This is a genomic window from Methylobacterium sp. ARG-1 (assembly GCF_001262595.1).
Lineage (GTDB): Bacteria > Pseudomonadota > Alphaproteobacteria > Rhizobiales > Beijerinckiaceae > Methylobacterium > Methylobacterium brachiatum.
The window spans coordinates 1-50715 of the sequence record NZ_LHCD01000029.1 but is presented as its reverse complement, the minus strand read 5'-3'; the positions used below and the strand labels follow the sequence as shown (position 1 = coordinate 50715).

The window sequence follows — 50715 nt, the reverse complement described above, 5'->3', positions numbered from 1 at the left end:
CATCGATCGGACCGCTGACGGTGCGCATGATCGTTCCGTGGGCGGAGACCGCCATCATACGGCTGGCAGAGAAGGGCACGACCGATTCGAAGGGCGCAATGTCCGCAGCCGGCAAGACAGCGTCACACCAATACTCGAAAGCTTTGCTTTGATCTACGTCGTCCGTAGTCTGAAACAGGACTGGGACTTTATCTTTGACACGCACCGTGCCCTCGCTTCGCAACGCTCGATCAAGCCGAAACTCTTGCCGGTATAGGCTTGAGTCGCATCGGCGTTTCAGATTCGGCAGCTTCGCGCAATCAGTTAAATGTCCGATCCGCAAGGTCTGCCGCGCTGGCGCCGGCCTCCGCACGGTCATGCGGCAGCCCTCCGGCCGGCGCGGTGCCGGGCCGCACGCGGGATCGGCCGCGCGCGGTGGATGCTGCGCCCGCCCGGTCACTCACCCTGGGCGAGGAGGTCGCGGGGCGAGCAACCGAAGCGCTGGCGGAATGCGCGGCTGAAGGCGGCCGGATCGGTGAAGCCGCAACTGGCCATGATCGATGCGATGCGGGCGCCCGCCTTGCGCATCATCACGATCCGGTCATGGGCACGGTCGAGCCGCGCGTCGCGGATCGTGGCGGCGATCCCCTCTCCGCCGGCGAAGGCCGCGTAGAGGCGGCTGCGCGAGATCCGCAAATCCGCCGCCAGGGTGTCCGGACCGAATTCGGGATCGTGCAGCCGATGCTCGATCCGCGCCAGCGCCAGAGAGCGGAGCGCGTTGGTCGAGAGCTCGCCGTCGGCGCGCGCATTCTGGCTGGTGATGACGCCGCGTAGCAGGTGGAGCGCGCCCTCGACGGCGACGCCGGTCTCCGCGTCCGACATCTTGGTGACCGACCCGGCGAAGGCCTTGAGATAAGCGGCGAAGAGTTCGTTGAGCGGGCCGGCGGCGAATTTGCGGGCGGCGAAATCATCGACATTGCCGACATGCGCCAGGAAGGTGGCCCGGGGCACCGTGAGCCGGATCTCCTCGAAATCGGTCAGGCCCGCCGCGGAGCCGGGCCGGCCCCAGGTCTGGAAGCTGATATCGCCGGGGCCCAACAGCGACCCGTTGTTGACCTGCTCGAGATAGCCGTTGCCGCGGACGATCAGCATGATGCCGACCTCGTCGCGCCCATCCTGGCGCATGTGGCTCGGCCTGCGCTCCAGGATGTAGGGGCTGCTGTTCGTGTGGAAGATCGCCCCATGACTGGAGGAAGCGACCAGGCGGGACGCCGCGAACGGCTTCTCCGAATCAGGCTGTGTCAGGTCCGTGCCGGTGATGACCGTACTGCGCCAATAATCGAACGCCCGCTTCGGCTCGACGGATTCTGTCGTCCCGAAAAAGACCGGGACCGTTGTCTTGGCGCTCACGGCAGATTGGCCCTACAACCTTAAATTCGAGCACGCGGTGCTGCCTGCCGTGGCCGCAGCACACCTAGAGTTTCAGATCCGACATCGAGAAGCAATAGCGATGCGCAAGTCGCTCAAGAGAACCGAAGCGTCATGAACAACGCCTTTTCACAGCTTCTGCATGGGAGCGAGCTGAATTATCGAGGCAAAATGATGGCAAATTTGGTCGACATTTAGGATCTGAGCAAATGCTCGCCAGATTTCTCGGCCGAACCTAAGGGTAATCGGCCACCTCCCAATAAAATATTGCAGGACTTGCTAAATCGATGTCGATCAATACTGGTATTGATGGAATTGATTCCGGGGCAATCCGTTCTGAGACTTGGTCACCCGGTATCCCAATAAGGTGATCGAAGTGGCGGCCGGGCGGGTCAGGCCGCTGGCTGCCTCAGCGCAAAGAGAACGGGCGACCGGATGAGCCGGCATCCGGGAAGCCTGGGCCGCGCGACCACGATCGGTGAGGGAGCAGGACGGGCGCGGCCCCTCGCGTATCGGTTCAGTCGCTGCCCGTGCCTGCCCGCGGCATGTCGCGCGCCGTTTGAGCATCGGCGAAGCGCAGCACCACGGCGCGTCCGGCGGCGGGCGGGCTCACCAGGCTGCCGCGGAACCGGGCCGTCTCGGCCGCGCCGAGCACCGCCCGGGGCGCGGCGACCGGGAAGGTCCGCAAGGCCCGGCCGGCGGCATCGCGGATCTCGACACTCAGGGTCGAGACCGGAACGTCGGTCCGGGCAACGCCGACGAGGTCGCCCTCGACCACGAGTTCCGCCGGTCGGCCATCCTCCGCGGGGTTGCTGAACGCCACGACGTCGCGGATCTCGATACCCCGGACATTCACCGGCAACCCGACCCGGGCGAACAGGGCGGCGCTCTGAGGCACCATCCGGACCACGCTGGTGCGCGCCAGACAGATCAGGGGCAGCGCGGCGAGCAGCGTCAGCCCAACGGCGAGCGACGGCGACAGGCCGGAAATGCCGCGCCAGCCCGTCGCGCGCGGCGGAGGCGGCGGCGCCCGGCGCCGGGCGGGCGACGGGTCGGACGTGTCGGAAGCGGCCCGGACCGCGGCTGCGGCCTCCTGCCAGGCGGCATCGGCGACCGGGTCTGGCTCCGCCCCCTCCCGTTCGGCCAGTTCGGCCTCGTGGCCCGCCAGAACGTCGGCCGGGCTGATGAACCAGGTCTCGCGGCAGGCGGCGCAGCGGACCGAGCGGCCCTCCATCCCGACCTTGCCGGACTCGATCCGGTACTCGCTCGCGCAGCTCGGGCAGACGATCAGCATACGCGCGCCATTCGTTCCATCTGGGGCCGTTTCCGATCGGACAGACCGCAGCCCGCCGGCAAAATCAGTTGAGAAACCGTGCCCGAACAGGGTTAAGCGTCGGTGAAACTGCGCTGGCCTTGAAAACGCCCGCCCATCCGGCGATTGGCGAGCGATGGATCGGCGAGACCCGGCACGGCTTTGAACGTACAGGCGAGCATGAAGAGCCTGCTGCCCGGCGCGGAACGGCCGGTTGTGCAGTTCGAGAATGTCGGCATGCGCTACGGCCTCGGGCCGGAGGTGCTGTCGGACGTGAGCTTCCGGATCGCGCCGCGCTCGTTCCAGTTCCTCACCGGTCCCTCCGGCGCCGGCAAGACGACGCTGCTGCGCCTGATCCTGCTGTCGGTGCGCCCGACCCGCGGCCTCGTGTCGATTTTCGGCGAGGAGGTCAGCGGCATCTCGGCCAAGGCGCTCACCAGCCTGCGGCGGCGCATGGGCGTGGTGTTCCAGGATTTCCGCCTTCTCGACCACCTCACCACCTACGAGAACGTGGCGCTGCCGCTGCGCGTCCAGGGTCGGTCCGAGACCAGCTACCGGGCCGAGGTGGTCGAGCTGCTACGCTGGGTCGGCCTCGGCGAGCGCATGCACGCCCTGCCGCCGCTCCTGTCGGGCGGCGAGAAGCAGCGTGCCGCCATCGCAAGGGCGCTGATCGCCCGGCCGGACCTGCTGCTCGCCGACGAGCCGACCGGCAACGTCGATCCCGGGCTGGGCCGCCGGCTGCTGCGGCTGTTCCTGGAACTCAACAAGCTCGGGACCTCGGTGATCATCGCGACCCACGATTTCGGCATCATGGACGCCGTCGACGCCCGCCGCATGGTGCTGGGCGAAGGCCGGCTGCGGATCGAGGAATGAGTGCACCGGCCACCACCCGGAGCCAGGCCGAGTCCCCGTCCGGCCCCGCGGATCCGAGCCTGCCGACCAACCTGCGCCGCAACGCCGCCCTCGTCCCGACCGACACCGCGGCCGGCCGGTCGCTCGCGGCGGTCATCGCGATCTTGACCTTTCTGGCCGGCCTGTGCGCGGGCGCTGCCGAGATCGTCGCCACCAATGCCGGGCAATGGCAGGGCGACGTCGCACAGGAGGTGACGATCCAGGTGCGGCCCGGCCCCGGTCGGGACGTCGATGCCGACGTCGCCCGGGCCGAGACCATCGCCAAATCCGAGCCCGGGATCGCCGAGGCGCGGGTCTTCTCCAAGGCGGAAGCCGAGCGGCTTCTGGAGCCCTGGCTCGGCAGCGGCCTCGACCTGTCGGACCTGCCGGTACCGCGCCTGATCGCCCTCAAGCTCGCCGAGAACCGGAGCGCGGATCTCAAGCGCCTGCGAACCCGCCTCACCGAGGCCCTGCCCGGCGTGGCGAGCCTCGACGACCACGCGCTCTGGCTCCAGCGGCTCTCGACCGCGGCCAACGCCTTCGTGGGGATCGGCGTCGGGATGGTGATCCTGGTGCTGGTCGCCACCGGCCTCGCCGTGACCTTCGCCACCCGCGGCGCCATGGCGGGCAACCGCGAGGTTGTGGAGGTGCTCCACTTCGTCGGTGCCGACGACGACTATATCGCCCGCGCCTTTCAGCGCCGGTTCTTCGGGCTCGGTCTGCGGGGGGGCGCGATCGGCGCCGGGCTGGCGATCCTGGCCTTCGCGGTCGCCGGGTTGCTGGCGCGCGCGGCCCGCTCGGGCCCGGCCGGCCAGGAGGTCGAAGCCCTGTTCGGCGCCTTCCAGGTCGGGTTGCGCGGCTATGCCAGCGTGATCCTGATCGGGGTGATCGCCTCGCTGGTCACGGGCGTCGTCTCGCGGATCACCGTCCGGCGGTTCCTGTCCTGATCGAGGGGGGCGGCACGGCCGCGACGCCCCAGCTCGTGCGGGCGAGCGGAGCCTTGCCTCACCGCCCGCTGCGCGTGCAGGCCCTCCCCCCGGCGGGCTACGTTGGTGACACATTGGTTCCGGCAGGCTTTGACGGGACCCTCTCCCGCACGCGCGTGGGAGCCCGGCTAACGACATGGGCGCGCAGGGGAAACAGGGGGTCGCGCCGAAACGTTAACGGTTGAGAAAGGTTATCGCGGCGGTGTGGAGGGGGCCGATCGTGCTGCCTCCGGGCCGCCGCATTCGACGCCGATCCTCCGGAGGATGACCACGCGGATGCAACGCGCACCGGCACCCGACCCGACCGACGCCCTGGGCTGGGCTTGGCACGAGTGGGCGCATCCGCACCGCGCCCCTGCGGCGGACCGGCCGCGCGGCCATTTTGCCCTGTGGGCCTGTGGCCTCGGCGCCGGACTCGGTGCCCTGGCGCTGTTTGCGGGCTTCCTGGTCTTCGTCAGCACGCTGGCGCGCCACGAGCGCAGCCCTGCCGACCGGGCCGATGGAATCGTGGCGCTCACCGGCGGGGCGCAGCGGATCGGCGACGCGATCGACCTCCTGGCCGGCGGCTACGGCCGGCGCCTGCTCATCACCGGCGTCAACGAGCGCACCAGCCGCGACGAGATCGCCCGGCTCAACCCGACCCAGCGCGCCCTGATCGATTGCTGCGTCGATCTCGACTACCGGGCGCGCAACACGATCGGCAACGCCATCGAGACCCGCCGCTGGATGCGGGCGCATCGCTTCAACACCGTCGCGGTGGTGACCTCGAACTACCACATGCCGCGCACCCTGATCGAGCTCGACCACGCCCTCCAGGACAGTGACCGCATCCTGCCGCATCCGGTCGTCACCGAGGGGCTCGACGCCGACCGCTGGTGGCAGAGCCCGCCCGCGGCCAAGCTCCTCGCATCCGAATACGTGAAGTTCCTGGCGAGCTGGGTGCGCACCCGCTTCGAGGACGACCCGGAGCGCTCCCGGGCGGCGATCCTGATCGGCCGAGGCAAGCCGGTGAAAATGGTCGCCGAGCCGCTGATGATGCGCGGCATCGATTGAGAATCTGGCCGCGGCCTTCCACCCTCAGGATGAGCGCGCGGATGGGAGAGCTTCACGCGCGGTCCGGCGGTCAGTGCCGCCTCAAGGCCCGCCGCAGCGTGCCTTGATCGCCGCGGAGAACTCCCGGTCGGATCCCTGCACCTGGGCGAGCCGCTGCGCGCGCTCCGAGCCCGAGAGGCATCGGCCGTAGACGCTCGCGACCCGGCGCATCGTGTCGACGTGGCGGCGCCAGACGCGGCAGTTCTTGGCGTCGTCGCCGTCGGCCTGCTCCAGCTGTTCGAGGGCCTGGCGCTGCATCGATTGGGCCACCAAGACATCGCGCCCGCAGGTCGCCTCGTTCTGTGCCCGCGCGATTCCGGACAGACTCACGAGGATCGTGAGGCTCGCGGCGAGACGAAACACCGTCGGCATCAGGCGGCCTGGGGTGCCGTGGAGCGGGTCAGAAGCGCGTAGAGGGCGCCGGCATCGCGGGCGGCCCGGATATGGGTGAGCATGCCGGGCTCGCGCAGGACGCGGGCGACCTGGGCCAGCGCCTTCAGATGGTCGGCCCCCGCGCCCTCGGGCGCCAGCAGCAGGAAGGCGATGTCGACCGGCTGACCGTCGAGAGCCTCGAAATCGATCGGCCGGTCGAACCGCGCGAACAGGCCGAACAGGCGGTCGAGACCCGGCAGCTTGCCGTGCGGGATGGCGACGCCCTCCCCGATCCCGGTCGAGCCCAGCCGCTCGCGCTGAAGCAACGTGTCGAAGACCGGCCGCTCGTCGAGCGCCGGCAGCCGGCGCACCGCCTGCGCGGCGAGCTCCTGAAGCACCTGCTTCTTGGCGCGCGCGCGCAGGGACTGCACGACCGATTCGGGGTCGAGGAATTCCAAAATTGGCATCGATCGACCGTTGCCCCGTCGCCCGTCCGCGTCGGAGCGGGCCTCGTCGCAGGGGCGTCCTGTCCGGCGCCCCTGACTATCAATGGGCCGGAGAACGGGCCGGTTCCGGCTCCGTTCCTCCCGGCCCACACGCGTCAGTCGACGGCGCCCGGCGGGTCCACCCAGCCGATCGCACCGTCGCTGCGCCGGTATACGACGTTGACGCGCCCGGTGCCAGCGTGGACGAACACAACCACTGGGGATCCCGTCATATCGAGCGCGGTCACCGCCTCGCCGATGGTCCGGCGCTGCAGGGTCTTGGTGCTCTCGGCGACGATCGGCGGGTGGGCATCGCCGTCCTCGGGCTCGTCCTCGTCCACCTCGTCCGGCGGGGCGAACACCGCGTAGGCGGCCTCGATTGCCGCTGCCTCGCTCGGACCGCTGGCGTGCTGCTTCAACCGATGCTTGTAGCGACGCAGGCGCGTCTCCAATTTGTCGGCCGTCTGCTCAAAGCTCGACCGCGCGTCGTGGGACACGCCCACCGCCTCGATGGTCAGGCCCGACGCGAGATGCAGCACGCAGCCCGTCCGGTACGCGGTTCCGTCGCGCCTGAGCGTTACGTGGCCGGTGCAGGAAACGTTCATGTGCGAGTCGAGGTATTTGTCGAGCGTTCCGGATATCCGCTCGTCGATACGGCCGCGCAGACTCTCTCCGAGATCCACGCCGTGGCCCGTGACCCGCAACGATCCCATGCTGCCTCCCCCGTGCGATTCAGTCCCTGGAATTAGAGAGCCGGCTTGCGCGAAGTCAACGGAGGCACGCCCGTTCCGTCCGGAGCGTCGCTTAACCCTGGGTTCAGCCGGTCTCCCGGTATACAGGCACCGTTCCGCCCTCTGAGACGCAGGCCCGCATGACCACCGCCGCCGGATCCGCCGCCGTTCCCACCCGCCGCGCCGTCCTGGCCGGAGCCGTGGGCACCGCCGCGGGTTTCCTGCCGGCGATCCCGCGCGCGGCCGAGCCGGATCGGGGCACCTACCCGGCGACCACGCTGCCGGGCGCCGGCGCGCCGTTCGAGGCCAACACCCTGGCCGACATCGCGCGGGCCCGCGCCGCCGCGCCCTACGCGGCGCCCCGGACCGACGACGTGCCGGCGGTGCTGAAGGGCCTGTCCCGGGATGCCTACGAGGCGATCCATCCGGTGCCCGGCCGCGCCGTCTGGGCCGGGCGTGACTTCGGCTACGAGATCGAGCCGCTCCTGCGCGGCTCAATCTTTGACACGCCGGTCTCGCTGTTCACCGTCGAGAACGGGCGGGTCCAGCCTTTGGCCTACGACAAGGACAGCCTGATCGCCGCCAACATCGCGCTGCCGGAGCTCACCGCCGACACCGCCTTCTCGGGCTTCCGCCTGAGGGCGCGCTTCAGCGACGGCGGAGACGTGTCGAACTTCGCGCTGTTCCAGGGCGCCTCGTTCTTCCGCCTGGTCGCCGAAGGCCAGGATTTCGGCATCAACGCCCGGGCGCTGGCCCTGCGGCCGGCCGATTCCCGCGGCGAGGAATTCCCGCTGTTCCGGGCCCTGTTCATCGAAGCGCCCGCCCCCGGGCAACCGATCGTCGTCCACGCACTGGTCGAATCGGAATCGGCGACGGCCGCGTTCAAGCTCACGCTGACGCCGGGTCGGGAGGCTTCCGTCGCCGGCATCGACGGCACCGTGTTCGCCCGGGCCGAGCTCGACCATATCGGGCTCGGCGGCATGCAGGGCAGCTACCTGTTCGGCCCGCTCGACCGCCAGAAGGTCGACGACCTACGCGCTGCCGCCTTCTCGGTGGAGGGGCTGTCGATCCGCAACGGCTACGGCGAGCCGATCTGGCGCCCGGTGCACAACCCGGAAGCACTGCAGGTCTCGGCCTTCCTGGACCGGGGTCCGAAGGGCTTCGGCCTGATGCAGCGCGCCCGCGCCTACGACGATTTCGAGGATGACCGCCGGCACTGGGAGCAGCGCCCGTCCCTGTGGATCGAGCCGCAGGACGATTGGAGCGAGGGCGCGGTGACGCTCCTCGAGATCCCGAGCGATTCCGAGCTGAACGAGAACGTGTTCGCCTATTGGCGCCCGAAAGCGAAGCTCACCAAGGGCGGCGAGATGCGCTTCCTGTGCCGCCAGCACTGGTCCAAGGGCTGGCCCGATCCGCTGCCCCCCGAGCTCGCCCGGGTGAAGGACAGCCGCTGCGGCCGTGGCAGCACCGGCACCCGCCGCCTGTTCGCGGTCGATTTCCAGGGCGATGGGCTGGCCCGGCCCGAGGAGATCGAGGTCGCGCTCAGCGCCTCGGCCGGGACGATCACCCGGCAGGACCGGTTCCACTACCCCGAGCGCCGGACCCTGCGGGTGCTGTTCGAGCTCGATCCCGGCAGCGAGCGGGCGAGCGAGCTGCGCCTCGGGCTCCGGCGCGGTCAGGACCGCGCCAGCGAGACTTGGCTGTTCCGCTGGACCCCGTAATTCCTATCCGCCCATCACCCCGAGGATCACACCCGACCGTGCGCCTGGACGAGACCACCACCCTGCCGCCGCCCGCATTCCGCCCGGATGCTGGCGCCGCGCGCCCCGAGACGAAAGCCGCGATGCCGCCCGAGGCGCCCCTGGCGATGCCGGTGCAGGACCTCTCGGCCTGGCATCGCGCGGCCGCCCACCGGCCGGCGCGCAAGACGAGAAGCCCCTGGGCGGCCCGGCTGTTCGTGTTCGGCGGCGCTCTGGCGCTCACCGGCTACGGCGGCTGGCAGATGGTCGAGACCGTGTCGGTCTCCGGCAGCCCGACCGCCCTCCAGCTCGTCCTGGTGGTGCTGTTCTGCCTGACTTTCTCGTGGATCGCGCTGGCCTTCACCAGCGGCCTGCTCGGCTTCGCGCTGCTGCTGCGCCGGAGACGGCCGGACCCGGTCCCGACCGCGCTCCACACCCGCACTGCCGTGCTGATGCCGGTCTATAACGAGGCCACGGCCCGGACCTTCGCGGGCGTCGAGGCCATGCGCGAGGCTGTGGAGGCCACCGGGCTCGGCGACCATTTCGACTGGTTCGTCCTCTCCGATTCAACGCAGCCCGATGCCTGGATCGCCGAGGAGCGGGCCTTCCTCGACCTGCGCCACCGCCTCGGCCCCGTCGCCCGCCTCTACTACAGGCACCGGTCCAAGAACCATCACCGCAAGTCCGGCAATATCGGCGACTTCGTCACCCGCTGGGGCGGGCACTACGACCACATGCTGGTGCTCGACGCCGACAGCCTGATGAGCGGCCCGGCGATCGTGGCGCTCGCGGCCGCCATGGAGGCCGATCCGGATGCCGGCATCATCCAGACCCTGCCGCTGATCATCAACCGCAACACCCTGTTCGCCCGCCTCCAGCAATTCGCCGCCCGGATCTACGGGCCGGTGATCGCCGCCGGGCTGTCGGCCTGGTCGGGCCGCGACGGCAATTACTGGGGCCACAACGCCATCATCCGCACCCGCGCCTTCGCGCAATCCTGCGGCCTGCCGGACCTGCCCGGGAAGCCGCCCTTCGGCGGCCACATCCTGTCCCACGATTTCGTCGAGGCGGCCCTGATCCGCCGAGCGGGCTGGGCGGTCTACATGCTGCACCGCCTGCCGGGCTCCTACGAGGAGAGCCCGCCCTCTCTGATCGACGTCGCGGTGCGCGATCGGCGCTGGGCGCAGGGCAACCTCCAGCACGCACGGGTGATCGGTGCCGCCGGCCTGCACGCGGCGACCCGCCAGCACTTCGCCACCGGCATCGCCGGCTACCTCGCCTCCCCGCTCTGGCTCTGCCAGCTCGTGGTCGGTATCCTTCTGGTCCTGCAGACCGCCACCGAGCGGCCGGATTATTTCGGCGGTGCCGGGTTCTCGCCGGTCTTTCCGCGGTTCGACCCGGTCCGCGCGCTCCAGCTGTTCGGCCTGACCATGGCGGTGCTGCTGGCCCCGAAGGTCCTCGGCCTGATCCTGGCCCTGTTGGACGGCCCGGTGCGCCGGGCCTGCGGCGGCGCCGGTCGCTTGGTCCTGTCGAGCCTGGTCGAGATCCTGCTCTCGGCCCTGGTCGCCCCGGTGGCGATGGTGATTCAGTCCGGCTCGGTGATGGGAATCCTGCTCGGGCGCGACACCGGCTGGAACCCGCAGCGGCGCGACGACGGCTCGATCCCGATGCGCGATATCGTCGCCCGCCATCGCTGGCACACCGCGCTCGGCCTCGTCGCCGGGATTGCGGCCTTCGCGCTCGCGACCTCGCTGTTCCTGTGGATGAGCCCGACGATCCTGGGCTTGGTGCTGGCGATCCCGATCTCCTGGGCGAGCGGCCAGCTTGGCCTCGGCCTCGCCCTCAAGCGCCGCCTGCTGCTCGCCACCCCCGAGGAGGCGACCCCGCCCGAGATCGCCCTCCGGGCCGGTGCCCTCGCGGCCCGCAACGCCGCCCAGGGCCTTGACGATACCGACGCCCTCGAAGCGCTCCACGCCGACCCGGCCCTGGCCGAAGCCCATGCCCGCATGCTTCCGGTCGGGCTGTCGCGCCCCCGGGGCGCCATCGATCCTGACCAGACCCTGGCAACCGCCAAGATCTGCGAGGCCGAGACCGTGGCGGAAGCCCGGGCCTGGCTCTCGCCCAAGGAACGCATGGCGCTGCTGCACGACCGCGCGCTCCTCGACCGGCTGGCGCGGTTGAACTAGCGCTTACTGTCGATGGGGGATGCCGGTTCGGCGGCGGGTTGTGTCGGCTCAAGCGGTCGAACCCGGGCCGCTGACAGAAGTGATTAACCATCGGGCTTTAGATTCGGTTGGCCCGAAGGAGGCTCTCTATGACCCTGCTGCTCGCGTTCCTGCTTCTGCCCCTCGCCATCGCCATCGTGCTGGCTCGCGGCGAGCCGGTGCGCACCATCAGCGGCCTCGGCGCCATGGGCGTCGGCTGCTTCATCGCCTGTTGGAGCGTGATGGGATTGCTGCGGCACCGGGCCTGAGCGCTCCACGCGGCTTTGTCTGCACGGGATGGCGCCGACGGCCTCTTGCGAGAGTTCTGAGGCCGTTTCGTCCTAGAGAAAGCCGCCAGCGCGCGGGATACCCACGAGATTGCGCCCGGCCCGGGCGACCAGCTGCGCGAAGGCCATCGCGGCCGCCGTCGCTTGCGCCCGAGAGGGGAAGCCGCGCCGGGACTCGACCACCGTCTCCTCGGTCTCGTTCACGAGCACCCAGGACCAGTGCGACCGGTTGCTGGCGCGGATCTCGAAGCGCACGGGCTTCTCGCCATCCAGGACGTGTTGCAGAGAATCGAGCACCCACCGGTGACACGGCGATGACGCCCGCGCGGTGCGGGGTTCAGGCGGCGCTGATGCCGGTCCACACCCTCACCGTTCGATGGTCTGATTCCGTACAGACGAAGGAAGGTTTCGCCGCGCACCTTGACCGTAACGGCCCGAATCGGTTCGATCCCGGCGCGATGGAACGCGGGCGCGTTGCAACGCTTTGCAGCCCCGGCGCCTCTCGGCCCGCGCGTCGCTCCAGGCCAAGCAACCCGGAGGCGATCGGTCCGACCGGATCTCTCGTCCATCATGAGCTGCGACTGTTCAGCGGATATCTGTGCGGCATCGCTTGCTGAGTCGACGAATCGGACCCAATACATGGCGAATGGCAGCGAATCTTCGGCCGAACGGTCGCGCCTGACGCTCCAGAACCTCGCTCGGACGCTCGGCTGCTCGACCGAGGATTTCTTCGGCGAGACGACGCCCGACCGCCTGGCAGACGCCGAGGAATTGCTCCGTCTGTGGCTCGCCCTCGAAAACTCTTCGGAGAGACGGCGCGTCCTGGACTTCGCCCGCTCCGTCAAATCCGCCGACGAGCCTGAGCGCGACGACTGACCGGCACCGCCGGCGCCTTGCATCCGAGCGTCCGGTGGCTATGGCAGGGCCCCGCCCCTCGCTGCCGGAGCCCGCATGACATCCGTGAACGCGCTGATCGCCGAGGAACTCGGGGTCGGAGAGGCGCAGGTCGCCGCCGCCGTAGCGCTGCTCGACAGCGGCGCCACCGTCCCGTTCGTCGCCCGCTACCGCAAGGAGAATACCGGCGGTCTCGACGACGCCCAGTTGCGCAAGCTGGACGAGCGTCTGGCCTATCTGCGGGACCTCAACGACCGGCGCGCCGCCATCGTCGAGAGCGTCCGCGCCCAGGGGAAGCTGACGCCGGACCTCGCCGCCGCCCTCGCCGCCGCCGACACCAAAGCGCGCCTCGAGGATCTCTACCTGCCCTACAAGCCCAAGCGCCGGTCGAAGGCGCAGACGGCCCGGGAGGCCGGCCTAGAGCCGCTGGCCCAGGTGCTGCTCGCCAAGCCCGAGGTCGCGCCCGAGCGCGCCGCGGCGCCGTTCGTGTCCGAAGAGAAGGGGGTCGCCGACATCGAGGCCGCCCTGGACGGCGCCAGGGCGATCCTGATCGAGCATCTCGCGGAGGACGCCGATCTGGTCGGTCGCCTGCGTGCGGATTTCTGGCGGATCGGTCAGCTCGCTTCGAAAGTCCGCAAGGGCAAGGCGGCTGAGGGCGCGAAATTCTCGGATTACTTCGACTGGTCCGAGCGGCTGGAGCGCATGCCGTCGCATCGAATCCTCGCGATCCTGCGCGGGGAACGCGAAGGGATCCTCGAGGTCGCCTTCACCGCCGAAGGCGAGGATTCGGAGCCGGGCCGGCCCGGACCGTTCGAGGTCGCGATCTGCAGCCGGCATCGCATCGCCGCGCGGGGCCGGCCGGGCGATGCCTGGCTGATGGAGACCGTGCGCACCGCCTGGCGCACAAAGATCCGGACCGGGATCAAGCAGGATCTGCGCACCCGGTTGTTCGAGCGGGCCGAGGACGAGGCCGTGAAGGTCTTCGCCGGCAACCTGAAGGACCTGCTCCTCGCCGCCCCCGCCGGCGGCCGGGCGACCCTGGGGCTCGATCCCGGCTTCCGCAACGGCGTGAAGGTCGCGGTGGCCGACCGGACCGGGCGGATCGTGGCGGTCGAGACCACCTATCCGCACGAGCCGCAGCGGCGCTGGAAGGAGGCGGTGGCGAGCCTCAGCCGACTCTGCCGCCAGCACCGGGTCGAGCTGATCGCCATCGGCAACGGCACCGCCTCCCGGGAGACCGAGCGGCTGGCCGCCGAGGTCTTGGCCGCCAATCCGGACCTGACGCTCGCGAAGGTTACCGTCTCGGAGGCCGGCGCCTCAGTCTACTCAGCCTCGGAGATCGCGTCGCGGGAGCTGCCCGATCTCGACGTGTCCCATCGCGGCGCCGCCTCGATCGCCCGCCGGCTCCAGGATCCACTCGCCGAGTTGGTGAAGATCGACCCGAAATCGATCGGCGTCGGGCAGTACCAGCACGACGTCAGCGAGACGAAGCTGTCGCGCCAGCTCTCGGCGGTGGTCGAGGACGCAGTGAACGCCGTGGGCGTCGACGTGAACACCGCCTCCCCTGCCCTGCTCGCGCAGGTCTCGGGCCTCGGCGCGTCGATGGCCGACCGGATCGTCGCGCACCGGGACGCGAACGGCCCGTTCCGGACACGGGCGGCGCTCAAGAAGGTACAGGGTCTCGGTCCCAAGACCTTCGAGCTGGCCGCGGGCTTCCTGCGTATCCAGGGCGGCGACGATCCGCTCGACGCCTCCGGCGTCCATCCGGAAGCCTACCCGGTGGTGCGGCGGATCCTTCAGGCGACCAAGAGCGACATCCGGGTGCTGCTGGGCAATAGCGCGACCCTGAACCAGCTTTCCCCCGAAGCCTTCACGGATACGCGCTCCGGCCTGCCGACCGTGCGCGACATCATCGGTGAGCTGGAGAAACCCGGCCGCGATCCGCGCCCGGCCTTCCAGACGGCGCGTTTCCAGGAGGGCGTCGAGACCATCGGCGACCTGCGCCCCGGCATGCAGCTGGAAGGCGTGGTCACCAACGTCGCGGCGTTCGGCGCCTTCGTGGATATCGGCGTCCACCAGGACGGCCTCGTCCACATCTCCGCCATGGCCCGCCGGCGCATCGCCTCGCCCGCCGAGGTGGTCCGGACCGGCGAAGTCATCCGGGTGCTCGTCCTCAGCGTCGATGTCCCGCGCAAGCGCATCGGCCTGTCGATGCGGCTCGACGACCCGATCGAGCCGGGCGCGCTGCCGCGGCGCTCCCGCGAACCGGCGCCCGACCCGCGCCACGCGCAATCGAGGCCGGTTCCGGAAACCAGCGGAGGTGCCCTCGCCGAGGCCCTCCGGCGCGCGGGAGCGCCGTCGTCCCGGCGCAGCTGAGCCCCGGGCCAAAAAGAAACGGCCGGGGCGAGGCCCCGGCCGTTCCGACGTCGATGCTTCTGACGCTTAGCGCAGCAGCTGCAGGATGCCCTGCTGGGCCTGGTTTGCCAGCGACAGGGCCGAGATGCCCAGCGACTGACGGGTGGACAGGGCCTGCGAGTTCGCAGCCTCCTGGTTGAGGTCGGCCGCCGTCAGGTTCGACGAGCCGGTATCGAGCACGTTGATCAGGTTCTTGCTGAAGTCCTGACGGTTCTGCACCACCGACAGGTTCGAACCGAAGGTCGAAGCGTCGGTCCGCAGCTGGCTCGATGCGGTCGTGAGCTTGTTCAGGGTCGTGTTGATGTCGGCGTTGAGCAGGAAGTTGCCCTGCCCGACCGTCGACGTCTTCGTCGAGGTGCTGGTGATCGACGTCAGGCCGAGACCGCTCGAGGTCTCGTCGGTCGCGGTGACCGTGAGGTTCGAGTTGCCCTTCGGATTGAAGTTGATCGTCAGGTTGTTGTTGTCGCCCTTGCCGTTGATCAGGTTCGTGCCGTTGAAGCTCGAATCGCCGGCGAGCTGATCGATCTGGGTCAGCAGGCTGTTGTACTGCGAGGCGAGCGTCGCGCGGGCCGTGACGCCCGACACGCTCAGGTCCGAGCTCTGACCGACTGCGGTGGTGGTGCCGTAGGTCGGGCCCGACGCGGCCGTACCGGCCGAGAAGCCCAGGATCGTCTGGTCGCCCGCGGATGCAAATTCCACGTCCGAAGACGCGTTCATCACGATCTTGGTGCCGTCCGTGCTCTTTGTGAAGCTGCCGGCGCCGACAACAGCGTTAAGCTTGGTCAGAGCTCCGTCGAGCGTGTCCGTCGTTGCCAGTGCGACGCTGGTGGCCGCACCGTTGACGAACAGGTTAACCGTGCTGGCGGATGCAGCACTGTAGGCAGTCGAGGCGGTGCCGGTGGTGGTGATCTGCGTCGACAGCGCCTGGTTGGCAACCGACTTGGCCTGATCGACCAGCTTCTGGATCGAGGTGATGCCCTGGTTGGCGGCCTGGATCGACTGGATCCCGTTCGAGATACCGTCGAGCAGGTTGCCGAGGTCGCCGGACCGCTGGCTGAGAGCTTGCGAGGTGAAGAAGCTCACCGGGTTGTCGAGCGCCGACGAGACCTTCAGGCCGGTGGAGAGCCGGTTCTGGGTGGTCGCGGTCAGCGAAGCCGTATCCTGCAGCGAGAGCAGGTTCTGGCGGGTGGCGGCGGTGAGGGTGACGCTGGAAGACATCGGAACGATCCTTTTGATCGAGAAGCCGTCTTATTGGCGGCTCCGGCGATGTATCACCCAAGGGCTTGCCGAGATATTGATTTGATAGCCGAAAAAAGGCGTTCGGCAAACGTGGTTAACAAGTTGTTTCTATGATTTCATAACAATACATGAATTGATGATCATCTAGTTATATTAAAAAAGCAGGCACTTTATTTCAAAGCAAGCAAAAACAACGCATCGCATGATAGGAGCTATGCTCGCAGTTGCGACTTCCATTCACGCACCTGATCGTTCACAGATCAATGTGAACAGTCAATATTGCCAGTCTCAGCGGGCCGGACGTTCGGATCAAACGGTTCCGCCACGGATCCGCGCCCGGTCATGAGCGAGCGTTCGGCCAGAGCCGCGCCCGGTGGCGTTACCGCACGACGCGACAGGGGCTCGCTCCGGAACCGAAGCGGCACCCCGCCTAGGCGAGCACCCTCCCTCTGGAAGTGCCCGCATCGCCGAGCCCCGAAAGCGTGCTTCTGCCGGCCACGCGATCCGTGATGGCTCCTTCAAACCTCTCGCTGACCCCGACGACAAGCGCGCGGACATGAGGAACCGTACGTTGTGCTGAGCCCGCACGGACCCGCTGCCCGGTCTTCGAATCGACGGCCTCGTGGCCGCCGAATCGGTATCTCGGTCGGCGGCGGGCGCCGGTTTCTGCATGCCGCACCGAGTGGCGCTTCAGACCTGCCCCTCGGAGAGCCAGTTCCGCCACATCGCGCGGAACGCCGCGTCGACATCGGCGGCGAGGCCGGCATGGTCCATGAGCGGGCTGGCATAGAAGCGCTCGCGCAGCCCCGCCCTGACCGTGCGCAGGCGATCGCGATCGTGGGCCAGATCCCGGGCGATGGCCACGTAATCCGCCTCGCTGTCGGCAATCAGCTCCGGCAACTCCATCGCGGTGAGCACCGAGACGCCCGTGCGCGCCGCCGCATGGCCGCCGCGCAGGGTCACGAACGGCACCCCCATCGACAGGGTGTCGTAGCTCGTCGTGCCGCCGTTATACGGGTACGGATCCAGGGCGATATCCACCCGGTGATAGAGCTCGTGGTAGCCGGTGTTGACGCGCGGCTGGAAAATCACCCGGTCGAGCGGCAGCCCGGCCGCGGTCAGACGGGTTTCCACGGCTTCGCGGACCTCGGGGGTCCCGATGTCGCCCACCACCATGAACAGCCGGGATTCCGGCACCGCTTCGAGGATGGTCGCCCAGGTCGTAAGGACGGCGTCGCAGACCTTGGTCAGTCGGTTGAAGCAGCCGAAGGTGATGTGGCCTTCATCCTCGAAGGGCGCCCGCTCCCGCACCGGCGGCAGGTTGTCGACGCCGGCATAGGTGGCCGTGACCCGCGGCAGGCGCCATAGACGCTCGGCATGCAGGGGCTCGGCGAGGCCGGGCGGATCGGTGATCGCGTCGGTGAGACGGTAATCGATCGCGGCCAGTCCGGTCGTGCCGGGATGCCCGATCCAGGTGACCTGGACGGGGGCGGGCTTGCGCGCGAACACCAGCAGCCGATTGCCGGCACTGTGGCCCGACAGGTCGACGAGAATGTCGATGGCGTCGGCCTCGATCCGGTCGGCCGCCTCGTCGTCGTCGAGGTTCGCGAGATTGTGCCAGCCGTCGAACAGCGGCTTCAACCGCCGCGAGAACGCGTCCTCGCTCGCATGCGTCATGTAGGCCAGCACCGACATGCTGTCCCGATCGATGGCACGCAGATACGGCTCGAAGAAGCGAACCAGGGCGTGGTTGCATAGATCGCCCGAGACGAAGCCGACGCGCAGCTTGCGCTCCGGGTCGCGATCATTGGCGAAGGGGCGACGGCGCAAGAGCGGGTCCGCATAGCGGCGGCCGTAATCCAGGGCGTCGGCGGCGTATTCCGCGTGCGGGATGTCGGCGGCGTAGAGCTTGGCGAACAGACGGTTGGAGGCGACGAACAGCTTGGAGGGATCGAGGCCCAGGGCCCGGTCGAACGCCTCCACGGCCTCGCCCAGACGCCCAAGGGCCAGCAGGGCGCTGCCGCGGTTGCTGTGGGCGCCGGCATTGCCTGGCTCCAGCACGATGGCCCGCTCGGCGTGGCGCAGGGCCTCGCCGTACCGGAACCGGCGCTGATAGACCCCGGCGATGTTGGCATGCGCCATCGCGAGGTCGGGATCGAATTCGAGGGCCTTCTCCAGGGCGGAGATGGCGCTGTCGTAGTCGCCGCGATCGGTCAGGACCGTGCTGAGGCCGCTGAAGAACAGGGGGTTCTTCGGCTCGCGGTACAGCGCGATGCTGATCAGGTCATAGGCCAGTTCGGGCCGGTTCGTCCGAGCCGCGATGGCGCCGGCGAGATAGGTGGCGTGCGCGTGGGTCTCGTCGAGGAACAGGACGAGGTCGAGCAGCGCCTCCGCCGAGCGGTATTCACTCCGATCGTAGCGTAGCTGGGCAGACGCGAAGGTGCTCTCCAGAAAGGCCGCTTTCAGCGGCTGCGCCTCGGGGCCGAAGCTCTGCGCCTTGTAGCGCTCCAGGATCGCGCGCGCGTCCGGCAAACGCTCCACGGCGAGCAGCGCGGTGGCCAGGGCCAGCCAGTAATTCGGCCGTTCGGGCGCGCCCCGCAGGGCCGTGACGAAATGGGTCACGGCCTTCTCGGGGGCGTGGCGCGCCGCGATCTGGCCGAGCTCGTAATGCGCCTCGGGATGGTTGGGCTCGGTGCCGAGCACCCGCCGCAGGGTCGATTCGGCCCGGTCGAATCGACCGCTGGCCCGATGGTCCCGTGCCTTGGCCAAGCTGCGCATCGCAGCCCCACCGGACGCGGCGCCGCTTGCCCGCCCGCCATACTGATCGAGCATTCCGCGCCCTCCCGTCGCGCGGAGATTGCGACCGCAGCGTTAAGGGCCGGTAAATTCGTGGGGATTTGGGTTATCAGCGGTATCATCGGCGCTCGGACACCCGGCCGATCGACCGTGCATCGTGATGCCGGAGCGCCGAAGACGTGTTCCGAAGCACGAATGCTGGACACGCGGTCAGCGGCTACGCCCGGCCCGCGGCGGCTGCCTTGTCTTCCACAGATGTGGCGGCCGCTCGTCCTCGACGTGTTCTGATCTGGCGGAAGGGGTGTCTGTCGAACTCCGATCCGCCGGCGTCCACCGCTGTCGTTTTTCCCTTGCGATCCGAGGCCGTTGGCGGCCAGAAATTCCATCGGTGTTCGCCCCCGTCCGCTGCAATCGGCGTCGAATGGTGGGGTAGCTGGTGGGGTGGAATGGCGCGCGAGATCAACCGGCTTTCGGCGCGCAAGGTCCAGTCGCTGACGGAGCCAGGCCGACACGCCGATGGCGGCGGGCTGTACCTAGTGATCGAGGCGAGCGGATCGAAGCGCTGGGTCCTGCTCTACCGCATGCCGGGGCGTCGGCGCGAGATGGGGTTAGGCTCGGCCGGTGTCGTCCCCCTGGCAAAGGCACGCGAGCTCGCCGCGGCCGCCCGAGCGCAGATCGCCGACGGCATCGACCCGATCGAGGCGAAGACTGCGGCGGCAACGGCCCCTCCCCCGCCGGCGCCGGTCAAGTTCAGCGACGTGGCCGAGACCTACATGGCCGACCGCGAGAAGACGTGGCGCAGCCCGATCCACCGAGCGCAGTGGCGGCAAACCCTCGAGGTCCAGGCCGCGAGCCTGTGGACGATGCCGGTGGCAGCGATCGGCACGGATGACGTGCTCGCGGTGCTCAGGCCCATGTGGCACGAGAAGGCCGAGACGGCGCGGCGGATCCGCGGGCGCATCGAGCGGGTGCTGGACGCGGCCAGAGTCGGCGGCCACCGGCGCGGCGAGAACCCGGCGCGATGGCGCGGGCACCTCGACGTGCTGCTCCCGCAATCCCGGAAGCTCACCCGCGGCCACCACAAGGCTATGCCCTACGCCAAGGTGCCGGCGTTCTACGCGGCGGTGGCGGCCGGCCGGACCAGCTACTCGTCGCTCGCCCTACGGCTGACGATCCTCACAGCGGCCCGATCGGGTGAGACCCGCGGCATGGTCTGGGGCGAGATCGACATGGCCGGAGCGCTCTGGACTGTGCCGGCTGAGCGCATGAAGGGCGGGCGGCAGCATCGCGTGCCGCTCTCGGCGCCTGTGCTAGCTATCCTGGCCTCGGTCCTGCCGGACGGCGCTACGGCCTCGGACCTGGTGTTCCCATCTCGGGCCAGCACGCCGCTCTCGGATATGACGCTGGCGATGTTCCTGCGCGGCACCGATCCGAACGGCTACACCGTGCACGGATTCCGATCATCGTTCCGCGACTGGGTGACAGAAGAGACCGACTTCGCGGGCGACCTCGCCGAAGCCGCGCTCGCGCATCTCGTCGGCGACGAGACCGAGCGCGCCTATCGGCGGGGCGACGCCTTGGAAAAGCGCCGTCACTTGATGGACGCCTGGGCTGCCTTCGTGGCAGCCGACAGCGCGGCGCCGTCGAGCACGCGCGCCAGCTCGGAGTGAGGGATCACCGTCGCGGTCCCAAGCTTCCGAGCCGCGATCTGCCCCTCGGCGATCATCTGGTAGATCGTAGAGCGGCTGACCCCGAGCACCGCCGCGGCATCCTTCGGTCTGTAGGCCAGGGGTTGGATCGCCTCACCCATTGCTTCCACCCCGCTCTTTCAGCCCGGCATCACGCGCCCGGTTCAGTTCGCTCATCATGTCATGCGAGCCGCCCGGCCGGTCCGGGTGCCGCTCGCGCGCCAGCTTCCGGAACGCCGCCTCGATCTCCTCGGCGCTGGCGCTCAGAGGTACAGCGAGCACCTGCCACCAGGGCGTTGCCCCCGGTGCCGGCAGCGCGCGAAATCCCGCGAACATCTCTGCGACGGAGGCGACACCATGCCGCTCAATGGCGCGGGTCGCCTCGATGTGCGCGGCGATCGCCGCGATGTTGTCGGCCGTGCGGAGGTATGTGTCACACGGCAGGCAGTGTGGCTGCCCGTCCAAGACGAAATAGACCGCCACCCCTGGATCGTCAGAGCTCGGCTGCTTCGCCCGAAACCGACCGTCCAGTCGTTTCTCGAAATTGGTGCTGAGCACCGGGAGCGTGGCGCCGAGTCGGCTCAGCTCCGTCTCCAGCCGTTCGACTGCGTCGTCGATGGACAGATGGTATTGCGAGCGCCACCCATACTGATCGTCTTTGACCTTGCGGAACTTGGCCTCGCGGCGCAGCTCCGCGGGGGTCCGACGTCGCCCCTGCGGCCACTGAAGCGGATAGGCCTGGGTCATCAGAAATCCCCCGGCGCGACTTGGCAGCAGACGATGCCCCGGGCCCGGTACATCGCGACCATCGACGCCCGGTCCTCGAAGACCAGAGCCGGCGTGCGTCCCTCGTCCAGCCATTCGGCCTTCAGCACCGTGTCGGGCCGGTGATCGCCGGCAGCGCGCGTCCGGATCGGGATGTGCCCCAGCCCGTGCTCGGCGAGCCACACAGTGGTCTTGTCCTTCACCTCGTCGGAGCGACCAGACCAGATCTCGACCTGCGCGCCGGTCGCGTCGAGCGCGAGCAACGTGCGGATGATCGGGTGGCAGGGCTGATCCTGGTCACAAGCGGCGTAGAACCCGCGCCAGTCCTTCTCGCGGCCGGGCCGGTTCAGGAAATGCGCGCGGTGCTCGGTCAGGGCGAGCGTGCCGTCGAGGTCGAACACGACGAACATGGGCTTCCTCATGTGGCTGCTGATCTGGAGTTCCAGGGCGTCGTCGGTCGCGTTCATGCTGCCCTCCCGCTCGTCGCCTCGGTCGGCCGCACACCGTGCTCGGCCAGCGCCTCAAGGTCCGGGATCATCTCGGACCGGATCTCCGAACGGGCGTAGGTCCAGCCCGGCAGCAGGGTATGCCAGTAGTGGCCGCGGGGACCGTTCACCCGGACGAGGCCCGGTAGGTTCGCCCAGGTCTCCCACCACTCGCCGCGGCGCGGCCGGGCAAAGTCGATGTGCGCGACGCTCTTGGCGCCCACGAGGTTTGGGTCGGCGATCGCGGCCCGCATTGCGCGGGCAGCCTCGCCAGCCTGGCGGCGCTCGTCGTCGGTCGGCGGCGGCAGGGGCTTCGGGGCTCGCTTCGTCATGCCGCCCCCGCGATTTCGAGCGCGTCGGCCGGGGCGAGCGCGGCCCCTAGGTTGCTTAACGAATGGTGTACAGCGCGATCTGTCCCGTCTTGGGAGCGTCCATGTCTATTGAACGTCGAGAACTGCACCGCAGGCGGACATATCTGGCCGGAAAGATCTCCTTCGATGCCAGCTATTGTGTCGTCGATTGCTTGATCCGCGACATGTCCCGAAACGGGGCCCGGCTGGCTTTTTCCAGTACAGCCATCGTACCGAGCCACTTCGACCTGCTGGTGCCGAAACACGGATCGAGGCTGCGAGCCGAACTGATCTGGCGTGAGGCTGATCAGGTCGGTGTAACTTTCCTCGACTGATTGGAAGCGGTCACCGGGGTGCGCATGGCGCTTCCGGCCAACCTGAATCTGCCGCCACATGGTGCCGGCGACGCTCGGCGGGGCGAATTGCTTCTTCAAGCTGTAGGCGGCCATCAGCGGCGAGCCTCTGCAGCAACTTGTGGTTCAGCTTGGCGTTGTGTGTCCGCCAGGAGCACCCGATGCCTCTCATCCTCGTCGTGCCAATCGTGATGATCGCCGTGCTCGCCGCCGGAGCATTCGCGCTTCGTCAGGCAGAAGGGCATGCGGCCGAACTGCGCGAGGCGCTGTTCCTGCTGCTCATGCTGGCCGTCGTTTCGGCAGGCGTGTGTCTGGTGACGGTCTTTCCGAGTGGCGCCTCCGCCGAAGTTGTGCACGAGACGGCCGGCAGCGTTTCGGCCTGAGTCCGAGCGTTTTAGTTCAACCACGGTGCGCCTCCGGCATGCTGTCGAACAGATCGCCCTTCGCACCCTCGGCATCGGCCTCTGCACGCAGCTTGCACGCGATCGCCTGCATGAGCGCGATCTGACGGTCGGCGAGCGTCTGCGTCATGCGCTTGGCCTCGACCCTTCGTGGATAGGCCCGAAGACGGTGCGCAAGCTCGCGCTCGGCGCAGGAGGCCAGGTCGGCGGCGGTGAAGATTGGCTCAACCACGGGCGCCTCCTGTCGCGAGGGCGGCACAAATGCAACATTTGTCTGCAACCTGATCCGCCTGAATCGATTTTAAGGCCGCTTTCAATGTAATTCCGGCCGAAATATAATATGTCTGGAACCGGGCGATGACGAAATTACGCTGGGCGCTGATCAGCGCAAGCGCTTTAATATTGTTAATCGAAGGCGTTGCTCTGAGATATGAATTTATTGCAATTGAGGCGGGCAACGATAGTTTTATTAAGGCATGCTCTCTGTCATTCGCATGTTTCTTTGCGTTTTGCATGTCGTTTCTAAGGGATTGAGCTTCAGCGCCGGAAATGGGCTGTGATCGCTCGGCGGCCGCCTCGATCGTCTCGCGCGTGATAGTGCTGGACTCGGCCATGGGGCTACTCCGCGGCGGTGAGGGGGACGGGGCTGGCCCCGATGAGGAGCGGCTGCACAGTCCCGTCCGGGAAAATCGCATCGAGCGGCACGTCGGCAGTTGGCTCGTCACCGGTCCATCGCTGCGGCCACGTTCCGGCGGCGATCAGCTCGCGGATGCGGGCTTCCTCCTCGGCGTTGAGCAGGTCGACGCGAGGCCGGCCGAGCCGGTCAGCCTCGGCGTTGCAGGCGGCCTGGATGGCGAGGATCCGGTCGAGAGCTTCGAGACGCGCCGGCAGGGTGATCGGGCCCATGCGCTGCTGGTTCGGCACCAACGTCCCGTCTTTGCGGGTTTCGCCGCCGGGCTGGCGCAGCCGGTTACGGGCGAGCCGGAGATCACGGTAGACCGGCCGCAGGCCAAGCAGCGGCGCCAGGTACGACCAGGCCGGCAGCGCAACGACCGCCTCCAGAGCCTTGTCACGGGACGCCAGCGGGCAGCCCACGCAGCCAGTGCGCGCGTTCGCCTCCTCAGCCTCGTCGCCTCCGTAGGCGTCGGCCAGCATCGCCGTCGCCCAGCCGCCATAGGCCCGCATCGGGGCGTAGACCCGCAGCCAGTCCCAGACGTTGCAGACCCGCCAGTGCAGGATCGGCGCGAGGGTCGCGAGGCGCCCGCGGACCCCCTTCATGTCGGGCAGGACCTGCTGATACCAGCTCTGCCCGCACTCGGCGCCGTCCTTCGAGCAGCTCATCTCTATCCGCTTGTCGCGGATCGCGCTCTCGCCCTGGCGCACGCCGGTGATCGTCAGCACCGTGTCGGTCTCGGGCAGGCCTGCGAGGTCCGCCTCGATCGCGGCCGCCATCGGGTCGATCTTGATCTGCCGGGTGCACCAGCGGAGCGTGTTGTTGTTCGGCGGCGGGACGCCCCGCCCGAGGATGTAGACGAGGAAGCGGCGGTCGAGCGGGGCGGTGACAACTCGCAGCCGGATCCACGGGAAGCGGGCGAGCCGCGCCATGACGTCGGCCGCGGCGATCGCGAGCGGCGTCAGCTCCTGACGAGTGTCGGCATAGTAGACGGTCAGGGTCTTCGGTGGCGCGAGGCGACCGGCCTCGATCAGGTGGACGATCAGCGTGAGCGTCGCGGTCGAGTCCTTCCCGCCGGACCAGGCCATGGCCCAGTGCTCGTGCTTCGGCCCATGCAGCGCGAGTGACATCAAGGTCATCTCGACGGCATCGTCGTAGACTAGACGCTCGGCGCCGGCTGCGAAGAGGTCGGACTGGCGCGCGCTCATGCCGCCACCCCATCGCCACTCCCCGAAACAGCTTGGGCAAGACAAACGTCGCTAAGCGTAAAATGCAGTCCGTTGAAGAAGCCGGCAGTTAAGAATTTGAATACAGGTTGTGCCGCCAACTCTAGCGCGAAATAGAAACTTGAGCGCGCAAACATGACCCATGAGAGACGGGCCGGTCCGCGGAGTGAGACGGATCTCAACGGCCGCATCGTGCCAAATTTCGGCCGAGCAGTGGGCTGCACGATCTTAGATCGATCCCCGGGCGGCGCACAGCTCCGCGTGAACAGCGTCTTCGGTCTCCCCGAGACGTTTTTGCTGGAGATCCCGCAGACCGCCGAGCGCATGAACGCTCGCGTGGTCTGGCGCTCGGCGGGCAATCTCGGCGTGGTGCTCGAGGAGCCGATGCGACTGTCGACATAGCGGCAGTCACCTCGAAGGATGCGGACCGTCATGCCGCCACCCCTTCGCCGCTCGCCGGGGCGCCGGACGCCTCGACCGCATCCTCCGCCTGCACGTCGCCGTGCAGCAGCACCGCCAGGGCGATCAGGATCAGGAGGCACACGGCGCCGATGCCGGTCATGAATCCGAGCCAGAACGCCATCACGGGCACACCGCGGCGAGTGCGGCACGGCGCTCGTCCTGGGAGGCTGCACGGTATCGGGTCAGCAGCGCCCGCTCGTCCGGCGTGACCGCGACGTCGACCATGTCGAGGCCGTCGATCAGCGACAGGTCGAAGCCGTACAGATCGGCGATCTTGGCCCGCATCGCCGGCGGCACAGTCTGCTTGGCGCGCTCCCACTTCGACAGCATGGCCTGGGGTATCTCTAGGCGCCGGGCAGCTTCGACCTGGGGCATGCCCTTGCGCAGGCGGGGCTCTCGGATCAGGCGCGCAACGCGGAGTCGCTCGGCCTGCTCAAGGCTGCCGTCGACGCGCTGCGGGCGCGGGCCGGCCTCGTAGCGCGGGCGGGACGGCGGGCGGGCGCCGACATCGCGCAGGAATGTGAGCTCGGTGCGGCTCATCGGGAGCGCTCCGTGAAGGTGTTACGGGGGAGGCCGGCGAGCTTGCTCGGGACGCGGCAGGGCGATGGCTTGTCGGCAGACCGGCCGGGCAGGCCTCGGCCCTGGATCGGCTTCTGCGGCTGCTGCCGGCGGTTCGGATCCGGCGCCCAGCGGGCGATGCTGGGATCATCGGGGGCGATCTCTCCGCGCTCCACCCGAGCGGTCACGAGCTGCCGGGTCTTGCGCATCTCGCCGACGTCACTGCCGGCTGTGGTGGCGCCGGTGCCGCGGGTCTTCACCGCGTGCTTGGCCTTCGGCCGCCAGACGAGGTAGCGCGGATCGTGCTGGTGCGGCCGGTGTTCGCCGGTGGCCGGATCCACGTCGCGAAGCCCCAGGGCGGGCTCGTGATCCAGTTCGAGCTCGACGGGCTCACTGATCGCGACCATGCCCAGGCGCTGCATCAGGTCGGCGATCTGGCGCTTGGAGGCCTCGACCTGCTTAGCGAGCGGGACGGCGCGGCGGGACTCGGCCTTCATGCCGCTCTCCCGACATTCGCGCTGAGCGTGGTGGCCGGCACGCCGATCATCTCGGCCACGACCTCAAGGCAGCCCTGCTTGCTCCGCTGGAAATCGTCGCGGCCCATGGCCCGCAGCGACTGCGACATGGCCCGGAGATGCCGCACGACATTCCGGCGGACCTCGGTCACGCTGTAGGGGTCGAGGCTGGCGATAACGGTGGCGAGGCGCTGGGCCTCTGCCTGCGAGCCGCACACGTGCTCGGTGACGGTGGCGAACCCGGCCTTGATGAGCGCGAACTTGCGCAGGGCCTCAGCGGTCGGGAAGCGCTCGGCCAGATGCTCGGGTAGGGTGCGCCAGGCATCGCCGATCTCGGCGAACTGGTGGCCGTGTGACGCCTTGGAGCGCTGCTCTTCCGGCACGAGGTTGCGGACCTCGCCGATGGCGTAGTGCTTGTCGGCGATGCGCTGCCAGTGCGCCGTGGCGGGCCGGAAGCCGTCGCCTTGCCATACGAACGGAATCGGGGGGACGACGTCGGTCACGAGGCGCCTCCTGCGGATCCGAAAAGGTCGATCTGGCCTGGGAGCGCGCGCACCTGCGGCGGCTGGCGACCCGGCGCGGTGGCGATGGTGGCCCGCCCGAACAGCATCGAGCGGTAGACCGGGGACTGATGAGCGTGCTTCGCCCGATTCGTGCGGCAGGCGCGGACGCGGCCGGTGCGGACGATCACGCCATCGCGGATCGCCCTGGCCCAGACGCTCCCGGCAGCGTTGAAGTGCTGGGCCCGCACGGTCAGGATCGGCAGCACGTCGTCCACGTGGACCGTCGCTTGCCGACGTGCGACCGCCTCGATGGCGGCGTAGAGAGTCGCCGCATACTCGGGCTGCACCCGGGCCTCGGCATCGGCCGCCGCTTCCATGCCGGCATCGCGCCGGGTGCGAGCGTCAATGAAAGCAGTCACGACGCAACCTCGCGCTGCGCCGCCTCGATCGCCTTCTTCGTCTCCAGGGGATCCCGAGAGGAATCCCGGCCCCACCATTCGCGCAGGCCGTGCCGGTTCTGCATCTCCCAGGCGCGCACGGCTGCAGCGTCGCCCTTCAGGTCGCTCAGGTGCTCACGCACCCGGTCGGCGATGCGGCCTATTTCGACGGGCTCCAGCGGCGTATTCGGGCCGAACTGGAACAGGATGGTCCGGCCAGCGCCGATGCGCTCTAGGCGCTCCTGCGTGGCGCCCTCGGCCGCAGCCTCGGACGGCAGCATGTCCGCCACTCGGGACCGGTCGACCTCCTCAGCGGCGTAGACGTTCGCGAAGTCGTCCGGCCAAGCCTTGCGAAGCGCCAGCGCCTCGGCGACCTTCGCCAGCATCAGCCGGGGCATCTTCCCCCAGTTGCCGGACGTGTCGAGCTTCATGATCCGGGTGGCGCCCTCGGCTGGCGCCACGTCGTATTTCACATCGCCGTTCGGCCAGGTCTTGCCCGAGTCCTTGCGGACCACGTCGGACCATTGCTCCGAGAGCGGAGCATACTCCTCCCAGTAGGCCGAGGCCGTGACCCGGTGCCAGGCGCCATGCGCGTGCTTGAACACCCGCACCGTCGCCTTCACGAGGCCGGCCGGATTGCTCGGACCCTTCAATTCGGGATCGAGTTCGAATGAAGGCTCCTCGTCGTCCGGGCGATAGGCGCCCGTCCGGTCCGCGATGGCGCGAAAGCCGTCGATCGCCACGATGATCGACATGCGCCGCTTGGCCGGCTTGTCCTTGTTGTAGACGAACGCGAAGACTTGCCGGCGCAGCGGGTCGAGGCGCAGATGCCGAGCCGTGTGAACGAAGAGGTTGAACTCGTCGTCGTTGGTATCCGCCGCGACCGTCCGGCGGATCAGCGCGACGGTCTTGGCATCGTAGGCTGGCGACGCGCCGGGCAAGGCGACGACGTTCGACATGCTCAGGCCCTCCGGATGCTGATGGTGACGCCGCCGTTGCTCAGGCTGGCGCCGGGCACGTCCCGGCCTTCCTTCAGCGCGGCGAGCAGGGCGCGGCGGTCGAGCTTCGGCGGCTGCGGCTGCCAGAACTCGGCGGGGATGTCGGCGGACTCGCCCTCGATCAGCTTTGGGGCGACTGGGCGCAGCGAAACCGTGCCGCCGTCCGTCTCGATCGCGGGCCGGCCGGAGATCTCCAGGGCCTGAACCAGCAGGCGGCGCTTGAACTCGGCGCGCTCGCCGTAGAGCGACACGCGCTGCGCGACCTGATCCTGGTAGGCCTTGAGGCCAACCGCATGTGCTTCATCCTCGCCGATGGCGTGAACCAGCGCGGAGACCAGACCATCGAGATCCGCCTCGCCCTCCAGGGTGTCCCGGATGAAGGCCTCGTCCCCCTGAGCCAGATCGGCGAGGTGCTCGCGCAAGATGCGAGCGGCCTCCAGCTCCTTGACGGCATCCCGGGCGAAGTCGGGCCGGCGGCGTGCGGCTGCCATCACATCGCCCCCGCAGGGCTGATGACAGAGGGGAGGCGCGCAGCCGGCACGGGCATGCCGGACGCCTTCTCGTTCCGGCCGATCCGGATCTGCATCGCCACAGCAAGCGAGAGGCTGGTGACCTTGCAGACGCTGACCTCGCCCAGCATCAGCGAGTTGGCGGCCTGCTGGTAAGCGTACTCAGCCTCGGCGGCGATCTGGTTGACGCGCTTCAGGCGTTGGTCGAGCAGGCCGTTGCTCAGCCTCGAAGCCCGGACACCATCGTCGATGTCTCGGAGCAGCTTGTGCCGGACCCTAAGGGCGGTCAGCAGCTCGTCGTAGGCGGCTTCGGCCTTCTCACGTAGCGCCGCCGTGTTGCCGCGCGTGTCGTGCTGGTCGGTGGGAATCATCGGGGCGCACATGGTCAGAGCGCTCCGTTCAGGCGGAGGATGCAGACGGCGCCGAGGACGGCCGCGGCAGCGAGGTACAGGGCCATGCCGGCGGCCAGGCCGCGGGCCGTGGAGTCGGGAAGGGCGTCGGCGAGGAAGGCGCGCATCAGAGCACCGGCGGTCAGAGGGGAAGGAGGGCGGCGCTGAGACCGGCCAGAGCCAGTCCAGCGAAGACGACGAGGGGGAGAAGGGCCGCGGTCATGGCTCAGAGGCCCTCGGGCTGCTGGCCGATGATTTGCGCGAGACGCTGAGCACGCTCGGCGGGACCGGGCCGGCGGACGAAGCGGCGTGCGGCGGCATCAAACGGCGTGCGGTCGATGATGTCCTGAATCTCGCGCGCCAGCGGCCGGGTCAGGAGGTTCGTCGCCGGAATCGGCGGCAGATCGTCAAGGCTCGGGGCGGTGTCGAGGATCGGGAGGCGGGAGGCGGCCATAATCAGGCGGCCTCGCGCATCAGGTCGGCGTGATAGTCGGCGAGAGCGGCTGCAGCCTGTTCGGCCTCGATCTGATCGGCGGCCTCAAGGTCGGAAATGACCGCCAGGGCGTCGCCGTAGCTCTGGATGCCTTCGGCTTCGAAGCCGCGAGCAGAGCGGACGGCATGGGCGCCGTCGAGGCATGTTATCCAGTAATCGGAAGGGGCGCGGGACATCAGGGCGTCCTCTGTGGAACGCCCTCACTATTTCTGTTTTTCAGAAGCGCGTCAAGCGAGATTTTCGAATTTCAGAAATATGCCTTCGTCGTCTTCCTCGGTTCGCCTGGCCAGACGGCCGGCCTGCGGTGCCGGAACGATGTTGGTAACTACGGCCGCCCAGTCCACAGCCTGAGCGAGCATCGGCTCGTCGTTGGAGCTGAAGAGATCGAAGCGGCTGTCGTACTTGCTGGCGTGCAGGAACTTCACGACACGCTGGCCGCCCGGCAAACCACAAACGCAGAGCTGTCCGACCTGATCGGCTGTCGGTGGCTCGTGCCGCTCTCCGATGAACACCATGTAGCCGCTCCCCGCGATACCGCGCATGGAATCCCCATCCACCTCCAAAGCTCCGCGCGCGTCGGCTCCACCCTGCGGAATGGCGATCCAGTCGATCGGGCCGCCATTGTCACCGAACAGAACCGCTTCGTTTCGTCCCCCTGAGACCTTCCCCCAGAGTGGTACATAACGGGAACGATGAAAAGTAGGGGGTTCAACTTCTAGGTATTCGGCGATGACCGCCACATCAGAGACTTTCAAAGCCTGATCGCCGTCTAGTAGGCGATTTATCGCGCTTTGAGCGCGGCTTAGGGCCTTCGCGAGGCCGGCGCGGGTTTTCCCCCGGGCGCGACCATCCCCGCTATCCACAACGTCTCTGATCCACTGTTTGTGATCCATGAGTTCGTTGTGCGCACCCACCAGAAGGGCGCAATCTCGTTTTTCAGAAATATCGCTTGACGCATGCTTCTGAAAATCAGAAGGTGCCGGTATGGAGCCAGCCCGTACCATCGTTGAGTTGCTCGGCGGAGAAGCCGAGGTCGCGCGGATCGCCGGCGTCAGCATCACTGCTCCTTATCGGTGGCAGGCGAGCAAGGCGAAGGGTGGCACCGGCGGCGTCATTCCCCACTGGCACATTGGCAAGCTGCTCGAGCATGCGGAGGCGAGTGGCGTAGCGCTCAGCGCTGCGAACTTCGCTCCGGTCATCGCTGCGGTCGCGAACGAACCGCAGATGGCGAGGGCGTCGTGATGACCGCGCTCTGCATCCTCGCAATCATGCTCGCCGCCTGGGGCGCTCTCCCGATGACGGGCGACGACGCGCCTCATGAGGGCCGCTCGATCTCGCAGCAGACCGCCGGGTGCGGCCTTGCGGTGGCGCTCGCTCTCTTCGTCGGCGTGCAGGTGTTCGCATGAGCGCCGCCAGCAGCGTCTCGGTTGATCTTGACATCCCGGCCGGCACACTTCGCGCCACGCTGGCGCACGGCTGCGTCTACTTCGCCTGGCGCCGCCGCGGCTCCCGTTCCTGGGACACCGACCGCAAGAGCCTGGACGAGGCTCAGGCCTTCATCGGTCCGCTCGCCGACGCCGTCGTGACGGCCCGGCGCGCCGCCCAAGCGACGGAGCACTGACATGCTCCTGGATCTCATCTGCCTCGGCATCGCTCTCCTGCCGCAGCTCTCGCTGCTGTTCTGGTTGGAAGCGCCTGAGCGCAGCGATCTCGTGGGTGCGCGGTGATGCGCTTCGCCCACTTCCCCATTCCCGAATTCCGCGGCCGAGACGCACACACAGGGGCGCGGATGACGGGTGCCGGTCTCGTTTCACCCAATAGCGAGGCCGGCACCTCGAGATTTCTCCAGATCCGCGGCGCCAACTGCCCAGCTGGCCCGTCGCGGAGGGCTCTCGGCCGTCCCCCGGTCGCTCATGATCTGCCGAGAGCCCGCACCCCTTCATCGCGTAGCCGAGCTGCCCAGTCGGTGGCCTCTCACCGGAGCATGCGCCGCGTGACGCACGACCCTCGTCATCTGCTCGACCTAGCCGACGCCTGCGAACAGGCTGCCGATCCGATTTTGCAGTCGGCCACCGATATGGAATCGGTGGTGTCCGCCACGCCGGGCTGGCCGGGCATCACGTCTGCAGCTGCGGATCGCCTCGCCCGCGGTGTCCGTCTGAAAGATGCCGCTCAGCACCTTCGCCAGGACGCGCATGATGCCGAGCTTCACGCCTGGCTCGCGCACCGCGCCGCCGGTGGCGACGTGATCCTCGTCCCGCCGGCGGTTGTCGTTCGCAAGGCGCAGGACACGTCCGCGCCCGCGAACGATCGTTGGTCCTGGCGTTCTGCTGCCGCTCGTCTGTTCGGGCGCGTCTGACATGCCTCTCTCCTCACCCCTGCCATCTGAGCGCCAAGCCGCTGGCCAGGGTGCTCGTCGTGTACCTGCGTATCCTTTCGATCCGTCCTTTGCTGTCCATGGCCAGTGCCTCCGTCCGTGTTTCGAGATGAACACGATGGAGTGCACGGGTGCGGACAATTTTTGCCCGGAATCGGACAATGCAGACCGCGGCTAATCTCGCCCTCCCGCTCGTTGGCGCCCTCGTGCGTCATGCCGAGCGTCGGACGGGCTCGCGAATGCTGGCTTACGACGCGGTCGCCCGCTCGATCGGGGCGACCGGATCATGGGTCCGGAAGTTCATCGGCCACCAGCCCGTGAGGCTCGACGCCGACACGTTCCTCCGAATCCACCGCACCTATCAGGCGAACTGCGACCGCTGGGACGCACAGGCTGACGAAGACCGCGCAGCGTTCTTCGCGCTGGGAGGGGGGGACGATGCAATGGATCAGAGCTCGATCAAGAGCCTGGATCTGGCGACAGGCCAGAATACGCCGCGCTGCCGGCTTGCCGCTCCCATGGTGGCTTCGCTGGTGGACGAGGACCGGCAATGACTAGCGCTACGCTCCTCGCCTCACGGCAGAACGCTGCGAGAGTGACGCTGATCCGCCGGGCGTCTGCCGTCGCTCTGATGCTGCCGGATCCGCATCGCTACCGCTTTCGCATCCAAGACATCGCCGAGGTCATGCGCCGCTGGGCTGCGGGCCACGACACCGCTGCCATCGCTGCGGCGACCGGCATCTCCGAGCCCGACGTCGCTCGCATCGTCCACGCGGACGCTGACCGCCGCCACACGGCGCGCGCGGCCCTCAAGCGCATCTGATTTTCACCGCAGCGGGCGGCTCCCGCTCCTATCACCGCGAGGTATCTCCGATGTCACAGCACGATGTGTCGTCTTCCGAAAGTGTCGCCGCCGACGAGCTGAAGCAGTTCGTCGAGCGCCGCGAGCGGCTTGAGGAGGAGAAGGCCGGCATCAGCGGCGACATCAAGGAGCTTAATTCGGAACTGAAGGGCCGTGGCTTCGACCTGAAGGCCTTCAACACCATCATCCGCCTCCGGAAGCAGGATCACAGCGAGCGCCAGGAGCAGGAAGCGATCCTGGAACTCTACCTTCAAGCGATCGGAATGGCCTGATGCTCTCGCCAGGCCGCTACCCTGAATATGACGAGCCAGAGCTCGAAGACGGCGCGGACTGGCTCTCGTCTTGGGAGCCCGATCCATTCGGGCGCCACGAGCATGCCCTGGAGGCTTTGCGCGCCGGGGACGTGGCCACAGCGATCCAGACGGTTGCGGAGTGCGCCACCAGCGATCGCCTCGCCAACTCGCTCGCTCATGAGGCCGAGGATCTTCTGCGAGCGCGCCGGATCGCCGACGCGGAGCTGCTCCTTACCCGGGCTGCCAAGCCGAAGTTCTCGTCCGTCCGAGATGCCCGCGGGGCTTACGGCGCTGTCATGGCCGCCAGCCGTCATCGGCGCCTCGTCGACCTTCTCGCTTTCCACAATCTGGAGTTCGCCCCGTGAAGTTCTTCGTCGAGCGCGATGCGCTGCTGCGCGCCATGGATCATGCGCGCCGGATTGTAGAATCGCGCCACACGATCCCAATCCTGGGTAACGTCGCCCTGTTGGTCGGCTCCGCCGGCCTCGTAATCCGGGCAACCGACCTCGATCTTCAGGTCGAAACTACGTGCCCCGCCGATGTCGTGACCGCGGGCGCAGCCACCGTCGCCGTTGGCACGCTGTTCGACCTGCTGAAGCGCCTTCCCTCTGGCTGCAGCGTCACGCTCGAGCAGGAGGCCGCTGGACGCGTCGTCGTTCGGTCTGGGCGCTCGCGCGTCGGATTGCCGACCCTACCGTTCAGCGATTTCCCGGAGCTTCGGCTCGCTGGTGATGCACACGAGTTCGCGCTGCCGGGCAAAGAGCTCTCCCGGATGCTCGGCGCGGTCAACTTCGCGATCTCCACGGAGGAGACCCGTATCTACCTCAACGGGATCTACCTGCAGGCGATGCACCCGGAGGACGGTGCAGCTGTGCTGCGCGCCGTCGCATCGGATGGGCATCGCCTCGCCATGATCGATATGCCCGCCCCGGAGGGGTGTGCCGGCATGCCGTCGCTCATCCTGCCCCGTAAGGCTCAGCATGAGTTCGCGAAGCTGGCCGATGCGGTCGGCGACGGCCCCGTAAGCCTGTCCGTCCACGCCTCCGGCGTCCGGGCATCGGCCCTCGGAACGGTGCTCACCACCAAGATCATCGACGCGACCTTCCCAGACTACCAGCGCCTCATCCCCGTCGGGAATGACCGTCACCTGACCGTGACGAGCGACCATCTGCGCGGCGCTCTCGACAGGGCGCTCATCGTCATCGCCGAGCGCGGCAACGCGGTGAAGCTGTCGATCGAGGCCGAGCAGGTCACCGTCACGGTGGATGGTAGCGGAGGCGAGGTTCGGGAGGAGATTGACGCGGAGCTTGACGGCTCGCCGATCGATGTCGGCTTTAACGCCAAGTACGGCCGCGCGATCATCGACGCCCTCGAATCCGACACGCTGCGGATAGACCTGGGCGATCCCGGATCGCCGATGATCTGGCGCCGCGGCGGCAACGACGGCCCGCTGTGCCTCCTCATGCCGATGCGGGTCTAGCGCCATGACCGCATCCCTTGGCGCCTATCACGATCTGATCGCCCGCAAGCGCGTCGCCGTCGAGCCAGACGGTCTCAGCCATGTGCCGGCGCTCCACAGCAGCCTGAAACCGCACCAAGCTCACTGCGTGGATTTCGCTCTGCGCATCGGCCGGGCGGGCCACTACCTCGACACCGGATTGGGCAAGTCCTTTGCCGGCCTGGAATGGGGCCGCATCGTCGTAGAGACGACCAACAAGCCGGTGCTGATGCTGGCGCCGCTTGCCGTTGGACCGCAGCACGCTCGCGAGGCTGAGCGTTGGGGGATCGACGCCGCTTACCGTCGGGAGCCGGACGCCACCGATCGCGCTCGTATCGTCATCACGAACTACGAGCGCCTGGAGCGCTTCAATCTCGACGCGTTTGGCGGCGTCATTCTAGATGAATCGTCGATTCTGAAGAACTTCACGGGCGTGACCACGCGCCGGCTGATCGAGGCTTTCAGCCGTACCCGGTTTCGCCTCTCGGCGACCGCCACGCCGGCACCGAACGATCATATGGAGCTCGGCCAGCAGTCGCAGTTCCTCGGCGCGATGCCCTCGAACGAGATGCTGTCCCGGTGGTTCGTCACCGATCAGCGCCAGATGGGCCGTTACCGCCTGAAGCGCGCCGCTGTGCGGCCGTTCTGGGAATGGGTCTCCTTCTGGGCCCGGTGCGTGTCCAAGCCCTCAGATCTGGGCTTCTCGGATGAGGGCTACGACCTCCCCGAACTGAGGACCTGCAGGCACGTCATTGAGGCCGATCGCACTGCGGACGCCGGCTCTGAAAAGGATGGCCAGGGCCGGCTCTTTCGCATGCCGGAGATGTCTGCGACGTCGATCCACCGTGAGAAGCGCCTGACCTGTGCAGCTCGCGCCGCACGCATCGCCGAGATTGTCGCGCTCGAACCCGGCGAAGCTTGGATCCTCTGGTGCGACACAGATTACGAGGCGGATGCGCTCGCGGCGGCGATCCCGGAGGCCGTCGAGGTCCGCGGATCCATGTCAGCCGACGTGAAGGAGGAGCGCCTGGATGCGTTCTCACGGGGCGCGATCCGCATCCTCATCAGCAAGCCCAGCGTGGCTGGCTTCGGCCTGAACTGGCAGCACTGCGCCCGGGTGGCGTTCGTCGGCCTCTCGTTCTCCTATGAGAGCTATTACCAGGCCGTTCGCCGGTGCTGGCGGTTCGGTCAAACACGGCCGGTGCACGTGCACGTGGCCTGCGCCGACACCGAGGCGGCCATCAGCGACACGATCGCCCGCAAGGCCGGGGATCACGAAGCGATGAAGCGCGAGATGACCGCGGCCATGGCCCGGGCCGCCCGTACCTCCGCGATCCTCGAAGACTACCGCCCCTCCCTCAAGGCCGCGCTTCCCGCGTGGATGGTGCCCGCATGACCGAGATCGCATGCAATGCCGTCGCTGGCGGCGACCGGTGGACCTTGTGGAACGCTGATTGTGTCGAGGTCCTGGCCCAGTTGCCCGACAACTCGGTCGACTTCAGCGTCTACTCGCCTCCGTTCGCCAACCTCTACATCTACAGCGATTCCGCCCGGGACATGGGCAACGTCGAAAGCGACGAGGAATTCCAAGAGGCCTACGCCTTCGTGGCGCGCGAGCTGCTCCGGGTGACGAAGCCTGGCCGGCTCGTCTCCATCCACGTCAAGGATCTGGTCTACTACTCGAACGCGAGCGCCAAAGGCGACCGGGGCTTGCTCGACTTCACCGGCGCCTGCGTCCGCACCCACGTGCGTGCCGGCTGGTCGCTGCACAGCAAGACGACGGTCTGGCGCTGCCCCGTCCGGGAGATGACGAAGGCCAAGCCCGATGGCCTGCTCTACAAGAATTTCCGCCTCGACGCTGGGCGCAACCGGCAGGGCCTGCCCGAGTACATCGTGACCTTCCGCAAATGGGCGGACGGCATGGACGAAACCGCCCCGGTTGAGCACCTGCCCGGGCTCTGGCCGGAATGGGCTGGCGAGGGCACGCGGTTCGTGTCGCGCCGCGTCGCCTCGCACGATGGCCTGCCCGACTATGCCGGGCTCAGCGATGCTCAGCAGAAGCGAGATCCTCGCTACCTCGAGGCATTGGACATCTGGCAGCGCTGGGCGTCGCCAGTCTGGGATGACACGTCAGAGACCAACGTCCTGAACGCGAAGCAGGCCCGCGACCCGGACGCAGAGAAGCACCTGTGCCCGATGCCCCTCGACCTGATTGAGCGCTGCATCCGGCTCTGGTCGAATCGCGGCGACTTGGTCCTGTCGCCCTTCGCCGGCATCGGCTCCGAAGGCTACGCCGCGCTGAAGGCCGATCGCCGGTTCATCGGCGTCGAGCTGAGCGCCTCGTATTTCGCCCAGGCTGCGCGCAACCTTCGGGAAGCCGAGGCCTCGGCCGGAAACCTGTTCGCCGACATCCCCGCCAACGCCCCGATGGCAGCGGAGTAGCAGCGTGGCGGACCAAAACCTCATCGCTGACTTGGCCCGTGCCGGACTGGATCCCGAGCTGCTGCAGCGCGTGGTGATGGAGCTTGCCCGCGCCAGCGCTGAGCGGGAGGCGATCGAGGCCCGCCGTCAGAACGATCGTGAGCGTCAGGCCCGTCGCCGTCACGTGACATCACGTGAAGTCACAGGACGTCACGCGACATCACAGGACATCGCCGCCGACGAGGCCGAGACATCTTTTTCTAAGTTCGAAGAGTCTCCCCCTTCGCCCCCTAAAGGGGGCTCTGTCCCCCAGGGGACTCGGCCTCGGAAAGCCCGAAATCGCGCTCTGCCGACCGACTGGCAGCCCGGCGAGCGCAGCGATCGTGTTCGGGCTGAACTGGGTCGCTCGACCGAGTGGATGAATTCCACCGCGACCGACATGCGGGTCTGGGCCGAGAGCAAGGGCGAGGTCCGGTCCGACTGGGACGCGACCCACGATGGCTGGATGCGCCGAGAGGCGAAGCGCGAATGCGAGCGGCCCCCAGACAGCCGGGCCCCGCCTCGAGGGCCATCGCCAGGCCGACGCTCCACCAACGGACCCCTCTCCCTCCTCGCCAGCCTCAACGGGGCAGACCATGACCCTCCCGGCAGCTTCGAAGACCACCGCACCCTCGATCATGACCCGGCCGATGGCCGATCTGGTCGGTCGCTGCATGAACCGGATGGAGGATCACCCAGCGGTGCCTGGCCGGAAAGTCGTTTCCGCCTCCTCCGCGCCGGATGAGGCCGAGCGGGCGGCGCTGACCAGTCGGCGTGCCGAGCTGCTGACCGGCCTGCGCCCGGCGCCGCTGCGGGATCTCCTGCCGGTCCTGGTGAAGATCATCGCCAACGGCGACGCCTTCGGCATGAGCCGAGAAGAGGCGATCGAGAAGGCGAAGCTCTACGCCGAGGCCGCGCAGGGCATCCCGGTCTGGGCCATGGAGCGGGCGCAGATTGCTCTGGGCCGGCCGGGCTGGAAGTCCTCGTGGAACGGCCGCGGCATCCCGTCGAGTGCCGACGTCGTCGCCGAGTGCAGGGCCGTCCTCGCGCAGAGCGAATCCGAGCTCTACCGCCTGGGCCAGATCCTCGACGCCGAGGTGATCGACACTCAGACCACGCCGGAGCAGCGCGCCGAGGCGCTTGCCCGGTGGGAGGCGACCAAGGCCGAGATCGGCCGCAGCAGCGCCATGCCTGGCCGCACCGAGGAAGAGATCGACCGCGAGCGCTCCGAGATGGACCGGGCGAACGCGCGATTCCGCGAGCGAAAGGCCCGGGCCGATGCCGCCGTGGCCGCGATGGAAGCTGCCGCCAAGGCCGAGGCCGCCAACCGCAACCCGCCGTCACAGGAGAGCGCAGCGTGATCAGCATGAACCTGTTCTGGATGGTCCATGGCGACGGTCCGGCGAACCATCGGCATGGCTCGCGAGCATCGGCAGTCACCGAGGCCGAGCGCCTTGCTCGAGCGAATCCTGGGAAGGTGTTCGTAGTGCTGGAAGCCGTCGAGGCTGTGCGGAAGATCGACGTCGAGCGCGTCGAGCTGCGCCAGCCGGGAGCCCGGACGCCTCAATGGCCAGCGGCCCCCGACGACATCCCGTTCTGACGCAGCCCAACCCGTCCCAACTCCCAGTCGCGTACCCGAGAGAGGCCGGCCACCATGAGCAGCAAGACCTACGACGCCCAGCCGACGCCGCAACACAACGCTCGCCTGTTCGTGCTGGATGCCGACCCGGCCATTTGCGCGGGTGAGCGGTGCCGTTGGCCGAAGCCTGCTCTCGTTGACGGTGAAGCGCCCGAGCGCATCGGTCGGTTCGACCCGTCGCTGACCTACTATGCCGCGAGCGTCGCGTTCCAGGGTGAGCGCCGAGCCTGCGAGTGGCTGGAGCGCGCAGGCTTCTCACCCTTCGCCCCGAGCCGAATCGTGGAGCGTCGGCACGCTGGCCGGAAGTCGCTCGTGCGCCGCCCGGTGTTCCCGGGCTACGCCTTCGTCGGCAAGACCAAGGCCCAGTCCTGGCACAGCATCCTGCGCGAGCCCGGCGTGGTGTCGCTCGTGTCCTCGGGACCGACGCCGATCGTGCTTCCGCCGTGGCAGATGCGGCTGCTGGCGGCCGCGGATGAATTCGACGCCTACGATACGCCGAAGCCGCAGAACGCCTTCAGCGAGGGCCAGCGGGTGCGCATCATGGGCGCCATGTGGGAGGGGCTGATCGGACAGGTGATGCGGGCACCGGAGAGCCGACGCATCGCGATCCTTCTCGATGCCAGAGGGCAGAAACTGAAGCTGGATGTGGACGTTGACATGCTGAGGGCGGCATGAGATCGTTCGCCCATTGCGGGGCTGTGTTGCACGATTGCATCACCAGTCCTGCGGACGCATGCGCGCTTGAGCGATGCTCGCGCCGTCCCTTTGAATGTTTGAATTCAGGGTAATCAAATGGCCCGCGGCGGAAAGCGCCCCGGTGCCGGACGGAAACCTAAGCCGCGTCCACTGACGCCGGACGAGGTACGGTCCGCCGCTGACCGGGCGGAAGGCATCGGCAGCTACGATGATGAGGGCGGCTCCGACCAGTCTCGTGGCAGGGGTCGACCGCCTCTCTACCAGCCGCTGTTCGCGCGCCAGGCTGAGAAGCTGCTGAAGGACGGCGCGACTGACACGGACCTTGCCGGCTTCTTTGAGGTCGATGTCAGGACAATCTACCGCTGGAAGCTCCAGCATGAGGATTTTCGTCAGGCCCTAACGCGGACCAAGGCCGTGGCTGACGATGCGGTGGTAGCGAGCCTGTTCCGCCGCGCCACCGGCTACAGCCACGACGCCGTGAAGATCATGCAGGACAAGGGCTCGCCAGTCGTGGTGCCCTACGTCGAGCATTATCCGCCGGACACGACTGCGGCGATCTTCTGGCTCAAGAATCGGCGGCCGGACCTCTGGAGAGACAAACCGCCCGAGGATGGCGGCGGCGCCCCGCTGGAAATCGCTCGCAAGATCCGGGAGGCGGTGGCCCAGGCCGACGCGGTCGAGGACGCCGAGTGAGCCTCCTCACGCCTCGCTGGTATCCGCTGCGGCCCCTTCCTGAACAGCGGCGCCTGATCAGTTGCGGCACCCGGTTCTGCGTCGTTCCGGCCGGTCGGCGCTCCGGCAAGACCGAGCGGGCCAAGCGCTACCTGATCCGCGCTGCGATGCGCGAGACCCGGTTCGCAGACGCCCGGTTCTTCCTTTCGGCCCCGACCCGAGACCAGGCCAAGGCGATCTTCTGGCAGGATCTCAAGGCGTTCCTGCCGCCATGGATGATCAAGGACACCCGGGACGGTGAGCTGATGGTTCGCCTGGTCACCGGCACCGAGATCTGGGTCATCGGCCTCGACAAGCCGCAGCGCATGGAAGGGCGCAGCTGGAACGGCGGCATCATCGACGAGGTAGCCAACGTGAAGGCGACGGCCTGGCCCGAGAACATCCGGCCGGCCCTGTCAGACCGTCGCGGCTGGTGCTGGCTCATCGGCGTGCCCGAGGGTCGAAACCACTACTACGACATGTGGAAGCGGGCGATCTCGCGCTCTGATCCGGAGTGGGACGGCTTCACCTGGAAGAGCGCGGACATCCTGCCGCCGGAAGAGGTCGCCTCCGCTCAGCGCGATCTGGACCCGCTGACGTTCCAGCAGGAATACGAGGCCTCCTTCGTCAACTTCGAGGGCCGGGCCTACTACCCGTTCTCCGAGGCGGTGCACTGCCAGCGCCTCACCTACGACCCCGCCCGGCCGCTCGCTCTGTGCTTCGACTTTAACGTCGATCCGGGCGTCGCGGTCATCGCCCAGGAGCAGCGCCTCCCGAACGGCCAGGACGGCACCGGCATCATCGGTGAGGTCCACATCCCGCGGAACTCGAACACCCCCGCGGTGTGCCGGCGGATCATCCAGGACTGGGGCTGGCACGCGGGCCGGGTGGTGTGCTTCGGCGATGCGTCAGGCGGCGCCCGGGGCTCGGCCAAGGTGGCGGGCTCGGACTGGGACCTGATCCGGCGCGAGCTCGGCGCCCAGTTCGGCCAGCGGCTGTTCTTCGAGGTGCCGGCGGCCAACCCCGCAGTGCGCGCCCGGGTCAACGCGGTGAACACCCGGCTCAAGGCCGGCGATGGCACGGTCCGCATGATGGTCGACCCCGCCCGGGCGCCGAACGTCGTGAAGGACCTCGAGGGCGTCCGGCTGCTGGCCGGCGGCTCGGGTGAGATCGACAAGCGGGCCGACCCGGCGCTGAGCCATATCAGCGACGCGCTCGGCTACATGGTGGCCGCCGTGTTCCCGGTGACGACGGGCGGCGAGGCGCGCACGGGCCGCACGATCGGCATGTACTGAGGGGCGGCCGATGCGCAACGAGAACGACGCCGCCTGATGCCGCTCTCGTCGAAGCATCCGAAATACGCGGAGGCCGCGCCCGACTGGAAGGTGGTTCGCGACACCCACGCCGGCGAGCGCCGGGTGAAGGAACTCGGCACCGAGTACCTGCCGGCGACCTCCGGCATGATCGCAGCCGGGTTCATGAGCGGCGTCAGCAGCCATGCCCTGATCGGCCGGCAGCGTGAGGACGGCCAGGTCGAGGCCCGCGTCGGCGGCGCCTACCAGAACGAGGGCCAGGCCCAGTACGACGCCTATCGCTGCCGGGCGGTGTTCCATCCGCTGGTCGCCGCCTCCGCCGAGGCGCTGATCGGCATCATGCACCGCAAGCCGCCGACGATTGAGCTGCCCAAGAAGCTGGAATCGCTGCGGCAGGACTGCACCCAGGACCGCGAGGGACTGGCGACGCTGCTGCGGCGGATCAACGAGGAGCAGCTCCTCACCGGTCGGCTCGGGCTGCTGCTCGATGTGCGCGGCGATCTCGGCCCCGGAGCGTTGCCCTACCTCTCGACCTACGCCGCCGAGAGCATCCTGAACTGGGGCGTGGACCGAGTGACCTCGCCCGGCAAGCTGCTGTTCGCGGTGCTCGACGAGAGCGGCGACCAGCTGCAGGACGATCTGAGCTATGCGCACCAGCGGCGCTACCTCGTGCTGGGGGACGCCGCCACGGGATTCGTGAAGCGGGCCGCCGGCGCAGACGCCGAGATGCCCGCCGAGGGCTACGTCGCCGCGGCAGTGTCCGACACCGACGAGGCAGCAGCCCTGCCATTCGTGGCGCCGCAGATCGCCGGCACGAAGCTTCCCGAGATCCCGTTCGTGACGATCGGTGCCAAGGACCTGCAATGGGATCCGGACGCGCCGCCGCTGCTCCGGGTCGCCTCCATGGCGCTGGCGATTTACCGCGGCGAGGCCGATTACCGGCATGCCCTGTTCATGCAGGGGCAGGAGACGCTGGTCACGATCGGCGCCAAGACGGGCAGCGCCTACGCGGAGCCGGGTGAGGCCGTGAAGGGCCAGCCGGTGATGCTCGGCGCCAACGGGCGCATCGATCTCGACACGGGCGGCGACGCCAAGTTCATCGGCGTCTCGTCGAACGGCCTGTCCGCCCAGCGCCAGGCCATCATGGACGACAAGACCGCGGCCGCGGAGATGGGCGCCCAGATCATCGGCGACCGCTCCGGCGGCGCGGAATCGGGCGACGCCCTGGAGATCCGCGTCGCGGCCCGCACCGCCACCCTGTCGAGCGTCGCGCTCGCCGGCGCCCAGGGCCTCGAGCGCATCCTGAAGATGGCCGCCACCTGGGTCGGGGCGAACCCGGACGAGGTGAAGGTTACCCCGAACCTCGACTTCGCCGGCACGCCGATCACCGGCTCCGACATCCTGCAGATCACCCAGGCCAAGAGCATGGGCCTGCCGCTGTCCTGGGAGAGCATCCACGACTGGCTGGCTCGGAAGGGCTTCACCTCCAAGACCTACGAGGAGGAGGAGGACCAGATCGAGGGCGAGGGGCCGAGCGGTAGCGGCATCGGCCACAACGGCGGCCCTGCGCTGGACGATGACGACGAGGCGACCGACGAAGATGCCGACGCGGTCACCGACGACGACCTGAACGGCCTGTTCGCGCCCGAGACGCTGGCGGGCGCCTGATGCGGAAGCCGAAGGCGACGAAGCCGGGCGCGGCATCCGGCGGCAAGTTCGACTCGGCCAAGCACCCCCGTGCCATGGGCGGGCGGTTCGGATCGAAGGGCGGGGCCGGCGAGACCTCGCCGAAGAAGCTGACCGTCGGCGCCGAGCGCCTGAAGACGAGCGGCGTCACGGCGCAGGACAAGATCGTCGTGCTGTCAGGCCGGGTCCGGAAGTACCAGGGCCACGACACGGTCGAGAGCTTCGTGGCGAGCCACCCGAAGGGCCGAGCGCACGCGCTGCGGCTCCTGGCTGCGGATCATAAGGCCGGCCGCATCGGGTTCGGTGACGCGCAGAAGGCTGCCGACACAGCGAAGGCGAGTGCGGCCGCCAAATACGACGAGACCAAATTCTCGGACTTCTCGAACACCGACAACGCCACCGTGCAGGAGGTTGAGCGCGACCTCTACCGGGCGATGATCCAGAAGCCCGAGACGCCCGACGAGATCGCGGCCATCAACAACTACAGCGGGGCGAGCTTCTCCGAGATCAACGGTTTCCTCCGCAAGCGCGCGGCGGCCAAGGATCGGAGCAATCCCTACAAGGAGGAGGATCTCGGGCCCGAGATCCGCAACCTGGACCGGGTGTTGAAGCGCTCCAAGATGACCGAGGACACGGTCGTCTACCGCGGCATGTCGGGCGAGTTCGCCCAGCGGGTGAAGGCGCTGAAGCCCGGCGCGATCCTGCGCGATGGCGGCTACGTCAGCACGTCCCTGCACCGCAGCACGGCCGACGAGAGCTTTTCGGGGGAGGATGGCGTCGTTCTCAAGCTGCTGCTCCCGAAAGGGAACCGCGCCTACTTGATGAACGGCCGCGGCGCGTCCAGCTTCGCGATGGAGCATGAGGTCATGCTGCCACGAGGCTCGCGCTTCCGCATCCGGAAGGTCGAGGGCAACGTCCTGACCGCCGAGGTGTTGTGATGGCCACGCCGAAGAAGCCCGATACCGATCCCAATAAGGTGGTCACCCGCGAGGACGGCACTCAGGTGCGCCCGGGCCGCTTCTCCAGCGACGGCGAGGGCATGACGATCACGCAGCCCGGCGAGGAAGAGCCGGACTACGACGATGAGCACGACCCGGACGACGAGGACTGAGGCGCCAGCCGGTGGACGTCAACGACGCGATCCTCGACGCCCAGGTCAGCCACTCGGTCGGCCTGCAGCGTCTCGGCACCGGGATCCTCCGGCGCATCCTGGCGCTGCTGAATCGGACCGACGCCGATCTCGTAGAGCAGATCCGCACCCGCCTCGACGGCGTGGAGCCCGGCACCTTCGACACCGATTTCGCCACCGGCCGGCTGAAGGGCCTACTCGACGCGGTCCGGGCACTGAACGCCGACGTCTACGCTCGCATCCAGGCCGCACTCCTGAAAGAGGGGCTGAACCTCGCGAGCTACGAAGCCGAGTACCAGAGCAACGTCCTGGCCGAGCATGTGCCGGTCCGGCTCGACATCGTGCAGCCGACCACTGAGCAGCTGCAGGCGATCGTGATGAAGCGGCCGTTCCAGGGCCGCGTGCTGCGCGAATGGGCGCAGGGTCTTGAGCAGGGCCGCACCACGAAGGTGCACGACGCGATTCGAATCGGAATGGTCGAGGGCGAGACCGTCGACCAGATCGTCCGCCGGGTCCGCGGCACGCAGGCCATGGGCTACAAGGACGGTGTGTTGGAGATCACTCGGCGCGATGCCGAGGCCGTGGTCCGCACCGCGGTCAACCACATCGCCTCCGGCGCGTCCGAGGCGGTCTACGAGCGCAACGCCGACCTGATCTCAGGCGTCCGCTGGGTTTCGGTGCTCGACAGCCGCACCACCGCGGTGTGCCAGGCCCGGGACGGCAAGGTCTACGAGCCCGGCAAGGGCCCGCGCCCGCCGGCGCACTGGAACTGCCGGAGCACGACGACGCCGGTGACGAAGTCGTTCCGGGACCTCGGCATCGACCTGGACGAGGTGGACGCTGGGACCCGGGCGAGCATGAACGGCCAGGTTCCGGCCGATCTGACCTACGGCGCGTGGCTGGCGAAGCAGCCGGCCTCGCTCCAGGATGAGGTGCTGGGCAAGGCGAAGGGCCTGCTGTTCCGCAAGGGCGGGCTCACGGTCGACAAGTTCGTGGATCGCTCCGGCCACGCCTACACGCTCGACGAGCTGCGGCGGCGCGAGGCTGGGGCTTTCCGGAAGGCGGGCTTAGCGGCATAGTTGCTCTATGAGCGACGAAAAGCCGAAACGGATCGAGCCGTACCCCCAAGAGGACGACCGGTCGCTACCGTATCATGTCGCGAGAACTGCTTTGGACGCAGGCGCGTCACTGGTTCCGGGCGCAGGCTACGCCATCGGCGAGCTTGTCCGACACTTTATTGGCGAGCCACTCGAGAAGCGGCGTGAGGAGTGGTTTGCCAGCCTCGGTGAAGGGGTGATTGAACTGCAGGGGCGACTTGAAGGGTTCGATCCGGCTTCCTTATCTGGGAATGAGGAATTCATCAGCGCGGTCTACGAGACCACTCAGCACGCGATGAAGACGCATCATGCCGAGAAACGAGAGGCGCTGCGTAACGCTGTTCTCAACGTCGCGCGCGGCTATAGCCTTGATGAGGTTGAGCGCGGCGCGTTTATGTCGGTGATTGATCGCTTTTCCCCGTTTCATCTTACTGTGCTGCGGCTCTTGGCAGACCCGACATCTCACGCCGGGTATATGCGCGCCGTGCACAACGCAGTCATGGGATCACGGGAAACGTACATCAGCCGTGCTTTGCATGGGCAGGCTAACGACGGAGCTCTCGGGCGCGTGCTAGACGACCTTCGCCGCGAGGGTCTGACAGATGGATCGGAGCGCGGCGGCGTTTCAGGGACTGCCCTGATCGCAAGTGCGACAACACCATCGGGGAATCGCTTTCTGCGGTTTGTTAGCAGCCCGACAGAGTAGTTATGGCTGACACCCGCCGCGCCGAGAAGCCTGCGCGTCCGATCCCGCACCTCCAGTGGACGTGCCGGAAGTGCGAGACCATGGACGGAGTCTCGACCGCAGCCACGATGCGGATTCGCCAGGGCGGCTACGTCAGCTTGAAGACCGGCCGGATGACCGGCGGCAACTTCTACGAGGTCTGCGCCATGTGCTTGGCGCGCGGGCGGACGACGATTGTGGCGAAGGGCTAAGACAGCGCTTCTGCGATCAACGAGTCGATCGCCGATGCGATCTCCTGCTGCTTCGTTTCGCCCTCAGAGTGAGCGGCTGCACGGGTGCGGATCGACCCGATTTCCGCGTCGGACAAAGCGCCGCTCGCTCGTAGCGTCTTCATCAGTTCGATCAAGATTGCTGCAGCCGCAACAGGTCCGACCTCGGGAATTTCGCTCGCCATTTATCGCCTCCGGTTGAACCGGCGAAGATAATCGCCCGCCGACGATTCACCAGGGCATCAATGAGATCCGCGCCCCGAGTGCGGTCAACCGTCGGCAGCCATGGCGCTGACCGGCCTCTCCCGCCATGGGGCGGGACGACGGAGAGCAGCATGCAGGGCCTCAGCCTGTTTCGCCTCACCAGCGATCGCCGAACGGTCAACCTGGCGTCATGGCATTCGCCCCACTCGCTGACCTGGCGCTGGATCCTCTCCGCTGGGTTCCAGCGCATCGTCTTCGCCAAGCCGCGCGGCATGTGGAAGACGACCGGGCCGCACGTCTACCGGTGCGGCAGCATCGGGACCGTGCTCTCGGCCTTCGCCATGCGGCACAACAACGGCTGGCAGTTCGGCCTGACCGTGCTCGGCCTCGCGATCAGCTTCAGCCAGCAGCGGCCCATGTGGTTCCGCGATCTCTACTACGCGGAGCAGAATCGCCGCTACGAGCGCCGCGCCGCCTGATCCCAGCCCATTCCGACTTCCCCGGCCGCGATGGCGCGCGCCGGGCCCTGCGTCATGGGACGCAGCCATAGGAGCCCACCATGAAGCTCAAGAAGGTCTACGACACCGAGGCCGACGTCCCGGCCGACTACCTCTCGCTCTACGAGGAGCGCGACGGGAAGTGGCACCTCACCGTGGAGGTCGAGGGCACCTCGGACAGCGGCGATGTCGCCCGGCTGACCAGTTCCCTCGCGAAGGAGCGGAACGACCACAAGGCGACCAAGGACAAGCTGCGCGCGTTCGACGGCCTCGACCCGCAGGAGACCCGCGATCGCCTCGACAAGCTAGCCGACATCGAGGCCAACCCGGACGCGACGGTCGAACAGCGCGTCACCAGCGAGGTCGAGCGCCGGCTGAAGGCCAAGACCGCCCCGCTCGAGCGCCAGATCGCCCAGGCCAACGAGGCGAAGGCCGCCGCCGAGCGCGAGCGTGACGAGACCCGCGGCACGCTGCGCGGTCGCACCATCTCCGACGAGGTCCGCGCCGCGGCCTCGAAGGCCAAGATCATCGATTCCGCCGTCGACGACGTGCTGATGTACGGCAACAGCGTGTTCGAGGTCGGCGAGGATGGCCAGGTCGTCACCAAGGACGGCGTCGGCGTCACCCCGGGCCTGAAGCCCGAGGCGTGGCTCTCCGACATGAAGGAGCGCCGCCCGCACTGGTGGCCTGCCTCGCAAGGCGCCGGATCCACCGGTGGTCGTGGCGGCTCGGCCGGCGGCGACAACCCGTTCACGGCCGAGGCCTGGAACGTCACCGAGCAGGGCAAGATCGCTGCCGTCGACCAGGCGAAGGCCGAGCGCCTCGCGAAGCTGGCCGGCACCACGCTCGGCGGCGCCAAGCCGGCCCCGCGCAACCGCGCGGCCTGAACCTTTCCGGCAGCCCATGGGGCCGCCAACACCATCACCGGCCGCCGCCATGGGGCGCGCGGCCACCCTCCCTCGACCAAGAGCCCGAACACGACCGGCCGGCCATGGGGCCCGGCTTGGCGGTGCTGACGGATCAGACCCTCAAGCCTCCATAGGAGCCCATCATGGCCACCGGCGTTCTTCGCCTTTCCGACGTCATCGTCCCGTCCGTCTTCGTCCCGATGGTCCGCCGCCTGGCGGTGGAGAAGACGGCCCTCATCACGTCCGGCGCCATGGTCGCCGACCCGCTGCTCGACCGCTTCCTGGCGGGCCCGGGCCTGACCATCGACATGCCGCGCCTGAACCCGATCGATCGGCAGGACGTCGAGAACGTCTCCTCCGACGATCCGACCGTGTTCTCGACCCCGAACAAGCCCTCGACCGGCGACGAGATCGCGGTGCGCCTGTCGCGCAACAACTCTTGGTCCCAGATGGACCTCGTGCGCGCCCTGCTGGCCGCAGATCCGCTGGCGCAGCTCGCCAACGACATCGCGCAGTACTGGGCCTACCGCCGCCAGCGCGCGGTGATCGCCCACCTCGCCGGCGTGTTCGCCGCCAACGCGGCCGCGACCGACGCGAGCCACGTGCAGAACGACATGACCCGGGACATCTCGGGTGCGGGCTACACGGCGGGCGTGACCGACTTCAACGGCGCTGCCTTCATCCAGGCGCTGCTCACCATGGGCGACGCCATGGGCGGTATCGCGCTCGTCGCCATGCACTCGGTGGTCTACGCGAGCGCGCTGACCAAGAACCTGATCCAGTTCCGGCTGGACAGCGAGGCCAACCCGACCATCCCGACCTACATGGGCAAGGACGTCACCCTCGACGATTCCATGCCCAACAACGCGGGCGTGTTCGAGACCTGGCTGTTCGGCCGCGGTTCGGTGACCTACGGCACCGGCTCGCCCGAGGTCCCGAACGAGGTGCTGCGCATCCCGGGCGCCGGCAACGGCGGCGGTCAGGAGACCATGTGGGACCGCGTCGAGTGGGCCCACCACGTGCCGGGCACGGCCTACGTCGGCACCCCGCCGAAGGGCGGCCCGACCAACGCGGCCACCACCAACAACCTCGCCGCGGCCACGTCCTGGGCCCGTATCGCGAAGGACCGTCGGTCCATCCCGATCGCCCGCATCATCACCCGCGAGTTCTGACGCTCGCTCCGGGGCGCGTTCGCGCGCCTCGCCGCCCGCCCCGTAGCTCGATCACAGGAGGGCTGCCATGCCCCCGCGCAAGAACGACGACCAGACCGACGGCCAGGAAGACGTGGCCGGCCGCAACGCCGCGTCCGCCGAGGCCAACCGCGGCCAGTCCGCCGAGGGCGATGCCCCGGCCGGTACGCAGATGGAAGCGAAGCTGAAGACCGCCGCTGACAGCTCGGTCTCGCCGAAGTCCTCGACCCTGCAGAGCCCCGACGCCGAGATCCGGGCCGACCTGACCCAGGACGTGCTCACGGCCAATCGCGAGGCGATGCAGGCCGAGGTGCGCTCCGGCAAGGGTTCGACCGCGGGGGTAAGCAAGCTCCAGGAGCTGCACCAGTCCGTGGCCGATGCCCAGGGCGAGGTCGACGCCGCGATCCGGAAGCGCGATGCCGCCCGGGACGCCTATGACCGCGAGGTCGAGGCGCAGGCAGTCGGGTCGGCGCAGCCGTTCGGCGAGCTCGTCGCGGCCGCCCACGCCGCCGCCGACAAGCGGGCCGCCGAGGAGGCGGAACTCCGCAAGCGGCAGCTGGCCCGGTAGGCCACGACGATGGCCGGCGGCTTCTCCGGAGCGGATTGGCAGGCGAACCTCTCCCGCTGGGCTGAATTGCAGCTCGGCGGCAGGGAGGGGCTGCCTGCCGGTCCGCAGGTCCCGTTCTACCGGATGGGCGAGCCGGTCATCATCGAGGTGACGCCCGACAGCGCCGGCACGCCCGTCGAGGTGGTGCTTCCGCCGAACGCGACGTGCTTCCAGTACACGAACAATAACCCCTTCGCGGTGCGCCTCTGCGGCACCCGCGAGGGCCTCGACTTTATCCCCGTGACCACCCGCACGGGCTGGCTCTGGATGCCCGGCACCCAGGGCATCCGCACGACGCTGCGGCCGGTGCTGCTCTCGGCCATGTCGGTTGACGGCCCCTACGCGGCGACCTCGCCGGAGCAGAAGGCCGGCAAGGGCATCCTGGAGCTGCAATACGGCACGGGAGCCCCGGGCTGATGCTGCGCATCGTTCTTGCCTTCCTGCTCGCGGCGTCCCCGGCGCTCGCTGACACCGTCAGCCAGGTTCCGCCGGGCCGCGCCGGCATGGTCGGTCCGGCTGGCCCCGCCGGGCCGCCCGGCCCCAAGGGCGATAAGGGAGACCGAGGCGATGCAGGATCGCAGGGAGCAGCCGGACCCGCTGGCGATGTGGGCGCAACAGGCGCTCCAGGTGCAGGCGGCAGCCCTGGCGCTGTCGGACCAGCTGGTCCTGCTGGGTCTCGCGGCGCAGACGGCGTGGCTGGCCCTGCTGGTCCCGCCGGACCTCAGGGAATCACCGGTCCAACGGGCGCGACGGGACCAGCCGGCAAGGACGGCGCGACTGGTCCGCAGGGGAATACCGGAGCCGCTGGCCCGGCAGGGCCTCAGGGTGCTGTAGGGGCGAAGGGGGACAAAGGTGATGTCGGACCCGCTGGTCCTGGTGGCCCTTCTGGGCCCGCTGGCAGTCCTGGGCCTGCTGGTGTTGCTGGTTCAGATGGTTCGT

At 68.4% G+C, this 50715-nt stretch carries 70 protein-coding genes (1 of these 70 only partly in view); 39 read left to right on the top strand and 31 right to left on the bottom strand.

Features of this window, described 5'->3' with window-relative positions; translation table 11 throughout:
• The 3 genes from AKJ13_RS22525 to AKJ13_RS22515 all read right to left on the bottom strand — a co-directional run.
• Positions 1-28, bottom strand: the start of a protein-coding gene (locus AKJ13_RS22525) for a helix-turn-helix domain-containing protein (RefSeq protein ID WP_244471683.1). The gene continues 815 nt to the left of window position 1, outside the view; the window shows 28 of its 843 coding nt (coding positions 1-28); its start codon is at positions 26-28; its stop codon lies off the left edge, out of view.
• 407 nt (positions 29-435) lie between these two features.
• On the bottom strand, positions 436-1389 hold the full coding sequence (locus AKJ13_RS22520; protein ID WP_050735372.1) for a helix-turn-helix domain-containing protein: 954 nt from the start codon (positions 1387-1389) through the stop codon (positions 436-438).
• A 535-nt stretch (positions 1390-1924) separates the two neighbouring features.
• The gene (locus AKJ13_RS22515) at positions 1925-2701 is read right to left on the bottom strand and encodes a zinc-ribbon domain-containing protein (RefSeq protein WP_050735371.1); all 777 of its coding nucleotides are present in this window, start codon (positions 2699-2701) and stop codon (positions 1925-1927) included.
• Positions 2702-2899: 198 nt separating this feature from the next.
• Between AKJ13_RS22515 and ftsE the strand changes: the two genes are divergently transcribed.
• From ftsE to AKJ13_RS22500, 3 genes are all read left to right on the top strand, one after another.
• Complete coding sequence (gene ftsE, locus AKJ13_RS22510) at positions 2900-3592, top strand: cell division ATP-binding protein FtsE (RefSeq protein WP_050735370.1); 693 nt, start codon at positions 2900-2902, stop codon at positions 3590-3592.
• Positions 3589-4557, top strand: a complete 969-nt coding sequence (locus AKJ13_RS22505) for an ABC transporter permease (RefSeq protein ID WP_050735369.1) — start codon at positions 3589-3591, stop codon at positions 4555-4557. The genes ftsE and AKJ13_RS22505 overlap by 4 nt, the downstream gene beginning before the upstream one ends.
• A 315-nt stretch (positions 4558-4872) precedes the next feature.
• On the top strand, positions 4873-5649 hold the full coding sequence (locus AKJ13_RS22500) for a YdcF family protein (RefSeq protein WP_050735392.1): 777 nt from the start codon (positions 4873-4875) through the stop codon (positions 5647-5649).
• A gap of 81 nt (positions 5650-5730) precedes the next feature.
• Here the strand turns inward: AKJ13_RS22500 and AKJ13_RS22495 are convergent, their stop codons facing one another.
• From AKJ13_RS22495 to AKJ13_RS22485, 3 genes are all read right to left on the bottom strand, one after another.
• The gene (locus AKJ13_RS22495) at positions 5731-6060 is read right to left on the bottom strand and encodes a hypothetical protein (protein ID WP_050735368.1); all 330 of its coding nucleotides are present in this window, start codon (positions 6058-6060) and stop codon (positions 5731-5733) included.
• Entirely contained in the window at positions 6060-6527 is a 468-nt protein-coding gene (ptsN, locus tag AKJ13_RS22490) for a PTS IIA-like nitrogen regulatory protein PtsN (RefSeq protein ID WP_007568683.1), read from the bottom strand. Before ptsN ends, AKJ13_RS22495 begins: the two co-directional genes overlap by 1 nt.
• Positions 6528-6661: 134 nt before the next feature.
• The gene (locus AKJ13_RS22485; protein WP_050735367.1) at positions 6662-7258 is read right to left on the bottom strand and encodes an HPF/RaiA family ribosome-associated protein; all 597 of its coding nucleotides are present in this window, start codon (positions 7256-7258) and stop codon (positions 6662-6664) included.
• 158 nt (positions 7259-7416) lie between these two features.
• Between AKJ13_RS22485 and AKJ13_RS22480 the strand changes: the two genes are divergently transcribed.
• The 3 genes from AKJ13_RS22480 to AKJ13_RS32325 all read left to right on the top strand — a co-directional run bounded on the left by AKJ13_RS22480 (position 7417) and on the right by AKJ13_RS32325 (position 11488).
• Positions 7417-8997 carry a glucan biosynthesis protein D gene (locus AKJ13_RS22480; protein WP_050735366.1) on the top strand — a complete coding sequence of 527 codons (1581 nt, stop codon included), beginning with the start codon at positions 7417-7419 and terminating at the stop codon, positions 8995-8997.
• Between the two features lie 62 nt (positions 8998-9059).
• Positions 9060-11201, top strand: coding sequence for a glucans biosynthesis glucosyltransferase MdoH (gene mdoH, locus AKJ13_RS22475; protein WP_050735391.1), 2142 nt, complete (start codon positions 9060-9062; stop codon positions 11199-11201).
• Positions 11202-11329: 128 nt separating this feature from the next.
• The gene (locus AKJ13_RS32325) at positions 11330-11488 is read left to right on the top strand and encodes a hypothetical protein (protein ID WP_200905687.1); all 159 of its coding nucleotides are present in this window, start codon (positions 11330-11332) and stop codon (positions 11486-11488) included.
• Between the two features lie 72 nt (positions 11489-11560).
• Here the strand turns inward: AKJ13_RS32325 and AKJ13_RS22470 are convergent, their stop codons facing one another.
• Complete coding sequence (locus AKJ13_RS22470; protein WP_050735365.1) at positions 11561-11761, bottom strand: hypothetical protein; 201 nt, start codon at positions 11759-11761, stop codon at positions 11561-11563.
• A 384-nt stretch (positions 11762-12145) separates the two neighbouring features.
• On the opposite strand from AKJ13_RS22470, the gene AKJ13_RS22465 reads away from it, so the two are divergent.
• Together AKJ13_RS22465 and AKJ13_RS22460 are read left to right on the top strand one after the other, a co-directional pair.
• Complete coding sequence (locus AKJ13_RS22465) at positions 12146-12382, top strand: hypothetical protein (RefSeq protein WP_007568671.1); 237 nt, start codon at positions 12146-12148, stop codon at positions 12380-12382.
• Between the two features lie 75 nt (positions 12383-12457).
• Positions 12458-14776 carry a Tex family protein gene (locus AKJ13_RS22460; RefSeq protein ID WP_050735364.1) on the top strand — a complete coding sequence of 773 codons (2319 nt, stop codon included), beginning with the start codon at positions 12458-12460 and terminating at the stop codon, positions 14774-14776.
• A 66-nt stretch (positions 14777-14842) separates the two neighbouring features.
• Here the strand turns inward: AKJ13_RS22460 and AKJ13_RS22455 are convergent, their stop codons facing one another.
• Together AKJ13_RS22455 and AKJ13_RS22450 are read right to left on the bottom strand one after the other, a co-directional pair.
• Positions 14843-16033, bottom strand: a complete 1191-nt coding sequence (locus AKJ13_RS22455) for a flagellin (protein ID WP_007568667.1) — start codon at positions 16031-16033, stop codon at positions 14843-14845.
• Positions 16034-16744: 711 nt separating this feature from the next.
• On the bottom strand, positions 16745-18886 hold the full coding sequence (locus AKJ13_RS22450) for a tetratricopeptide repeat protein (RefSeq protein ID WP_050735363.1): 2142 nt from the start codon (positions 18884-18886) through the stop codon (positions 16745-16747).
• A gap of 410 nt (positions 18887-19296) precedes the next feature.
• Between AKJ13_RS22450 and AKJ13_RS22445 the strand changes: the two genes are divergently transcribed.
• Positions 19297-20520, top strand: a complete 1224-nt coding sequence (locus tag AKJ13_RS22445; RefSeq protein WP_050735362.1) for a site-specific integrase — start codon at positions 19297-19299, stop codon at positions 20518-20520.
• Here AKJ13_RS22445 and AKJ13_RS33300 read toward each other — a convergent pair.
• Genes AKJ13_RS33300 through AKJ13_RS32770 form a run of 5 tightly spaced genes read right to left on the bottom strand, consistent with a single transcriptional unit; the run spans position 20442 to position 22587 of the window.
• Positions 20442-20660 carry a helix-turn-helix domain-containing protein gene (locus tag AKJ13_RS33300; protein WP_050735361.1) on the bottom strand — a complete coding sequence of 73 codons (219 nt, stop codon included), beginning with the start codon at positions 20658-20660 and terminating at the stop codon, positions 20442-20444. The two genes, AKJ13_RS22445 and AKJ13_RS33300, sit on opposite strands and share 79 nt — an antisense overlap.
• Positions 20653-21285 carry a DnaJ domain-containing protein gene (locus AKJ13_RS22435; RefSeq protein WP_050735360.1) on the bottom strand — a complete coding sequence of 211 codons (633 nt, stop codon included), beginning with the start codon at positions 21283-21285 and terminating at the stop codon, positions 20653-20655. The genes AKJ13_RS33300 and AKJ13_RS22435 overlap by 8 nt, the downstream gene beginning before the upstream one ends.
• Positions 21285-21770, bottom strand: coding sequence for a hypothetical protein (locus AKJ13_RS22430; RefSeq protein WP_050735359.1), 486 nt, complete (start codon positions 21768-21770; stop codon positions 21285-21287). Before AKJ13_RS22430 ends, AKJ13_RS22435 begins: the two co-directional genes overlap by 1 nt.
• On the bottom strand, positions 21767-22120 hold the full coding sequence (locus AKJ13_RS22425) for a hypothetical protein (RefSeq protein ID WP_050735358.1): 354 nt from the start codon (positions 22118-22120) through the stop codon (positions 21767-21769). The genes AKJ13_RS22430 and AKJ13_RS22425 overlap by 4 nt, the downstream gene beginning before the upstream one ends.
• On the bottom strand, positions 22117-22587 hold the full coding sequence (locus AKJ13_RS32770) for a hypothetical protein (protein ID WP_244471682.1): 471 nt from the start codon (positions 22585-22587) through the stop codon (positions 22117-22119). Before AKJ13_RS32770 ends, AKJ13_RS22425 begins: the two co-directional genes overlap by 4 nt.
• Before the next feature lie 65 nt (positions 22588-22652).
• Between AKJ13_RS32770 and AKJ13_RS22420 the strand changes: the two genes are divergently transcribed.
• Positions 22653-22874: a hypothetical protein gene (locus AKJ13_RS22420; protein ID WP_050735357.1), complete on the top strand. Its 222-nt coding sequence runs from the start codon at positions 22653-22655 to the stop codon at positions 22872-22874.
• A gap of 16 nt (positions 22875-22890) precedes the next feature.
• On the opposite strand, the gene AKJ13_RS22415 is transcribed toward AKJ13_RS22420, so the two are convergent.
• From AKJ13_RS22415 to AKJ13_RS22410, 3 genes are read right to left on the bottom strand one after another with little or no spacing between them, the layout of a single operon-like run.
• The gene (locus AKJ13_RS22415; RefSeq protein ID WP_050735356.1) at positions 22891-23124 is read right to left on the bottom strand and encodes a hypothetical protein; all 234 of its coding nucleotides are present in this window, start codon (positions 23122-23124) and stop codon (positions 22891-22893) included.
• Positions 23117-23506 (bottom strand): hypothetical protein, encoded by a 390-nt coding sequence (locus AKJ13_RS31525; RefSeq protein WP_144426341.1) that lies wholly within the window; start codon positions 23504-23506, stop codon positions 23117-23119. Before AKJ13_RS31525 ends, AKJ13_RS22415 begins: the two co-directional genes overlap by 8 nt.
• 4 nt (positions 23507-23510) lie before the next feature.
• On the bottom strand, positions 23511-24773 hold the full coding sequence (locus tag AKJ13_RS22410) for a phosphoadenosine phosphosulfate reductase family protein (RefSeq protein WP_050735355.1): 1263 nt from the start codon (positions 24771-24773) through the stop codon (positions 23511-23513).
• 153 nt (positions 24774-24926) lie between these two features.
• On the opposite strand from AKJ13_RS22410, the gene AKJ13_RS30660 reads away from it, so the two are divergent.
• Entirely contained in the window at positions 24927-25193 is a 267-nt protein-coding gene (locus AKJ13_RS30660) for a PilZ domain-containing protein (protein ID WP_082317062.1), read from the top strand.
• Positions 25194-25221: 28 nt separating this feature from the next.
• On the opposite strand, the gene AKJ13_RS31980 is transcribed toward AKJ13_RS30660, so the two are convergent.
• The 12 genes from AKJ13_RS31980 to AKJ13_RS31520 all read right to left on the bottom strand — a co-directional run bounded on the left by AKJ13_RS31980 (position 25222) and on the right by AKJ13_RS31520 (position 30659).
• The gene (locus AKJ13_RS31980) at positions 25222-25374 is read right to left on the bottom strand and encodes a hypothetical protein (protein WP_160320622.1); all 153 of its coding nucleotides are present in this window, start codon (positions 25372-25374) and stop codon (positions 25222-25224) included.
• Positions 25374-25793, bottom strand: coding sequence for a helix-turn-helix transcriptional regulator (locus tag AKJ13_RS22405; RefSeq protein WP_050735354.1), 420 nt, complete (start codon positions 25791-25793; stop codon positions 25374-25376). Before AKJ13_RS22405 ends, AKJ13_RS31980 begins: the two co-directional genes overlap by 1 nt.
• Complete coding sequence (locus AKJ13_RS22400) at positions 25790-26308, bottom strand: hypothetical protein (RefSeq protein ID WP_050735353.1); 519 nt, start codon at positions 26306-26308, stop codon at positions 25790-25792. Before AKJ13_RS22400 ends, AKJ13_RS22405 begins: the two co-directional genes overlap by 4 nt.
• On the bottom strand, positions 26305-26829 hold the full coding sequence (locus tag AKJ13_RS22395) for a hypothetical protein (RefSeq protein ID WP_050735352.1): 525 nt from the start codon (positions 26827-26829) through the stop codon (positions 26305-26307). The genes AKJ13_RS22400 and AKJ13_RS22395 overlap by 4 nt, the downstream gene beginning before the upstream one ends.
• The gene (locus tag AKJ13_RS22390) at positions 26826-27248 is read right to left on the bottom strand and encodes a hypothetical protein (RefSeq protein ID WP_144426340.1); all 423 of its coding nucleotides are present in this window, start codon (positions 27246-27248) and stop codon (positions 26826-26828) included. The genes AKJ13_RS22395 and AKJ13_RS22390 overlap by 4 nt, the downstream gene beginning before the upstream one ends.
• A complete protein-coding gene (bet, locus tag AKJ13_RS22385) occupies positions 27245-28225 on the bottom strand; it encodes a phage recombination protein Bet (RefSeq protein WP_050735350.1) in 981 nt (326 codons plus the stop codon). Before bet ends, AKJ13_RS22390 begins: the two co-directional genes overlap by 4 nt.
• 2 nt (positions 28226-28227) lie before the next feature.
• Positions 28228-28755: a siphovirus Gp157 family protein gene (locus AKJ13_RS22380; protein WP_050735349.1), complete on the bottom strand. Its 528-nt coding sequence runs from the start codon at positions 28753-28755 to the stop codon at positions 28228-28230.
• Complete coding sequence (locus tag AKJ13_RS22375; RefSeq protein ID WP_050735348.1) at positions 28755-29156, bottom strand: hypothetical protein; 402 nt, start codon at positions 29154-29156, stop codon at positions 28755-28757. The genes AKJ13_RS22380 and AKJ13_RS22375 overlap by 1 nt, the downstream gene beginning before the upstream one ends.
• A gap of 2 nt (positions 29157-29158) precedes the next feature.
• Positions 29159-29290 carry a hypothetical protein gene (locus tag AKJ13_RS33145; protein ID WP_280137121.1) on the bottom strand — a complete coding sequence of 44 codons (132 nt, stop codon included), beginning with the start codon at positions 29288-29290 and terminating at the stop codon, positions 29159-29161.
• A gap of 98 nt (positions 29291-29388) precedes the next feature.
• Complete coding sequence (locus tag AKJ13_RS22370) at positions 29389-29616, bottom strand: hypothetical protein (protein WP_050735347.1); 228 nt, start codon at positions 29614-29616, stop codon at positions 29389-29391.
• 2 nt (positions 29617-29618) lie between these two features.
• Positions 29619-29831, bottom strand: coding sequence for a hypothetical protein (locus AKJ13_RS22365; protein ID WP_050735346.1), 213 nt, complete (start codon positions 29829-29831; stop codon positions 29619-29621).
• 51 nt (positions 29832-29882) lie between these two features.
• Complete coding sequence (locus AKJ13_RS31520) at positions 29883-30659, bottom strand: helix-turn-helix transcriptional regulator (RefSeq protein ID WP_144426339.1); 777 nt, start codon at positions 30657-30659, stop codon at positions 29883-29885.
• Between AKJ13_RS31520 and AKJ13_RS22355 the strand changes: the two genes are divergently transcribed.
• The 14 genes from AKJ13_RS22355 to AKJ13_RS22295 all read left to right on the top strand — a co-directional run bounded on the left by AKJ13_RS22355 (position 30640) and on the right by AKJ13_RS22295 (position 39459).
• Positions 30640-30897, top strand: coding sequence for a hypothetical protein (locus AKJ13_RS22355; RefSeq protein WP_050735344.1), 258 nt, complete (start codon positions 30640-30642; stop codon positions 30895-30897). The genes AKJ13_RS31520 and AKJ13_RS22355 overlap by 20 nt on opposite strands.
• On the top strand, positions 30894-31061 hold the full coding sequence (locus AKJ13_RS31975) for a hypothetical protein (protein WP_160320621.1): 168 nt from the start codon (positions 30894-30896) through the stop codon (positions 31059-31061). The genes AKJ13_RS22355 and AKJ13_RS31975 overlap by 4 nt, the downstream gene beginning before the upstream one ends.
• Positions 31058-31276 carry a hypothetical protein gene (locus AKJ13_RS22350; protein ID WP_050735343.1) on the top strand — a complete coding sequence of 73 codons (219 nt, stop codon included), beginning with the start codon at positions 31058-31060 and terminating at the stop codon, positions 31274-31276. Before AKJ13_RS31975 ends, AKJ13_RS22350 begins: the two co-directional genes overlap by 4 nt.
• A gap of 363 nt (positions 31277-31639) precedes the next feature.
• On the top strand, positions 31640-32014 hold the full coding sequence (locus AKJ13_RS31515; RefSeq protein WP_210166725.1) for a hypothetical protein: 375 nt from the start codon (positions 31640-31642) through the stop codon (positions 32012-32014).
• Positions 32015-32271: 257 nt separating this feature from the next.
• Complete coding sequence (locus AKJ13_RS22340; protein WP_244471681.1) at positions 32272-32586, top strand: hypothetical protein; 315 nt, start codon at positions 32272-32274, stop codon at positions 32584-32586.
• Between the two features lie 41 nt (positions 32587-32627).
• Entirely contained in the window at positions 32628-32855 is a 228-nt protein-coding gene (locus tag AKJ13_RS22335) for a hypothetical protein (RefSeq protein WP_050735340.1), read from the top strand.
• A 50-nt stretch (positions 32856-32905) separates the two neighbouring features.
• Complete coding sequence (locus tag AKJ13_RS22330) at positions 32906-33166, top strand: DUF2312 domain-containing protein (protein ID WP_050735339.1); 261 nt, start codon at positions 32906-32908, stop codon at positions 33164-33166.
• Positions 33166-33552, top strand: a complete 387-nt coding sequence (locus AKJ13_RS22325) for a hypothetical protein (RefSeq protein ID WP_050735338.1) — start codon at positions 33166-33168, stop codon at positions 33550-33552. The genes AKJ13_RS22330 and AKJ13_RS22325 overlap by 1 nt, the downstream gene beginning before the upstream one ends.
• Positions 33549-34667 (top strand): DNA polymerase III subunit beta, encoded by a 1119-nt coding sequence (gene dnaN, locus AKJ13_RS22320; RefSeq protein WP_050735337.1) that lies wholly within the window; start codon positions 33549-33551, stop codon positions 34665-34667. The genes AKJ13_RS22325 and dnaN overlap by 4 nt, the downstream gene beginning before the upstream one ends.
• A gap of 4 nt (positions 34668-34671) precedes the next feature.
• The gene (locus AKJ13_RS22315) at positions 34672-36081 is read left to right on the top strand and encodes a DEAD/DEAH box helicase (RefSeq protein ID WP_050735336.1); all 1410 of its coding nucleotides are present in this window, start codon (positions 34672-34674) and stop codon (positions 36079-36081) included.
• Positions 36078-37127 (top strand): DNA methyltransferase, encoded by a 1050-nt coding sequence (locus AKJ13_RS22310; protein WP_064774654.1) that lies wholly within the window; start codon positions 36078-36080, stop codon positions 37125-37127. Before AKJ13_RS22315 ends, AKJ13_RS22310 begins: the two co-directional genes overlap by 4 nt.
• Positions 37128-37741: 614 nt before the next feature.
• A complete protein-coding gene (locus AKJ13_RS22305) occupies positions 37742-38506 on the top strand; it encodes a hypothetical protein (RefSeq protein WP_144426337.1) in 765 nt (254 codons plus the stop codon).
• A complete protein-coding gene (locus tag AKJ13_RS22300) occupies positions 38503-38745 on the top strand; it encodes a hypothetical protein (RefSeq protein ID WP_050735334.1) in 243 nt (80 codons plus the stop codon). Before AKJ13_RS22305 ends, AKJ13_RS22300 begins: the two co-directional genes overlap by 4 nt.
• Positions 38746-38799: 54 nt before the next feature.
• Positions 38800-39459, top strand: coding sequence for a transcription termination/antitermination NusG family protein (locus tag AKJ13_RS22295; protein ID WP_050735333.1), 660 nt, complete (start codon positions 38800-38802; stop codon positions 39457-39459).
• A gap of 39 nt (positions 39460-39498) precedes the next feature.
• On the opposite strand, the gene AKJ13_RS32320 is transcribed toward AKJ13_RS22295, so the two are convergent.
• Positions 39499-39858, bottom strand: coding sequence for a hypothetical protein (locus tag AKJ13_RS32320; RefSeq protein ID WP_200905686.1), 360 nt, complete (start codon positions 39856-39858; stop codon positions 39499-39501).
• A gap of 36 nt (positions 39859-39894) precedes the next feature.
• Between AKJ13_RS32320 and AKJ13_RS32315 the strand changes: the two genes are divergently transcribed.
• The 8 genes from AKJ13_RS32315 to AKJ13_RS22265 are packed head-to-tail and all read left to right on the top strand — an operon-like array spanning position 39895 to position 46352.
• Complete coding sequence (locus AKJ13_RS32315) at positions 39895-40173, top strand: hypothetical protein (protein WP_200905685.1); 279 nt, start codon at positions 39895-39897, stop codon at positions 40171-40173.
• Positions 40170-41486, top strand: coding sequence for a terminase family protein (locus tag AKJ13_RS22285; protein ID WP_050735332.1), 1317 nt, complete (start codon positions 40170-40172; stop codon positions 41484-41486). The genes AKJ13_RS32315 and AKJ13_RS22285 overlap by 4 nt, the downstream gene beginning before the upstream one ends.
• Before the next feature lie 36 nt (positions 41487-41522).
• Complete coding sequence (locus AKJ13_RS22280; RefSeq protein ID WP_050735331.1) at positions 41523-43172, top strand: DUF4055 domain-containing protein; 1650 nt, start codon at positions 41523-41525, stop codon at positions 43170-43172.
• The gene (locus AKJ13_RS22275; protein WP_050735330.1) at positions 43172-44128 is read left to right on the top strand and encodes an ADP-ribosyltransferase; all 957 of its coding nucleotides are present in this window, start codon (positions 43172-43174) and stop codon (positions 44126-44128) included. The genes AKJ13_RS22280 and AKJ13_RS22275 overlap by 1 nt, the downstream gene beginning before the upstream one ends.
• Positions 44128-44301, top strand: a complete 174-nt coding sequence (locus tag AKJ13_RS31970) for a hypothetical protein (protein WP_160320620.1) — start codon at positions 44128-44130, stop codon at positions 44299-44301. Before AKJ13_RS22275 ends, AKJ13_RS31970 begins: the two co-directional genes overlap by 1 nt.
• A gap of 11 nt (positions 44302-44312) precedes the next feature.
• The gene (locus AKJ13_RS22270) at positions 44313-45398 is read left to right on the top strand and encodes a minor capsid protein (RefSeq protein ID WP_050735329.1); all 1086 of its coding nucleotides are present in this window, start codon (positions 44313-44315) and stop codon (positions 45396-45398) included.
• A gap of 7 nt (positions 45399-45405) precedes the next feature.
• Positions 45406-46122, top strand: coding sequence for a hypothetical protein (locus tag AKJ13_RS31510; RefSeq protein WP_144426336.1), 717 nt, complete (start codon positions 45406-45408; stop codon positions 46120-46122).
• Between the two features lie 2 nt (positions 46123-46124).
• Positions 46125-46352 (top strand): hypothetical protein, encoded by a 228-nt coding sequence (locus tag AKJ13_RS22265; RefSeq protein ID WP_050735328.1) that lies wholly within the window; start codon positions 46125-46127, stop codon positions 46350-46352.
• On the opposite strand, the gene AKJ13_RS31505 is transcribed toward AKJ13_RS22265, so the two are convergent.
• Complete coding sequence (locus tag AKJ13_RS31505) at positions 46349-46555, bottom strand: hypothetical protein (RefSeq protein ID WP_144426335.1); 207 nt, start codon at positions 46553-46555, stop codon at positions 46349-46351. The genes AKJ13_RS22265 and AKJ13_RS31505 overlap by 4 nt on opposite strands.
• 150 nt (positions 46556-46705) lie before the next feature.
• Here AKJ13_RS31505 and AKJ13_RS22260 point away from each other — a divergent pair, with 150 nt between their 5' ends.
• From AKJ13_RS22260 to AKJ13_RS32765, 6 genes are all read left to right on the top strand, one after another.
• The gene (locus AKJ13_RS22260) at positions 46706-47053 is read left to right on the top strand and encodes a hypothetical protein (RefSeq protein WP_050735327.1); all 348 of its coding nucleotides are present in this window, start codon (positions 46706-46708) and stop codon (positions 47051-47053) included.
• Between the two features lie 80 nt (positions 47054-47133).
• A complete protein-coding gene (locus AKJ13_RS22255) occupies positions 47134-47958 on the top strand; it encodes a hypothetical protein (RefSeq protein WP_050735326.1) in 825 nt (274 codons plus the stop codon).
• Between the two features lie 164 nt (positions 47959-48122).
• Positions 48123-49151, top strand: coding sequence for a hypothetical protein (locus AKJ13_RS22250; protein ID WP_050735325.1), 1029 nt, complete (start codon positions 48123-48125; stop codon positions 49149-49151).
• A gap of 67 nt (positions 49152-49218) precedes the next feature.
• Positions 49219-49737: a hypothetical protein gene (locus AKJ13_RS22245; protein WP_050735324.1), complete on the top strand. Its 519-nt coding sequence runs from the start codon at positions 49219-49221 to the stop codon at positions 49735-49737.
• Positions 49738-49746: 9 nt separating this feature from the next.
• Positions 49747-50193: a hypothetical protein gene (locus AKJ13_RS22240; RefSeq protein ID WP_050735323.1), complete on the top strand. Its 447-nt coding sequence runs from the start codon at positions 49747-49749 to the stop codon at positions 50191-50193.
• A 150-nt stretch (positions 50194-50343) separates the two neighbouring features.
• Positions 50344-50610, top strand: a complete 267-nt coding sequence (locus AKJ13_RS32765) for a hypothetical protein (protein ID WP_050735322.1) — start codon at positions 50344-50346, stop codon at positions 50608-50610.
• Positions 50611-50715 lie beyond the last annotated feature (105 nt).

What these genes read in the sequence shown, in the direction of transcription:
- AKJ13_RS22515 (WP_050735371.1), bottom strand. Translation starts at nt 2,701, where the DNA reads ATGCTGATCGTCTGCCCGAGCTGCGCGAGCGAGTACCGGATCGAGTCC.
- ftsE (WP_050735370.1), top strand. Translation starts at nt 2,900, where the DNA reads ATGAAGAGCCTGCTGCCCGGCGCGGAACGGCCGGTTGTGCAGTTCGAG.
- AKJ13_RS22505 (WP_050735369.1), top strand. Translation starts at nt 3,589, where the DNA reads ATGAGTGCACCGGCCACCACCCGGAGCCAGGCCGAGTCCCCGTCCGGC.
- AKJ13_RS22500 (WP_050735392.1), top strand. Translation starts at nt 4,873, where the DNA reads ATGCAACGCGCACCGGCACCCGACCCGACCGACGCCCTGGGCTGGGCT.
- AKJ13_RS22495 (WP_050735368.1), bottom strand. Translation starts at nt 6,060, where the DNA reads ATGCCGACGGTGTTTCGTCTCGCCGCGAGCCTCACGATCCTCGTGAGT.
- ptsN (WP_007568683.1), bottom strand. Translation starts at nt 6,527, where the DNA reads ATGCCAATTTTGGAATTCCTCGACCCCGAATCGGTCGTGCAGTCCCTG.
- AKJ13_RS22485 (WP_050735367.1), bottom strand. Translation starts at nt 7,258, where the DNA reads ATGGGATCGTTGCGGGTCACGGGCCACGGCGTGGATCTCGGAGAGAGT.
- AKJ13_RS22480 (WP_050735366.1), top strand. Translation starts at nt 7,417, where the DNA reads ATGACCACCGCCGCCGGATCCGCCGCCGTTCCCACCCGCCGCGCCGTC.
- AKJ13_RS32325 (WP_200905687.1), top strand. Translation starts at nt 11,330, where the DNA reads ATGACCCTGCTGCTCGCGTTCCTGCTTCTGCCCCTCGCCATCGCCATC.
- AKJ13_RS22465 (WP_007568671.1), top strand. Translation starts at nt 12,146, where the DNA reads ATGGCGAATGGCAGCGAATCTTCGGCCGAACGGTCGCGCCTGACGCTC.
- AKJ13_RS22460 (WP_050735364.1), top strand. Translation starts at nt 12,458, where the DNA reads ATGACATCCGTGAACGCGCTGATCGCCGAGGAACTCGGGGTCGGAGAG.
- AKJ13_RS22455 (WP_007568667.1), bottom strand. Translation starts at nt 16,033, where the DNA reads ATGTCTTCCAGCGTCACCCTCACCGCCGCCACCCGCCAGAACCTGCTC.
- AKJ13_RS22450 (WP_050735363.1), bottom strand. Translation starts at nt 18,886, where the DNA reads ATGCTCGATCAGTATGGCGGGCGGGCAAGCGGCGCCGCGTCCGGTGGG.
- AKJ13_RS22445 (WP_050735362.1), top strand. Translation starts at nt 19,297, where the DNA reads ATGGCGCGCGAGATCAACCGGCTTTCGGCGCGCAAGGTCCAGTCGCTG.
- AKJ13_RS33300 (WP_050735361.1), bottom strand. Translation starts at nt 20,660, where the DNA reads ATGGGTGAGGCGATCCAACCCCTGGCCTACAGACCGAAGGATGCCGCG.
- AKJ13_RS22435 (WP_050735360.1), bottom strand. Translation starts at nt 21,285, where the DNA reads ATGACCCAGGCCTATCCGCTTCAGTGGCCGCAGGGGCGACGTCGGACC.
- AKJ13_RS22430 (WP_050735359.1), bottom strand. Translation starts at nt 21,770, where the DNA reads ATGAACGCGACCGACGACGCCCTGGAACTCCAGATCAGCAGCCACATG.
- AKJ13_RS22425 (WP_050735358.1), bottom strand. Translation starts at nt 22,120, where the DNA reads ATGACGAAGCGAGCCCCGAAGCCCCTGCCGCCGCCGACCGACGACGAG.
- AKJ13_RS32770 (WP_244471682.1), bottom strand. Translation starts at nt 22,587, where the DNA reads ATGGCCGCCTACAGCTTGAAGAAGCAATTCGCCCCGCCGAGCGTCGCC.
- AKJ13_RS22420 (WP_050735357.1), top strand. Translation starts at nt 22,653, where the DNA reads ATGCCTCTCATCCTCGTCGTGCCAATCGTGATGATCGCCGTGCTCGCC.
- AKJ13_RS31525 (WP_144426341.1), bottom strand. Translation starts at nt 23,506, where the DNA reads ATGGCCGAGTCCAGCACTATCACGCGCGAGACGATCGAGGCGGCCGCC.
- AKJ13_RS22410 (WP_050735355.1), bottom strand. Translation starts at nt 24,773, where the DNA reads ATGAGCGCGCGCCAGTCCGACCTCTTCGCAGCCGGCGCCGAGCGTCTA.
- AKJ13_RS30660 (WP_082317062.1), top strand. Translation starts at nt 24,927, where the DNA reads ATGACCCATGAGAGACGGGCCGGTCCGCGGAGTGAGACGGATCTCAAC.
- AKJ13_RS31980 (WP_160320622.1), bottom strand. Translation starts at nt 25,374, where the DNA reads ATGGCGTTCTGGCTCGGATTCATGACCGGCATCGGCGCCGTGTGCCTC.
- AKJ13_RS22405 (WP_050735354.1), bottom strand. Translation starts at nt 25,793, where the DNA reads ATGAGCCGCACCGAGCTCACATTCCTGCGCGATGTCGGCGCCCGCCCG.
- AKJ13_RS22400 (WP_050735353.1), bottom strand. Translation starts at nt 26,308, where the DNA reads ATGAAGGCCGAGTCCCGCCGCGCCGTCCCGCTCGCTAAGCAGGTCGAG.
- bet (WP_050735350.1), bottom strand. Translation starts at nt 28,225, where the DNA reads ATGTCGAACGTCGTCGCCTTGCCCGGCGCGTCGCCAGCCTACGATGCC.
- AKJ13_RS22380 (WP_050735349.1), bottom strand. Translation starts at nt 28,755, where the DNA reads ATGGCAGCCGCACGCCGCCGGCCCGACTTCGCCCGGGATGCCGTCAAG.
- AKJ13_RS22375 (WP_050735348.1), bottom strand. Translation starts at nt 29,156, where the DNA reads ATGTGCGCCCCGATGATTCCCACCGACCAGCACGACACGCGCGGCAAC.
- AKJ13_RS33145 (WP_280137121.1), bottom strand. Translation starts at nt 29,290, where the DNA reads ATGCGCGCCTTCCTCGCCGACGCCCTTCCCGACTCCACGGCCCGCGGC.
- AKJ13_RS22370 (WP_050735347.1), bottom strand. Translation starts at nt 29,616, where the DNA reads ATGGCCGCCTCCCGCCTCCCGATCCTCGACACCGCCCCGAGCCTTGAC.
- AKJ13_RS22365 (WP_050735346.1), bottom strand. Translation starts at nt 29,831, where the DNA reads ATGTCCCGCGCCCCTTCCGATTACTGGATAACATGCCTCGACGGCGCC.
- AKJ13_RS22355 (WP_050735344.1), top strand. Translation starts at nt 30,640, where the DNA reads ATGGAGCCAGCCCGTACCATCGTTGAGTTGCTCGGCGGAGAAGCCGAG.
- AKJ13_RS31520 (WP_144426339.1), bottom strand. Translation starts at nt 30,659, where the DNA reads ATGGTACGGGCTGGCTCCATACCGGCACCTTCTGATTTTCAGAAGCAT.
- AKJ13_RS22350 (WP_050735343.1), top strand. Translation starts at nt 31,058, where the DNA reads ATGAGCGCCGCCAGCAGCGTCTCGGTTGATCTTGACATCCCGGCCGGC.
- AKJ13_RS31515 (WP_210166725.1), top strand. Translation starts at nt 31,640, where the DNA reads ATGCGCCGCGTGACGCACGACCCTCGTCATCTGCTCGACCTAGCCGAC.
- AKJ13_RS22340 (WP_244471681.1), top strand. Translation starts at nt 32,272, where the DNA reads ATGCTGGCTTACGACGCGGTCGCCCGCTCGATCGGGGCGACCGGATCA.
- AKJ13_RS22330 (WP_050735339.1), top strand. Translation starts at nt 32,906, where the DNA reads ATGTCACAGCACGATGTGTCGTCTTCCGAAAGTGTCGCCGCCGACGAG.
- AKJ13_RS22325 (WP_050735338.1), top strand. Translation starts at nt 33,166, where the DNA reads ATGCTCTCGCCAGGCCGCTACCCTGAATATGACGAGCCAGAGCTCGAA.
- AKJ13_RS22315 (WP_050735336.1), top strand. Translation starts at nt 34,672, where the DNA reads ATGACCGCATCCCTTGGCGCCTATCACGATCTGATCGCCCGCAAGCGC.
- AKJ13_RS22310 (WP_064774654.1), top strand. Translation starts at nt 36,078, where the DNA reads ATGACCGAGATCGCATGCAATGCCGTCGCTGGCGGCGACCGGTGGACC.
- AKJ13_RS22305 (WP_144426337.1), top strand. Translation starts at nt 37,742, where the DNA reads ATGACCCTCCCGGCAGCTTCGAAGACCACCGCACCCTCGATCATGACC.
- AKJ13_RS22295 (WP_050735333.1), top strand. Translation starts at nt 38,800, where the DNA reads ATGAGCAGCAAGACCTACGACGCCCAGCCGACGCCGCAACACAACGCT.
- AKJ13_RS32320 (WP_200905686.1), bottom strand. Translation starts at nt 39,858, where the DNA reads ATGCTGGAGCTTCCAGCGGTAGATTGTCCTGACATCGACCTCAAAGAA.
- AKJ13_RS22280 (WP_050735331.1), top strand. Translation starts at nt 41,523, where the DNA reads ATGCCGCTCTCGTCGAAGCATCCGAAATACGCGGAGGCCGCGCCCGAC.
- AKJ13_RS22275 (WP_050735330.1), top strand. Translation starts at nt 43,172, where the DNA reads ATGCGGAAGCCGAAGGCGACGAAGCCGGGCGCGGCATCCGGCGGCAAG.
- AKJ13_RS31970 (WP_160320620.1), top strand. Translation starts at nt 44,128, where the DNA reads ATGGCCACGCCGAAGAAGCCCGATACCGATCCCAATAAGGTGGTCACC.
- AKJ13_RS31510 (WP_144426336.1), top strand. Translation starts at nt 45,406, where the DNA reads ATGAGCGACGAAAAGCCGAAACGGATCGAGCCGTACCCCCAAGAGGAC.
- AKJ13_RS22265 (WP_050735328.1), top strand. Translation starts at nt 46,125, where the DNA reads ATGGCTGACACCCGCCGCGCCGAGAAGCCTGCGCGTCCGATCCCGCAC.
- AKJ13_RS31505 (WP_144426335.1), bottom strand. Translation starts at nt 46,555, where the DNA reads ATGGCGAGCGAAATTCCCGAGGTCGGACCTGTTGCGGCTGCAGCAATC.
- AKJ13_RS22260 (WP_050735327.1), top strand. Translation starts at nt 46,706, where the DNA reads ATGCAGGGCCTCAGCCTGTTTCGCCTCACCAGCGATCGCCGAACGGTC.
- AKJ13_RS22255 (WP_050735326.1), top strand. Translation starts at nt 47,134, where the DNA reads ATGAAGCTCAAGAAGGTCTACGACACCGAGGCCGACGTCCCGGCCGAC.
- AKJ13_RS22250 (WP_050735325.1), top strand. Translation starts at nt 48,123, where the DNA reads ATGGCCACCGGCGTTCTTCGCCTTTCCGACGTCATCGTCCCGTCCGTC.
- AKJ13_RS22245 (WP_050735324.1), top strand. Translation starts at nt 49,219, where the DNA reads ATGCCCCCGCGCAAGAACGACGACCAGACCGACGGCCAGGAAGACGTG.
- AKJ13_RS22240 (WP_050735323.1), top strand. Translation starts at nt 49,747, where the DNA reads ATGGCCGGCGGCTTCTCCGGAGCGGATTGGCAGGCGAACCTCTCCCGC.
- AKJ13_RS32765 (WP_050735322.1), top strand. Translation starts at nt 50,344, where the DNA reads ATGCAGGATCGCAGGGAGCAGCCGGACCCGCTGGCGATGTGGGCGCAA.